The sequence below is a fragment of the Desulfosporosinus sp. BICA1-9 genome (assembly GCF_000802135.1).
Genome location: NZ_JUEE01000018.1, coordinates 1 through 49058, shown reverse-complemented (window position 1 = coordinate 49058; position 49058 = coordinate 1). Strand labels below are relative to the sequence as shown.

Sequence of the window (49058 nt, the reverse complement as noted above, 5' to 3'; positions counted from 1 at the left end):
ACCTTTCAAACAGAATGAATCAGAGCATCCACTTAAGAAGAATGTCAAACAACCTTGCATTTGAAACGGGTAACACTAGAATAGTGACCCAACCAGCTAAACATCGAATCATTCTTGTGGAGTGACACGCTATTTTACGGATAAGCCTCAAAAAGAGGGATCCAGGAGGAACGCACATCTATCTCTCTGCCAAAAGTGATTATAGCACGATATTTACTGATTGAGGTCCAACGTGTCAACTAATTCATCTGAACAATAAGGAGTAAGTTATCAAGGAACGTTCGGGTTGGTTTTGAACCATCGACCCTATATCTATCTTACAAAGGAGGACATAATTTATGGAAGAGGAAATTCGCTCTACTCTCAATGACAATAACAATCCCTCCACTAACACTGACGGTGACAAAGTGGAAGTTGAACTAATGTCCACTACACCTCAACCTATCATCCACCATCAACCCAAGAGCAAGGTCATTGCCTACGCTAGCCTCTGTTTAATTAGCGCAGTTATCGGTGGTCTTACTACAGTTGCCACGCTCCCCTATGTTTATCCAACTAGCTCATCCTCCTCAAGTCCAACAACTACTTCCTTATTTACACAAGTTGCCAATTTAACTGCCAATGAAAGCATTTTCCCTGTAGCGCAAATCGCTAAGAATGTGGGTCCAGCCGTAGTGGGTGTTTCAAATTTCCAAGCTAGTCGAGGTTTTTCAGGAAGCTCTGGTCTCCAAGAAGCTGGCAGCGGGTCTGGGTTTATCATTGATGCTGAAAAAGGCTATATTGCAACGAATCATCACGTAATCGAAGGCGCAGAAAAACTTACCGTCAGTTTGAGTGATGGACGCAATCTTGATGCGAAAGTAATTGGCACCGATCCACGCACAGATCTTGCGGTATTACAGATTTCGGATACCACAAACCTTACAGAAGTTAAGCTCGGAGATTCTTCAAACATCGAAGTTGGTGAATCCGTGGTTGCTATTGGAAATCCTGGTGGAGATGAATTTGCTCGATCTGTAACCACAGGGGTCATCTCTGCCACTAATCGCAACCTAAAGCTCCAAGGAGTTGCCAGTTACAATCTAATTCAAACGGACGCAGCCATAAATCCCGGAAATAGTGGCGGCCCGCTTGTAAATTATCTAGGACAGGTTATTGGCATTAACACCGTAAAATACGCGCAAACAGGCTTTGAAGGAATGGGTTTTGCTATTCCGATTACTGATGCCTTGCCTACACTACAACAGTTGATCACTTCAGGTGTGGCCAAGCATCCGGCCCTTTTAGTGAGCACTGACGATCAATATAACGCTTACGCTAAGAGTAACAATAAACCCCAAGGTGCCTACATTTCAGGGGTGACACAGAACGGTCCAGCTGCTAATGCCGGAATCATGCAGGGCGATGTCATCACCAAAATTAACGATGGTCAAGTACAAAATTCTTCAGACCTTATTCGTGAGCTCTATAAAAATAAGATTGGAGACAAAGTAACCATAACCTATATTCGGGATGGACAAACGAAGCAAGTGGAGGCAACGCTAGGAGAAATAACCTCAACATGATCGAATCATGATAATCGACGTTCAACATTAGTTAGGACGAATTCACTATAAAATTCGGCCTAACTTATGTTTTTCTCTACATCAATATTACTGAGCTTTTCCTTTAAATGATGGCTGATCTCAACTAGATAAAAAACCAGATCTTCAGCCGCAACCGGTCTGGCTAATAAATATCCTTGCACTTCTGAGCACCCTTGACAACGGAGAAAATCTAACTGGGCTTCAGTTTCTACCCCTTCAGCAATAACTCGAAGACCCAAATTATGAGCGAGTTGAATAATGGTCGTCACGATCTCATTCCCGCTCTCTCTTTCGTCAGACCGATCGGTGAGCGCACTCACAAACGAGCGATCGATTTTCAAAGTGTCTAGGGAAAACTGACTCAAATAGCTAAGTGAAGAAAATCCTTTGCCAAAATCATCCACTGAGAGATGGATTCCCATCCCTTTCAGTTCTTTAAGCATGGTCAAAGTGAAGGACGAGTTTTCCATACTGATACTCTCCGTGATTTCCAGCTCAAGCCACTGAGGATCTAGCCCAGTTTCCGTTAGAATTTGGGCAATTTGACTGACCAGATTCGCTTGCCGAAACTGACGCGCGGATAAGTTGACAGCGATACGTACGGGAGGATAACCTTTATCCTGCCAAAGTTTGTTCTGAAGACAAGCACTGCGCAAGACCCACTCCCCAAGCGGCAAAATAAGCCCGCTTTCTTCAGCAATTGAAATGAATTCTCTCGGGAGAAGAAAACCCCTCTCCGGATGTTGCCAGCGCACTAAGGCTTCCATTCCACACATCTGACCGTCACTGATTCGATACTGTGGCTGGTAGTAGAGCAGAAATTCATCACAGGCCAAAGCACGGCGCATATCATTTTGTAAACCCAGACGCTCGGAAAGGGCCTGATTGAAAGCGAGGGTATAAAATTGATAGCGGTTGCGTCCCTCCTCTTTGGCTTGGTACATGGCAGTATCAGCATGTTTGATCAACGTTTCGATATCCTCTCCGTCTGTAGGAAAGAGGACAATGCCTAAACTCGCCGTGATATAGATCTCCTGTTTATGTAGATAAAAAGGTATTGTAAAGACATTCACGAGCTTTTGAGCCACCTGTGCTACTTGGTCTTCCGAACGCATTTCGGGCAGCAAAATTAGGAATTCATCTCCCCCCTGTCGAGAAACGGTATCCCCTTCCCGCAAACAGGAACTGAGTCGTTCTCCGGCAGCTTGCAAAAGCTGATCTCCTATAGTATGTCCGAGGGTATCATTAATGAGTTTAAACCGATCCAGATCGAGAAAAAGCAACGCAACGTGAGTCTGATGACGATGCGCTTGGGCAATAGCTTGTTGAGCACGATCCTTAAATAATATTCGATTCGGCAGGCCTGTCAATGCATCATGATGGGCTTGGTGGGAAAGTTGATTCAGAAGGGCGCGCTTGTCGCTGACATCGTGAAAAACGAGCACCGCACCGATCACCTCTCCTATCCTGTCACAGATCGGTGCCGCTGAATCCTCAATGGAAATAGTCTTTCCATCACGATTGGTCAGAACCGTGTGATTAGCCAGCGTTACAATACGCTTTTCTCGAAGGCATTGAGTGACAGGGTTAACGACCGCCTGACCCGTATTTTCATTGACAATATTAAAGACACTCAAAAGCGGCAGACCCTCTGCGTGCCTGTTCGACCAACCAGTCAACCTTTCGGCAACAGGATTAAGATAAGTGATATTTGCTTGTACATCGGTCGTAATCACCGCATCCCCGATGGAAGCTAGTGTGACCTGAGCACGCTCTTTTTCCAACCACAGAGTTTCTTCGTCTTGTTTTCGTCTCGTCACATCTTCGTAAATCGTAACCACTTCACGGGTGGATAGCTTATAGATAAAGCCTTCCCGCCAACCACTGACGTAGGCGTTTTGGTAGTATGTAGCCGGGAAATAAGCAGCTTTTCCCGTTTTGAAGACTTGCAGGAAAACCTTTATGATTCCTAACGATTCATCGTTGGAAAAGAATTGATCGAGAGGTTGCCCTAACACTTGACTACGTGGTAGCTTTTCAATCTGTTCTGCAGCCCTATTAAAGGCCTTACAGCGAAAGACTTTTTCGTCTTCCGAAAATTGAAAGACAGCGACCGCATTACTCATGTTTTCAAACATCTCCTCATAGCGTTCTTCGCTATCCCGTAACGCTTTGTGAGTCGCAAATTGTTTGGTTACATCCTGAATAATTGCAATAAAATGAGTGATCTCTACCCCGTTTGCTTGAACAGGTGTGAGCGTCATTTTTTCTCGGTAAAGAGAGCCCTTCGCGTGGCGGTTGATCATTTCACCTCGCCATGTTTTACCAGCAAGAATCGCATCCCACATTTTTTTATAAAAGGAGCTATCCTGATAGCCGGATTGCAGAAAATGTAAGTTTTGACCGCGAACCTCTTCAAATGCATAACCCGTAAGCTGGGCGAAAGCAGGATTAGCCCAGAGGAGCTTACCGGTTCGATCCGCGAGAACGATAGCATCGGCGGCGGCTGAAAGGGCTGTACCTTGAATTTGGAGCTGACTTCGGTCTTCATGAGCTAAAAAGGCCATGGTGATCTGTTCTGCCAAGGATTGCAGACGTTCAATGCGCACTGAATTGAAATAATCCGGCAGATGAGTGTACAAGCCGATTGCTCCTAAGCATTGTCCATGCGCCCACAGAGGAAAAGTGGCTATGGACTGTAGTTTTAATGCTTCAAAAATACCCCACCAAGGTTTAAACTGAGGGTTATCGATCAGGTTCTGCACTTGTGGTTTTCCACTGCGGATAGCCTCACCCACTGCACCCAGTCCCTCAGGGCTGTCGTCCCAACGTATATTGAGGGTTCTCATATACTCGTCTCTTACACCAGTTTGAGCCACAATAGCAACAGAACCTTCCGGCATTTTCAAGCCCACTGCTGCAACAGGGTAACCAACAGAGTGAACTAATTCATCACAGAGAAATTGGAAGATAACGTTCAAAGGTTGTTCCGCGAGAATGCGCTTTGTGATACCGTAGAGAATGCCTTCATGTAATTCACTGTATTTTCGCATACTGATGTCACTTAAGGTCGTAACCACCCAGCTCGGTTCACCTTGAGCATTGCGCAGAAGAACACTGTTGAGATGTAACCATCGCTGTTCAGGGGCGAAACGTTTTAATGTATGTGTTATCTCTTCGCTATCTTGAGTTGTAGCCAACACGTTTGAGGCATGAGCTTTCCAGCTAAAAGGTTCTCCCTGATCATCCATCCAAAGAATTTCTTTAGTGAAAAAACCGCTTTGCTTCATGTCTGTCAAAGAAGCGCCGAGCAGAGTACAGGCTGCAGAGTTGGCATTATAAAGCTGACCGGAGGTGTGTTGTAGAATCACTCCCTCGGCTACACTTTCATAAAGACGTTGATAAAATTCTTCTTTACGTTTAATAGCGTCGAGTTGCTGATCTTGCTTTTTTGCCGATCTGATCATTTCCTGATTTTTAGCTTCAAGAGCTTGCCAGGTTAGGCCTAAGAAATAGTAAAAGAAGATCGTCGTAAATAAGACCCAGAACCAGCCTTTTAAAGCTGAAAGGAGTAATAGCAATTCATGATCCGAAAACAAATAATGGATCACCGATTCTGAAAACAAAAGCCATAATCCGCTTAATAAAACATAAAGCAAGCATATTTTCCCCAGAGAGATAGACTTGTCTGAGTTTGGCATGGATTGGCTCCTTTCACAGGATGTCACTGAGGCCCTTTGGCCTATGTCCTAATATTCGGCAAAATCTAAAATATCCCTCCCATTCCATGAAATATTCTAATATGCATAAAACCCCAAGCCTTACTAAAAATAACCCGATAGATTGATTTGCGTGATCAATCTACGGGTTATTTTGTGTATTTCTTCCGATGACCATTTCGGACTAAAACAACCTAAGCTGATGATTGCAATAGCCTTTCTTGTATCCCTTAATAATTCTGGTCCTTCTTTATAACCTTATTAAGAACCTATCAACTAGATCCTGAGCGATTTGTTGCGATTGCTCGTTGTAGTGATTCGAAAACGGATCACTAAATCCGTGTTTTCCATTTAACACGTGTACATCAACAAACTTCTTTTGTCCAAGGGCACTTGTCAATTCCGAAACATTAAATGATTTTTCTTCTTTAGCGAAGATTAATAATACCGGGCAATTGGGAGTTATGTTCTTATAATCCCTTATCCTAGAACCATAGTAGCAAATTACTCCATCAATCGAATTTTCAAGGTCACTACAAATCCATGCTGAGGTTGCTCCTACGCTAAACCCTAGTAGAAATACATATTTATAGTCTAATCTAGCTTTCAACAGTATTGTTTTAACTTCATCCACTATTGAATAAAAACCAATATGTTCAATGAAGTACTGATAAGCTTCTCCTTCTCTACTATAATCGAAATAATCGCCCGACTTCACAAAATTTGGACATAAAACATTGTATCCAGCCGCTGAATATTGTTCGCAAATCAATTTGACATGTGGGTTAATCCCATAAATCTCGTGTAAAACGATTATTACAGATTCTTCGCTACTAACAATATTTATCATTTGATTCCCCAACTTTAATCATATTTGTATGTATCTTTTCTTAAATAAATTTTACACCGTTTAATGCCATGTGGATACAGTCGAAAGAATAACAATTTTATAATACAAATTGAAAGTGACGTGTCCCCTTAATTATAGTATCCTTAACATAAGAACGGAGACCACTTGTGCTGACCACCAAAACTCAAAAGGAATGTGATGTTGATGTCATCTACGCTGGAACAATTTCCGTTGTTTCATGGTCTTTCACCGGATCTTCTAACTCAGTGGGAGAGGTACTTTAGAGAGCGAAGCTTTACTAAGCGTCAAATCCTTGAGTTTCCATCTGACTGCTCGGAACCAATCTACTTTATCCGGACGGGCCGGGTTAAAATTTCGTACTTGTCAGAAGATGGTAAGGAATTTACGGTCGCCTGCCTATCCCCTGGAGAAGTCTATAGTGTTCACTCTTTAGCCTTTGCCACAGCGCTAGAAAATTCAGTCGTTTATTATCTTGGGATGGACAATTTTCGACCGATGCTCGGGGAATGTCCAGAACTCAGTTTACGCTTAATCCGTTTGTTGGGAAACATCTTAAAAGAGACCAATGATGTCATCCTTGACTTGGCTTTTCGGGAAGTCTCTGTGCGCTTAGCTCATGTTATCCTGCGTGAAGGACGACCTAAAGCCAACCAAGGATCCGATTTACCATATTTTCTGGACTTTACCCACGAACAATTTGCTGCTTTAAGCGGGACAACTCGTCAAACAGTCAATGAGATTCTTAAACGCTGGGAACGACAAGGAATTGTGGTCGTGAAACGGGGTAAGCTTTCTGTGTTAAATTGGGAGATGCTTATCGACAAACTATGATTTGAGAAAACTATATAATCTTTTTTGCGCGGTATAACACCGCGCTTTTTTATCCATTTTTCAAGAATCCCACTTATAAGTGGGTAGATATCCTACGGGCTACAATGTTCTTTGGGGTTAGCGCTTCGGCATTAGTCATCCATCGCCGCAAAGTCTTCCTTGCGCGATCAGCGGCTACGGCGAAATTCTACCATAAATTTTAATATTTCTTATGCAATGTCGGCAAGCCGATTGAAGAAAAGAGAATATTCCGATAAGTTATGGATAAGTAAAGTCCAGAAGTTTAAGGAGGGATAAAGTTGAGACAGATTCTTGCCAGAAGCGAACATTGCCTAGGCTGTAAGAGCTGTGAACTGGCTTGTGCAGTTGCCCACTCGACCAGTAAGAGCTTGTTCGAGGCAATCGAAGAACTCAAGCCGCCACAGAAACGAATCTTTGTTGAGTCCAACGGGAAGCTCAATTTCCCATTACAATGTCGGCAATGTTTAGACGCTCCTTGTGTTCATGCCTGTATGAGTGGGGCTATGCAGTTTGATTTGAAGACCGGATTGATTCAAGTCGATGAACAAAAATGCGTCGGGTGCATGATGTGCGTTATGGTCTGCCCGTTTGGGGTTATTGCTGAAATTTCTGCGACCCATAGAGTCACCAAGTGTGACCGTTGCCAGGACTTAGATTATGATCCGGCCTGTGTGGCAGCCTGTCCGACAAAGGCTTTGGAATTTGTTGAGGTTCAAGAGTTTGCCCGCAGTGGACGGCAAACTTTCTTAGACCAAATGAAGGGAGTCAACTAAAATGAAATCTCAAAAATCAATTGATCCTGCCGTGTTAGAATTGTTACCTAAAGCGGCCTTAGACGGTGTAGAAACGGTTTGGGATCGCTATGAAGCACAACAACCTCAATGTGGTTTTGGCAGCTTGGGAATCTGTTGCCGACATTGTATTCAGGGACCCTGTCGGATTGATCCCTTTGGCAACGGGCCGAAAGCTGGGATTTGTGGAGCAAGTGCAGATGTCATCGTTACTAGAAATTTACTCAGGCAAGTGGCTGCCGGTGCAGCAGCCCATGTAGACCATGCCTACGAGGCTGTTGAAGCTTTAGAGTTGGCGGCTAAAGGTGAAATTAATTATGACATCGCAGACGAAAAGAAATTGCAACAGGTAGCCAGGGGATTAGGTTTGGAGATCTCCGGCAAAAGCAAAGCGGAGCTCGCCATCGAGGTTGTCGAAGTTGCTTATGCCGATCTAGCTAACCATAGTAAGAAGCCGGTACAATGGTTGATGGCTAACGCGCCTAAAGAGAGAATTGCGGTTTGGGGGAGCCTTGGAATTCTTCCTCGAAATCCTGATCGAGAAATCCGCGAAGCAATGCATCAGACCACGATGGGTATGGATGCTGACCCAGTGAATCTAATCTTATCGACCGCTAAACAAGGGCTGGTTGATGGCTATTCCGGCCTAAAACTGGCAACGGACATGCAAGATATTCTTTTTGGTACACCTACCCCGGTAGTGACGGAGGCTAATTTGGGGGTTCTCCAGGAAGATTCTGTTAATCTAATCGTACATGGTCATGTTCCCTTACTATCTGAAAAAATCGTCTATTGGGCAGGCAAACTCCAAGCTGAAGCACGCCTAGCAGGAGCTAAGGGAATTTTAGTCTCTGGAATCTGTTGTACAGGTAATGAGGTCTTAATGCGCAAAGGGATCCCGCTGGTTACTAACTTCTTAGCTCAAGAACTGGCCATTGTCACCGGAGCGGTTGATGCTATGGTCGTCGACGTACAATGTATTATGCCTTCCTTAGCTCAAGTGGCTGCTTGTTATCATACGGAGATTATCACGACAATGCCGATCGTCAAAATTCCAGGAGCAATCCACGTGCCATTTACCTTAGAAAACGCGGATGAAGCGGCTCAGGAAATTGTACGAAAGTCGATCGCCGCTTATGGGCGGAGAGACAGCAAGAAGATCAAAATCCCCAATTATAAGCGTAAGATAATGGCTGGGTTTAGTGTGGAAGCCATCATCGGAGCACTTTCAACAGTGGACCCTGTCCAACCCCTGAAGCCTCTTATTGATAATATTATCAATGGTAATATCTTAGGGGTAGTGGCAACCGTGGGCTGCAACAATGTCAAAGTGACTCAAGACCTCATTCATGTGGAATTAGTGAAAGAACTCCTTAAAAATAACGTGTTGGTGGTCGCGACAGGATGTTCCGCTCATGCGTTAGCTAAGGCTGGTCTGATGAATTCAGAAGGAACCGAGACTTATGCCGGAGAAAGTTTGAAAGCAGTTTTGACCGCGATTGGTCAGGCTGCAGGTCTTGCGGCCCCGCTTCCCCCAGTCCTGCATATGGGCAGCTGTGTCGATAATTCAAGGATTGGTGATTTGGTCACAGCTATCTCAAGCTATTTGAATGTGGATTCGGCATTATTGCCCGTGGCGGCGAGTGCTCCAGAACTTCAGCATGAAAAAGCCTTGAGTATCGGAACTTGGGCAGTGACCATGGGGCTCACCACTCACCTTGGCGTTGTTCCGCCCGTGCTAGGGAGTAAAGCGGTGACTGAATTGCTTACAGTTGGACTGAGTGATGTGATCGGGGGGAAATTCTATGTTGAAACAGATCCCCAGCAAGCTGCTCTTGGACTTCTTGAGGATATCCGAGCGAAACGGAAAAAGCTCGGACTTTCTAATTAAGGGAAGGAAGAAATTATGAGCTATATCGTAATTGGCAATAGCGCTGCAGGGCTGTTTGCGGTTGAAGAAATCCGGAGGCACGACACCCTGTCAGAAATCATCGTCCTCACGGCAGAACAAGAACAGAGTTACTCTCGTTGTCTAACCACTTATTTCTTAGCAGGAGATATTCCGGCTTCCCGCCTTTACTTACGTGAAGAAGGTTTTGCAGAACGACTAAAACTTAAGGTAATTTATGGGGTCGAGGTTAACTGGATCGATCCGGTACGCCGACTTGTTCGAAGTACCGATGGGCAGGAATGGGGGTACAGCAAGCTTTTACTCGCGATGGGCGCTTCAGCTAATAAACTCTTGATCAAGGGGGGAAACCTTCCAGAGGTTTTTACTCTACGCACCATGAAGGATGCATTAGACATTAATCAGGTCTTGGAGCGAGGAGCACAAAAGGCAGTCGTCATCGGAGGAGGTTTGGTCAGTCTGAAGAGCGCTTATGCCTTGAAAAAACGTGGGCTTCAGGTTACCGTTTTGGTCTCTTCAGGTCAGATTCTCTCCCAAATGCTTGATGAAAAAGCAGCCAGCATAATTCAAGGGCACTTAGCAGCTAATGGACTGAGATTTCTTTTACAGACGGAGGCTGAGGCAATCACAGGAGAAGAGCAGCTTCAGGGTGTGTTGATAGCGCCCCATACAGAACTCGTCGCTGATTTAGTCATCGTGGGCAAAGGAGTACGTCCAAATTTAGGGGAATTAAGAACTATTGGCTTTAATATTGGAATGGGTCTTCAGGTAGATTCTTCTTTAGCAACGAATCTTCCCAATATTTACGCGGCAGGAGATATTGCTGAGACCTGGGACCTTGTTCGCCAGAAGTTCACCGTAAATGCCACTTGGCCAAATGCTACAGCCCAAGGCAGAATTGCTGGAGCAAATATGTGCGGTGGACAAGAAATTTATCCGGGATCTCTTGGCTTAAACTCTGTGGACTTTTTTGGTCTCTCTGCCATGTCTGCAGGAATCACGAAACTCCCAGAGAAAAAGGGTCAAGGGGATTGGGACCAGGAAAAAAGCCTAAAAATGGTCGGAGATATGCCCATCTATCGTAATCTACTTTGGCAGGGGGACATTCTAAAGGGCTTTGTACTTGTTGGGGATACGTCTCAATGCGGTGTATTGACCTCCTTGGTTAAAACAGGTCGACCCCTGACCCAAGCCCAAAAGAATTTGACTATGGGAAAAAGAGGGACCCTGGCGGTAGGAATGATGAACTGATAATGAATATCACCTACCTCATCCCATCCCACGAAATAACCCCAATTTACGCAGAAACAAGGCTGGACGTATTAATGATTAATGCTTCCAGCCTTAGTCTTTATTTTATAGTGTCATAGTACGCCTATTCTATCAAGAAAGATGGTCGTTAGAATCTCTACTACTGAGAATTTTATTACATTCATGAATTGTAGAATACCATCCGCAACATGATCGATGGATGGTTCATCTGGGAGTACCTTGCGCTCCTTTTCTAATCTTTAAAAAAGTAGTAGAATATCCATGTATTACTCCACTGCGGGAACGCCTGAATTTGAAATTCTTTAAATTGTTAAAAACTTATTATGGAGGATAGCTGCATGCCAGAAATAATTGGAGACAAGAAACTATTGAGAGTTCGTAACCGCCGTGTTCACATGGCCAATGAAAGGACATTTCTTGCATGGATAAGAACCAGCATTGGAATCATGGCATTCGGTTTTGTTGTTGAGAGATTCACGTTATTCATAAAACAAATGTCTTACATTATGGGAAAATCAGCTATTGAACTTGCATTACCTCCCTCTCATGGATATACGTCCATCGTTGGAATTTATCTTGTGGGCCTCGGTGCCTTAATGAGCGTTCTGGCATTTATCAGGTATAAGAAGGTTGAGAGACAAATATATGCGGATACCTATCAACCAGCTTCGATACTTAACATCCTACTCACCATATCAGTCCTTGCAGTCGGAATCTTCCTTCTAATTTATTTAATTCAAAGTATATAAAGTAAATGATAAACAATATTCAATACTTCACTGCGTGCCTCTACCAATCAAAGATCAGGGATTTCTTGCAGTACGCGCAACAAGTGCGATGAGATTAAATAGAGAAAAGGATAATGCAACTTGCCCGCTCTTTACAGAGTTCAGCCTCACAGAGTATGCAAGGGTATCGACAAGATGGATAATAGACGTAAGAATAATCAATTCAAACAACGTTTTTTCCACTGACCCACCATCCTTTCTAAAAGACGATTCCAACTATCATCACGATCTTCTGAGGTAAGCCATCTACTGGACCTTAGTACTGCCTCTGATTGGTACATTTTCATCGAAAATCCAACTGCGACTCCCTTGGAACAAGCGGTGACGGAACTATATGCTAATCCGACCTATAGTCAAGCAGAAGCAGATCATGCGTTTCAACTTCAAACCATTTTAGACAAAATATCCGGAGTTGGCCGATGCACTGGCTTAATCCAAAATCCACCTTTGAATTTTTGGTTGTACCATTCATATAAACTAAGGTTGCATCGGGTAAAAAAGGTGATGGTGTTTTAGGATCATTGCTTGCCAAGGCAAGTATTCGCACGGTTTTACTCACGACCCACCTTAATTGTAATACATGCATAACTATATTCTATTCTACAATTCCTTCCAAATTTCCTTTAAAGCTTCTTCCATTAAGAGAAAACCTCGAAATTGCCTAATGCAACACTCGAGGTTTTTCCGCTTCTTAAGATCATTCACTTCCGAAATAAGTCATCAAAATTAGATTCAGGAACCTGAATGGGAATCTCAAATTGATTCCCGTATTCATCTTGATAAATAATTATTGTCAATTTCTGTTCGCTTTGGTCAACCTTCATAGGAGGACCACTGGCTTTAAAGATACCAGGTTCATTAGTCCTACCATCTTTTTTGACCATCAGTTGTAAGCTACGTAGATTTTGAATATACCAACTGTTAAAAGAAAAAGAAGGGTACTCTCGGATGTCGTAAAGTTTACCACTACTCCAACTACTCATCTATGCGTTAATAGTTCATTATTTCGCTTCTTTTTCCAGTAAAGACCAGAATTCAGCCGCTTCCTCGTCCTTCATTTTATAGGTATGTTCCCCATCAACCGGAAAAACGCCCTCACGAGTTTCTCTAACATATTCTGTGAAAGCACTAACTAATACTTCTCCTACATTGGCATATTTCTTCACGAACTTCGGAGTGAAATTATCGTATAATCCCACCATATCAGCATAAATAAGCAATTGCCCATGGGTGTATGGACCAGCACCAATACCAAGCACCGGGAAATCAGCTCTTTCAGTGATGGCCTTACCGACTGCAGACGGTACGCCTTCCACTAAAATACTGAAAGCTCCAGCCTCTTCGACCCGTTTGGCCTGTTCAACCAAACTTAAAGCTGCCGCGGCACTCCGGCCCTGAGCTTTATATCCTCCAATCTGACCCATAAACTGTGGGGTCAAACCGATATGACCCATCACTAAAATACCCGCCTCGTTAATGGCCTTAATCCTGCTCGCAATCATCGGACCGGCACCTTCTAATTTTATGGCATCAACAAGGCTCTCTTTAATAAACCTCCCGGCGTTGGCAACGGCTAGTTCATCCGATACTTGGTAAGACATGTAAGGCATGTCACCGACAATGAACGTATTGGGGGCGCCACGACGAACAGCCGAACAATGGCGAATCATATCATCCATGGTTACCGGAAATGTGGTATCATAGCCTAAGCTTACCATGCCTAAGGAATCGCCAACTAAGATCATGTCGACACCGGCTTTTTCCTCCATTTTGGCTGTCAAATAGTCATAAGCCGTAAGATAGACTATCTTTTCTTCCGTTTCGACCATGTTGTTGAAATCATTGATTGTTTTCTTACCCACACTTAACACCTCTTTCTTATTATTCCTAATACAAACGCTTTAGATCTTCGTCATTCATGGCAAATCCATGTTCAGGAGCCGGATAGCTTCCTTCATCAATATCCTTGCACCAAGTGTCAAAAACCTTCACAATGTCATTCCCCATTTGGGCATATTGAATCACGAATTTTGGTACAAACTTATCAAAAATCCCTAATAAATCGTAAGCATTTAAGTTGAAACCAGTTGTAAAAGGACCTGCCCCAACCGATATCGTTGGTATCGTAAGCTTCTGGTCGATTAATTGAGCTAAAGCTGTGGGTATACATTCCAACACCATGGCAAAGGCGCCCGCTTCTTGCACGGCCAAGGCATCTTGCAACAACTTTTCTGCAGAATCCGCGTTCTTCCCCTGCACCTTAAATCCGCCTAGCATGGCCGCTGTTTGAGGAGTCAGCCCGATGTGGCCCATGACCGGAATGCCAGCGTCAACCACTGCACTCATCGTCTCGGCAATTTTGACACCGCCTTCCATCTTCACACAGTCGGCCCCTGCTTTGAGCAGAGTGCCAGCATTTCTAATGGCCTCGTCGCGGTTCACTTGGTAGGAGAGAAACGGCATGTCTCCGACCACAAAAGTACTAGGTGCTCCCTTTCGGACAATCTTCACATGGTAGAGAACGTCCTCAAGGTTAACAGGTACGGTGCTGTCATGGCCTTGAATTACCATCCCTAAAGAATCGCCCACTAAAATCAGTTCCGCAGATGAACGATCAACCATGGAAGCCATAGGGAAATCATAGACGGTAATCATTTTAAACTTTTGTCCTGAAGCCTTCATCCCTTTTAAGTCTGGAATCGTGATTTTGTTTTTTACCATGATCAACCCTCCTCGTTATATATTAGAATTCGATTATCAGTCTCATAAGCCTTTGGATTATTTGTTTAACTTGTTAAATTTCTTGTCCTTGGTAATCCTAGTTCAATTAATCCATAAATACCGCACCTGACATTGCTGAACTAACTTGTTTCGAATATCTGTGCAAATAGGTACCTTTTTTGACGTCAGTTCTTTCCGGCTTAACCCAAGCAGCACGCCTTTCAGACAACTCTTCGTCACTCACCTGCAAGTGTAATTTACCAGCCGGAATATCGATCTCTATGATGTCTCCTTCCCGAACTAAAGCAAGCGACCCTCCTTCTGCAGCCTCTGGAGAGATGTGACCAATGGCCGCTCCGGCTGTTGCACCAGAAAACCTGCCATCAGTAATCAAAGCTACCTCTTTACTCAAGCCCATACCGACAATGGCTGCCGTAGGTGTCAGCATTTCCCGCATACCCGGCCCGCCTTTCGGTCCTTCGTACCTTACCACTACAACATCGCCTGCATTTATCTTCCCGCCGTAAATCGCTTCGACCGCTGGTTCCTCTTGATCGAACACTCTGGCAGGTCCCTGATGCCTTAACATCTCCGGAGCTACTGCAGCACTCTTACAGACTGAACCATCCAGAGCCAGGTTACCGTATAGTAATTGAATTCCGCCTTTTTGGGCATAGGGATTATCCATGGGACGGATAACTTCTGAATTTACAACGTTTGCCCCGGCCACGTTTTCTTTTAAGGTTGCGCCTGTGACTGTTAAAACCTCTGTTGCAAGCAATCCATGCTCAGCCAGTTGGTTCATCAGTGCAGTTATCCCTCCAGCCCGGTGAACGTCAACCGGATAGTGCCCACCTGAGGCAGGTTTCATTTTGACAAGATGGGGCATCTTTTGGGCCAGCTCTGTGAAACAATTTACGTCAAATTCTAGGCCGGCTTCTTTAGCTAAGGCCGTTATATGGAGTACTGTGTTCGTGGAGCCACCAATAGCCAGATCAACCACTATGGCATTTTCAATTGCTTTTTTGGTGATTATTTGGGACGGAACTATACCCTTTTGATAAAGTTCCATAATTTTAATCCCCGTGCGTTTCGCCAAGGTCAATCGAGCTCCCGATGCTGCTGGCGTTGTGCTACCGGGCAAAGCCATTCCCAATGCCTCTGTCAAAAAATTCATGGAATTAGCTGTTCCTAACAGGTTACACGCTCCACAACCTGGTAGAGCGACCTGTTCACGTCTCGCTAATTCCTCCATGTCAATCAATCCTCTAGCCACATCCCCCTGAGCAGCCATTAAATCGGTATAGCCAATTTCCGCGCCATTAAGGTAACCCGTCGCCATTGGCCCACCACTAATCATGATGGCCGGAACATCTAGCCTGACCGCAGCCATAAGTAGGCCTGGCGTTATTTTGTCGCAGTTCGTGATTAAGACCATAGCATCATATTGGTGTCCATTCATCATACATTCTACGGAATCCGCAATCACTTCCCGACTGGCTAGAGGGTAATGCATGCCATAATTCCCTTGGGCTATCCCGTCACAGAGTGCGATCGTGGGAAACTCAATGGGTGTACCTCCAGCAGCAATGACTCCTTCACGTACTGCTTTCGCTATAGAGTCCAGGTGAACGTGGCCTGGCATGGTATCATTTTGCGTATTAACTATGGCAATTATCGGCTTGTCTAAGTCCTCTGGCAACAATCCCATGGAATAGTACAGGGCCCGATGGGTTGCCCTTGCAAGGCCCTTTGTCGTCGTGTGACTTCTCACTTTCTATCACTCTTTTCCTAATTCAACTATAATATTGCGATTTTTCTTATTGTAATTAATTCGCGATCGACAAACTATTGCCTACTGACTTTCTTGTCTTAAGGTTTTGAATTTTTGCTTAACAAAAGGACCGAGAAAGCGCCTCGGTCCTTTTATCCAATCGTTCCACTCCCCACTTCTACAAGTGGGAGTGGAACCCAGTACTACGAGTTCACTCCTTCCGATCTGTCAAGGAAATTACTTGTTGTGGCGACACATCAAAATGTTTCTTATACACAGTACTAAAGTAGCTCGGATCATAATAACCCACTTGTTTTGCGACCTGGGCTACAGACAATTTACCAGTTACCAGCAGATTCTGGGCGTGTTCCAGACGAATCCTCGTCACGAAAAATGCAAAGCCCTCTCCAATATGCTTTTTAAACAACCGACTAAAGTAACTTGGGCTAAGAAAGAGCTTTCCAGCCATCTGTTCGAGAGTAATGTTATCATGATAATTTTGACGAATATAGGATGCCGCCCAGTGTATTGATTGTTCTGTCAGAGTTTCATTAGGTAAACAAAACCAGCGATTTAAGACTTCAATTAATGCAAACAGACTGTTTTCTAATTCATCATAACAACTAATAGTACTTGAACTTTCCAGGTATTGTTGAGCAATTATACTGGCTTCATTTCCAGGTGCTTGTTCCGTGAGCTCGAACAACAAAGCATTGACAATTTGATTGGCAACAGTCATGATTTGCTCCGGCGGAATAAAACGATTGTGCAAATCTCTAAGCGCACCTTGAATAGTATCCCGGGCCTTGTCTACCTTCCTTTCCAACAAACAGTTAAATACAGTCTTTTGGATAACTGGAACATTGGGCAAACAATCCTGTATTGAACCCAACTGAGCCAATAAAAAAATTCCCGGTTTATGCCAAAACAAAGCTGTCCTACGTAGTTTGTCAGCAATGTTAAAGGCGCTAGGGATAGATCCTTGATCATTAAGGAGAGCAAATCCAGCGTACACCTGGATTTCAAATGAACGTTCCCATGATTCTATTATTTTGTTCAAAGCTTGTTGTTTTTTATTACCCCACGTCTTAAGTAATACTACAATGTCACCAGAAGGGAGAATTTCGCACAGATTGAAATCAATATCCTTCCCAATATTCTTAACCAATGTCTCCCGCAACCCATTACCTGTAAAAATCTTTCCGTTTTGGTTACAAACAGTGACAACCAGAACTCCAGCGGCTTTAATTTCCCCTAGCCCCAAAACGTTTTTCATCGAGATCATAGCATTGTTATTTGATTTACCACCTGTAACAAGCGCATACATCAACTGTCGTTTTAAGAGTGGTCTTGCTGTCTCAACTTTCTGCTTCATTTTGTTAATCTCACGATTGGCAAGCCTTCGTCTAAGCACCTCAGCAATTCCTTTTTTCAAGACATCTACCAGTTGTTCCGGCCTAATAGGTTTAAGTAGATAATCGTCAACATCAACCTTCACTGCTTGCCTTGCATACTCGAAGGACTCGTAGGCCGTTAAGAGATAGATTTTTGTTAAAGGATACTCCCTTTTGATGATCCTGGCGGCGGTAAGTCCATCCATCATCGGCATATTGATATCCATAATCACAAAATCCGCGTCGTGCTTTCTAACAAGTTCTATGCCCTCTTCCCCGGTTTCTCCTTCCCCACAAATATAGAAGGGCAGTTTAAACGTGTTTACAACATAACGGACAAATTTTATTTCCGTTAGCTCGTCGTCAACAATTACCAGTTTATACATACTATCCCCCCGGATCTTTGCCATAAATAATCCTCTATACGCTGACAGGTACCCTAATTATAACCTTAGTTCCTCGTTCCGCTAGGCGCTCAATCGTCAATGAAATTTGTTCTCCATAAAAATGCTTTAAACGCATATATATGTTTTTCAGGCCAATACTTTTCATATTATTAGAATTAAAGCCTGTCTTGTTAAGGTTTTCAACTTGTGCTATTACTTCTTGTGGTACACCGCTTCCGTTGTCTTCCACCATGAAAACAGCGGTTTCTCCTTCCATATATCCTTTAATATACAAATTCCCCGCCCGTCGCATGTCCGAAAAACCGTGGAGAATTGAGTTTTCCACCAGAACCATTAATGTCATAAACGGTATTTTGACCTGGCTTACCTGATTATTCACGTCTATATGGGCTTCAAATTTATGGGGAAACCGAGTCTTTTGGATAAACATATAGTCCTTAACGTAATCCAGTTCTTCTTTCACGGTAATTAAGGAATCACTCTTACCTAAACTACAACGCAGGAGATTTGATAACGCATACGTCAGGGAAGATACAGTTGTTGATCCCTCCATTTCTGCCATCTGGGCGATCGTATTTAAAGTGTTAAACAAAAAATGGGGATTGACCTGAGATTCTAAAAATTTTAGGCGAACTTCTTTCAGAGAGCTTTCCAACTCTGCTTGCTTTTGTTTTTCCAATGATAGTTTTAGGCGATAAGAGGTCATCTGTTTTTCCCGGGCAGAGAAAATTATTAGTTGCACGAGAGAAGTAGTTACCAGCAAAATAGTTTCCGCTGCGGAAACTAAATGGTTACGAGTTAATACTCCCAGTTTCAAATAAGCCTTTTGCGCTACCGGAACATATTCCACCGGAAAATATTGATTGACTAAATCGACAGTTTGTGTTGTTTGAACTGCCAGTAACTCGTAACCACATCCTAGGTAACCTAACAATCTTCTGTTGATAATGATAGGCGACAGAAATGAAGTTAACCCATACCTGCAGTTGTAAACTTTTAGCTCATTCCCAACGAATTTTACTCCTGCGTTCGAGCATATCGCACAATCCCCCGCTTGTAAGATATAACATAGCCGACAGAATTCCGGAAGATTTTTCGGCTCAGTAAGTTTATCACCATGAACACTAATCAAAGTGACTGCTAAACCAACGCTCTGGGAAAATTTGTCTGCAATTGGCTCGAGTTTAATCATCTCTATAAGTTCATCCAGCTCCACATCGTCGATCGGAGATAACTCCCCCAAGGCTGTCGGCATTACTGGCGTTACAATGCTTATAAACATAGCGGGTCGATCGGAAATGTTCAGAATTCTGTGCTGCCCGCCACTACGAATGTATCCTGCTTGTCCTTTTTGCACAATGATCTCACGGTCATCACACCAATGGATTAGTTCGCCTTCAATACCAATTATTATTTCCTCGTAACCGGGATGAGGGTGTATTTTTTGCTCCTGAAAAGGGTATACCTTCACAACGGACAAGCTGCTTTGCGCTTTGCGGTTAGTTGGAGCCAACTCGAGCCAATAGAACTCACCCCAAGGAAGAAACTGTTCATTAATAATTTTCAAGTTAAATACTCTTTCAATTTCTTCTCGCATAGCATTACTCAAAACACTCACCCCCCTAAATTCGATGTTAGATGTTCGATTGTTCACTCTTTCCTTTCCTTATTGACCGCTAGATCTATGGCAAGATTCAAGGCGGCTTCCATACTTGCCGCTGAGGCAATCCCTTTACCTGCAATCTCAAAAGCTGTACCATGATCGACAGATGTCCTAATAATTGGCAGCCCAATACTAGTGTTAATACCTTCGTCAAATCCAATGACCTTTACAGGGATGTGACCCTGATCATGGTACATTACAATCATCACCTGATATTCACCTTTTTTTGCTCGAACAAAGAGACTGTCGGGAGGAACAGGACCCATTACTTTCATCCCTTTAGCTAACGACTCCTCTATGGCAGGAATAATCTGTTCGATTTCTTCTGTGCCAAAAGCCCCACCTTCTCCACTATGAGGGTTTAGCCCGGCCACTGCGATCAATGGATTAGAAATACTATAGGTCTTCACGACCTCGTTTGCTAAGTCAATTACTTTCTTAATCCTACTCTTGGTAGCCTTATCACATGCTTGTCTTAAAGAGCAATGAGTACTTACATGAATAACATACAAGTCATTCACTGCCAGCATCATGGCATAATCACTCGTATTCGTCTTTTCGGCAAAAATCTCCGTATGACCCGAGTACTGATTGTACCCCGCCAAATGAATTGCTTCCTTATTGAGTGGGCCTGTCACGATAGCCGCTATTTTCTGCGCCTGTGCGAGTTCTATAGCTTTAAAAACATAGGCTACGGCAGATTTTCCAGCTACAGCACTGACCTGGCCATAGGTAACATCGCTGATGCCAGGAATATCAGACTCTAGGACATCTATTACACCGTACTTAAATTTTGCTTCTGACAGATCCTCAATTGCTCGTACTTTGAGTGGTTGTTCCACAAACTTGAGACTTTGCTGGAGTCGCTCCTTATCTCCTAGAACCACCGGAGCAGCTCTGTGATAGTACTTCTCGTTACTTAAGGCCTTAACTACTATTTCAGCGCCTATTCCCGCTGGGTCACCCATAGTTATTCCGATAATTGGTTTTGTGTTCATTGCTTTTACCCTCTTTCAACCACTTGAAAAAAGCAAACTTTTAGTCTTAAATTTCGATAACATGACAGTAAACGCCTTTAAATATTTTGTTCACCACAACCAGTTTCTTGTCTAATTTTAAACTTTTATAAAGACTAATTACTATCTTTTTTCCAGATTGTTCTTTCCCAGATACTCCAGTACTTTTTCATAGGCATCATAAGAACCTAAACTGCCGGATTTGGTTACTGCATACATACCATCACATTTGTCGCCTATTAGGCGTCCAAAAGGTATTCCGGGAACAATTTCATCTTCCAGCTTTATACCTTTGCAGCCAAGTTTTTTACACACGAAAGACGCCGTATCCCCTCCAGATAGCATAAGCGCTCCAACCAATGAGCTGTCTACGATTTCACTAGTTATTTGTCCAAGCGCTTGAAGAATTAGATTCTTTTCTTTCTTATTTGCTAATTCAAGGGAGTCAGGTAAACTTTCTGCCTTGGATAAAGTATTTAATACTATCGCCGTATGATTCCCTGAAGTTAAACTAGACTTTGCCAAAGTCACAACTCTTTCTATCTCGTACATACTTTCCGAGGAAACTAATTTAGGGACATCAGCCGTAATTATCTCAACTTGTTGTTTTTCTTCGAGCCAAGCAATCTGCATAGCAGTAACAGGGCTATAGCTTCCAATAATCATTAATAGCCTTTCCGAAGGAGTTTCAAGTATGTTCTTCTTATTTCTCAAGCCGGAGGATACAAGTAATGACTCAGCCAACCCTCCTGAACCGGCAATGACCATTTGGGGTAAAAATTCTTTGAAAGTATCTGAAGTCACGGCTAAATCTTCCTGACAAACTGCATCAGCAATGACTATGGTTTCTTCTCGGGTATCAATTACGTCGACAAAGAATTTTCTTACATGTTCTACACCATTACGGATTTCTTCCAGTGTTAATAATTTAACCTTACACTTTGCTTGCTCCCGAACAAGCTGCATAATATTAAGGCCTTTATCGAACTTCTGTTTTAATGGACCCTCATTGACAAACAGGAAACCACCAGCCACCCTCCTGCTGTTGGCTGGAAACGCCGGAGTGATAACACCAACCGATACTTTTTGCACCCTCATAAGAGACAGTAACTCTAGTCCGGGATATCCTCTCATGGTAGAGTCAATTTTTTTAAATATAAATGGAAAACCCATATTTAATAATAGTTTGGCAGCATTTTGAACTTTCCGGTAAGCTTCGGTGTTGCTTGAATTTCTTGTTTCTGTATTCATAACAATAACTTCAACATTTTTAAATAATTCTAATTCTGCTTTATCAAAATTTAAAATCGTTACTGTGGAAATCCCATGTTTGGCAAATTGAATACCAGTATCATTAGCGCCTGTAAAATCATCAGCAAGTATTCCAATCAAGCTCAAAATACCCCCTCTGCTTCTGTTATTAGTCCCCTACAACCACAATATCATGAGAACTACTTTTCACAAGTGACTTTTTAGGATCAGTCTCTATGCTTGATAATTGCGCCTTTGTCTGCACTTTCCACTAAACGTGAATAAAGGTTTAAATAGCCGCTCGTAATCTTTTTGGCGGGCTTAGTCCAACGATTCAAGCGTATTTGAATCTCTTCATCACTGACCATTAGGTCCAGCCGTCGACCGGGAATATCAACTTCGATAAGGTCACCCTCATTAACGATGGCTAATGGTCCCCCAGCTGCAGCTTCCGGTGATACATGACCAACCAGACCCCCACGGTTTGAACCAGAGAAGCGCCCATCTGTGACAAGCATCACACTTTCTCCCAGTCCCAGTCCTTCCAGCACTTTAAGTGGCTTATACATTTCCGGCATGCCGGGCCCGCCTTGAGGACCTTCATAGCGGATAACAATACAATCACCATGGCTAATTTTTCCGGTTGAAATAGCGGTAATAGCATCGTCCTCACCATCAAAAACCCTAGCTGGACCGCTAAAATTCCACATTTTCGGCAGAATAGCAGCGGGTTTACAAACGGCACTATCGGGAGATAGGTTACCTCGTAATATGGCTAGTCCCCCGGTCAGACTAAAAGGCTCTTCTAGAGAACGAATAACTGTGGTATTTTTACTCTTTGAGCCTTCAACATTTTCTCTGATTGTATGCCCTGTTACAGATAGTTCATCAGAATAGAGTAATGGCATGAGCGCATTGTAGACTGCTGCTACTCCACCCGCTTTGTGAAAATCTACGACGTTAGGAGCCGCAGCAGGGTTCATTTTAGCAATGTGAGGAGTCGTATTACTCAGCTCTTCAAAGATATTTAAGTTTAATTCGACTTCTGCCTCATAGGCAATAGCCGGTAAATGTAAGGTAGCATTTGTCGATCCCCCGATCGCCATGTTAAGCCGAATCGCGTTTTCTAGGGATTTTCGGGTAATGATTTTACGTGCAGTTAGCCCTTGTTGAACAAGTTTTACAATTTGCAGACCACTTTCCTTAGCCACTTGTAATCGTTTGTGATCGACCGCTGGAATCATAGCACTTCCCGGAAGGCTCATTCCTAAACCCTCAGCTAGAATACACATTGTATTGGCAGTACCTAAAAAGGAACAACTCCCGCAGCCTGGACAGGCTTCGTTTTCAAGCTCTATAACCTGATCTAAAGTGATCGTCCCTGCTGTATATAGGCCCAAGGCCTCGCTGACAGTCGCCGCATCCGAGGCTTTTCCACTAAATTCAATACCGCCTTCCATTGGACCTGCATTAACCAAAATGGCTGGAATATCTAATCGAGCGGCAGCCATCAGCATCCCTGGTACCGTTTTATCACAGGATCCGAGGAGAACTATCCCATCGAGCTGATGAGCTTGAACCATCAGTTCAATATCGTTGGCAATAGCATCCCTGGTCGGTAGAATATATCGCATCCCAATATGACCCTGTGCGATTCCGTCACAGGCCCCAATGACGCCAAATTGTACCGGAGTTCCTCCTGCTTCCCGAATACCTTCCCTCACGAAGTTTGCGATGTCATTCAAAGGGTAATGTCCGGGTACCACTGTACTGTGGGCATTCACCACGGCAATCATAGGTTTGTCTAAGTCTTGATCTGTATAACCCATAGACTTATATAAGGCCCTTTGAAAAGAGAAGTCAGGTCTAGTTAAAATACGTTCACTGCGTCTTGGCATTTTCTCATTCCCTTCCGATTTCCTTCTAGATAAGGATTATTTTTCTGATCTTAGTGGAAAGAAGTTTGAGGATGATGGAACTCATATTATGAAGTTCCTGGCGCAATATGGATAAAGTTTATGTCAAGGTTCCCTTCTTGGTCGAAAGCTAGCTCTTGTAAGGGGGTCAAAACTTCTATGCCGGGCTGAGTACTAAGCATAGGTAGCAAGCTTTCACTCACTGCTATTTTTGAAATCTCTAAGGTATTAGGAATGTACATCATTCGAGCGCTCCGCGGATTTTCTTGCCATAGGCAGCGTTGGGCTGCAGCAATGCTTGCCTGGTCGTTTGGAAACGCCATCGGTATTTTGCCTCGATCGATAAATGAACTCGTAACCACGTTTTCTCTCATGACTGGATAATCGATCCCGTGCATTACCCTTTCCGTGGTGAAATCAGCCAAGCCGATTCCTAAGGCATTTCCATGGGCTGCCTCACTTAAGCGTAAAGCAACGATATATTGAATCTTAGGGTTAGAAAACTCGGGTTCCCCATAGATTTTGACTCTTCCAATAATATTAGTATCCATACCCGTCCCGCTAAAGTTTTTCCCTATTTCCCCAACGATCAGGAGATCGAGTTCATTGACTGGAAGTTTAGGCAACATTTGATGCGCTATCCGCAAGAGTTCAGGTTCCCTGACAGCAAAATCTACTGGAAGAACAGCCTCAATATGTGCCGTTTCGTCATAACCATTTTCCAAGAGCGCAAGTCCACAGAGTATGGGCGCTTTGTTTAGGGTAACTTGAGCTACTTGAGGCACCAATTCACGAAGACCACGAATCCCGTAAGTATGAATGGCTAAAGCCTGTTTGTGCTTACCTAGGCCGATAGCGATCATTTTATGTAATCCGCTCTCGATGGGTCCCCGAAAATCAGTATGGGGCTTAACCCGCCCTACCACAATAATCCCATCTGCTTTAGCTGCATGGACATCTAAAAATACGGGTAGTCCACCAGAAGTACTCCCGATCTCTACCACATCCATAGTAGCAAGAATGGGAGCATCCATGGATTCTTCTGTGATGCCCAGCCCCCTTAAGAATTCAACTTGGCCCTCTGCAGTAGCCCCTCCATGGCTCCCCATCGCAGGAATAACAAAGGGCTCTGCACCACAAGCCTTTATTTCATCTACAACGGTTCGCAAAATGAGAGGGATCTTGTATATCCCTCGGCTACCTGCAGTTATGGCTATTCTCATCCCCGATTGAACTTTATCATTAAGCTGGATTCTGGCAAATTCCTTACGGATCTCTTCCGGAATGTTCTGGACGGTTTGATTAGGCAGTTGTTGCTTAATAATAGCAAAACGTGGAAGCACTGAATTCCCTCCCCCCGAAAAATGTTTTACATTTCTATTTAAGGGCACCTAATACCCGGGGTAGCCAAAGAGAAATCTGAGGAATGTAAGTGATGATAAAGATATCGGCAATAAGGACAAGGAGATAAGGGAACAGATAACGTGTCAGATCTTCAATGGATGTCTTGGCAATGTTACAAGTCACAAAGAGATTAATTCCTAAGGGCGGAGTAACCATTCCGACAGCCAGGTTGACAATAATAATCATCCCGAAGTGAATGGGATCAATTCCTAACTGTAGTGCAACCGGCAAAAGAAGGGGGGTCAAAATAATAATTGAAGCGGATGTCTCGAACATAGTTCCTATAAGGAGAAGGAGGATATTGACATGGAAAAGGAACAACAAAGGATTGCCTCCAGAGGCGGACATAAATACCTCGGCAATCTTAATCGGTATTTGCTCACGGGTCATGATCCAGCCGAAAGTAGACGCATTCGCGATGATGATCATGATGGTAGAGGTAGTCAGCGTGGACTCAAGAAAAATCTTTTTTAAATCAGTGATTTTGATTTCACGGTAAATAAACAGACCGACAAATCCTCCATAAAAGACAGCCACAACGGCAGCTTCTGTCGGGGTAAAGATCCCACCATAAATTCCACCAAGAATAATAACGGGCATTAAAAGTGCTAGTAAAGCTTCTTTAAAAGAGGCACCTATTTCTTTAATACTCGACTTTTCTGTTCCTACAAACCCTTTTTTCTTAGCAATTACGTATGCTGTAAGCATCAAGCTTCCAGCAATCAGAATACCCGGAATGAATCCTGCAAGAAATATAGTCCCTATGGACTGACTTGCCATAACTCCGTATAAGACCATAGGAATACTTGGAGGAATGATAACGCCTAACTCCCCCGAGGCTGCAACCGTCGCTGCGGCAAAGTTAAGTTCATATTTCCGTTGAACCATAGCAGGAATAAGAAGAGTCCCGATGGCAGCTGCCGTAGCAGCACTAGAACCTGAGATAGCCGCGAAAAACATACAGGTAGCTACCGTTACGATCGCTAGCCCTCCTGTCACGCGACCCATAATAGAGGAAACAAAATCAATGAGACGCCTTGAAATCCCTCCATCTCCCATGAGATTTCCCGCTAGGACAAAAAAAGGAATAGCCATTAAGGGAAATGAGTCGACAGAGGCAAACATCCGTTGGGGAATGATCATCAGGGGAACGTTTCCTTGAATCAACATGGCCAACGTCGAAGATGCCCCTAACGCAAAAGCAATCGGGAGATTGACTAAGAATAATACGCCTAAGCCAACCAAAAGAATAGTACCCATTATTCAACCCCTCCCCATCGTTCTATTGCCACGGCTATAGTATTAAGGATCATCAGACCCATTCCAACTGGAATACCCACGTACGCCCAGGACATAGGAATAAGCATCGCTGCAGAAACTTGGGTTTTGGCAATCATCGTCATTTTAATGCTATAAAATAGCACGACAGCAAGGAAAAGAATTTGAAACAAAGTTACCAATTCTAGGGTAATGCGAGTCGCGAGTTTGGGAAGCGCCTTGACAAGTACTTCCATCCCTATAAGTGCTTTGTAGCGTATGCCAAGGGAGGCACCGAGAAAGGTGGTCCAAACCATAAGATATCTGGCAAGCTCTTCCGACCAAGGGAGGGCTGCAGCAAACACGTATCGGAATATGACTTGCATAAAAATCACCACAGACATAACTCCCAACATAAGCACAACGATCCATATCACTAAGCGATTTATTTGATCAATCCCTTTGACAATTGTATTCATTTCACACCTCTTTTTATGAGAGATAAAGAGCGGCTGTGTCACCGCTCTCTATCGACTCTTGTCATAAATAATTACTTGGTATTGATAATTTTAGCGATCAAATCTTTTCCGAACTCATCCTCGAATTGTTTATATACAGGCTCGGTGGCTTTCTGAAACAGGGATTTATCCACTTCTGTGACGATCATCCCTTTTGCTTTTAATTGAACGAGTTGCTCGTCTGTTTGCTTTTTGATCAATCCTCGCTCATATTCCCGACCTTCTATAGCGGCCTTTTTAAAGATTTCCTTTTGTTCAGCAGTTAGTTTGTCCCAGGTCATTTTACTGATCATTATAGGTGCTGGAGAATAGACATGCCCTGTCATCGAAAGATACTTTTGAACTTCTTCCATGTGATTGGTATAAATAACTGGAATGGGGTTTTCTTGTCCATCGATAGTACCATTTTGTAAAGCGGTAAATACTTCTGAAAATGCCATTGGAGTGGGGTCAACTCCTAGTACTTTGAAGGCAGCCATGTGAACTTTGTTTTCCATGGTGCGGAGTTTCAAGCCTTTAAGATCTGCAGGAACTTTAATTTCCCGCTTGTCATTTGTCACGTTACGGAACCCGTTCTCCCAGAAAGCTAAACCGACAATTCCTTTTGCCTCTAACTGTTTCAAAAGATCTGCTCCTATAGGCCCGTCAAGAACTGAATAGGCATGGGCATTGTCTCTGAAAAGGAAAGGCAAGTCTACAACGTTCATCTGAGGTACAAATCCGCCGATGGGACCTGTGGAAGAAACAACAATATCCACACTCCCGATCTGCATACCTTCAACTAATTCTCGTTCTGCCCCTAGAGCATTATTTGGGAAGATTTGAATTTCAATGGCTCCATTGGTCTCTTTCTCTACCGTCTCCTTAAACTTTTTAAGACCTAAGTTATATGGGTGGTTATCTGGGGTAGAATCTCCCGCCTTCAGCACTAATTTTGTTGGTGGTGTACTTGCCTTGTCAGCTGAGGTACTGGAGCTTGTCGGAGTAGAACTTCCACATCCTGTGACTGTTACGGCTAATAGCAAACCCGCAACTACTAGGGCCGTTAATTTGGGTTTCAGGTTTCTCAAATTTTTCCTCTCCTTTTAATTAATGTATTTGCCTAACTGAAGATATTCCTCAGAAAAAGCCATGAAAGAGACCTACGGTTTACAAGATTATAGAATATTGCAAAAATTAAGCCTGCTTCTAGGTCGCATAATGATTTGTTTATCCATCGTGACATTTGCTGATAAACTAAGTCGTACTAACGATGGTACGCATTCTAGGTAGTGTGTTTGCTGCTTGGGGCATGATTGTATAGACCGGTTTATCTGTTCCGCACTTCTGGCGAGCGATTTCGAGGGCTTCTTCGATAGTTGTCGCTGGGATCATATTTGCTTTTAGCACTAATTCAGCATTCTCTGGTCGTGTTACCATTACGAAGGTAGCAGTATCCCCGCACTCCACTTCACGCCAAGCTACCCAACCTGGAATCGTAAAGTTAGCTCGGAGAGCTTTTTCCATGTCTAGCATGGTCGCATACTGAAACCATTGGGTAAACTCAAGGGGTTCGTAAATATCTGGGCATTCACTGAGCAGGATGACAACCCCGCCCTTTTTCACGGCATAGATTGCGTTATCCATGGTTTTCCCGGTCTGATATAAATTAATATCTTTAGGGTATCCTCCAGCCGATGCAATCACAATATCCGCTAAGGAATCGATGTCTACACCATAGATAGTGTCAACGAGTTTTGTACCCTCCATCCAAGCGGAAATCCAGTTCCCTGTAAAAATACCTGCAAAATCCCCTTCGGGGGTAGGGACCATATTGATGATAAAGTCAGGTTGAACAAAACCCGCGATCTCCATCATATCTTCATGAACTTCATTCCCTCGAGTTTTTCCAGATATGGAATTGGGATTAGAGCCTGAGCCTAGTTCCGAGCCCAGCGCCCATAAATGATTCTGCTGGATGGTCTTAATGGAACAAAAGCCCGGCATAACGCTTTTGCGTCCCCCGCCATACCCAACCATGTAATGATAAACGATACCGCCAGTCATAATTAGACGGTCTGCTTCTGCTACTAGTTTATTGATGGAAACTTCGGTTCCCCGACTGGTTTTACCAAAATAAATCATATCCTCAAGTTTGTGTGCATCATGATTCACTATTTTAACGCGCTGGAACACCTCTTCCCCACAAAGGGCCTTAAATTCCTCCTCTGTGTTCGGGCGATGTCCCCCTACGACGACGATAATAGTAATGTCTTGATCCGGAACTCCCGCCTCATTAAGAGTGTTTAGAATGTGCGGCATAATCATTGGCATCTTCTGCCACAAACGCGTAATATCGCTGACCGTAATCACGACTTTTTCTCCCGGTTTTACCATTTCTCGTAAAGGTGGAGAATCAATGGGATGGTCCATAGCTTGTATTAGTGTAGCAGTAACATCTGTTATGGCTGGATAGTCTCTACCCAGAATTTCCAATAACAATTGGTCAGTAGGAATCGTAAAATTGATTTCATTCTGACCGTACTTAAGGCTAAAGGGGTGTTGTTGCACGTAAAGTCACCTCATATCATGATGTTAAAGTTTACTTTTTATTGCTTCGAGGATATCCGAATCCATGCCATAGCAATGTTCAGGTGCCGGAAAGGTTCGCTGGGTAACATCTGTAATATAGTTCTGTAAGCCATCACTAATGACCTGGTTCAAATTAGCATATTGTTTAACGAATTTCGCCACATGCCCACCGAAAAATCCAAGAGCATCGTGAACCACTAGTACCTGTCCATCCGTATAGACCCCAGCTCCGATACCAATGATGGGGATCTTCGCCCGCTCGGTAATGATCTTACCGATCTCTGGCGGTATGGCTTCTAACAAGATCGCAAAGCATCCCGCTTCCTCCAGAGTTTTCGCATCAGAAATCAGTTTTAATGCCCCTTCGACATCTCTTCCTTGAGCCTTAAACCCGCCTAGTGCAGACACTGACTGAGGGGTTAACCCGATGTGCCCCATGATTGGAATTCCCGCACGAGCTAGAGATCGAATTGGGGCAACCATTTCTGCCCCACCTTCGAGCTTAACCGCGTCTACTCCGCTCTCTTTCATTAGTCTACCGGCATTAATCAGAGCGTTTTCAGCCGATACCTGGTAGGACATAAAAGGCATATCTCCAATTACAAAACTATGCGGGGCACCTCGTTTCACTGCTCCTGAATGGGCGAGTATCTGGTCCATTGTTACAGGGACTGTCCCTTTGTATCCGTAGACCGTCATTCCAAGTGAATCTCCGCAGAGAATAATGTCGATTCCTAAGTTGTCTTCGATCACAGCCATTGGATAATCGTAGGCAGTCAACATTGTGATCGGTTCACCTTTTGCCTTCTTCTCTTTCAGATACGGGATCGTAACAACTTTACGCTTTGTTGGGTCATCTTCTCCGTATGCCATATGATTCTCCTCCCTGAATTTTAAATATTTCCAAAATTGTTTTATATAGGAAAAAACTTCTTGTCAACTCTCTTATCCTATAATTCAACATCGACATTTTATTGCCTACTGACTTTTTTGTCTTAATGTTTTGAATTCTTGCTTAACAAAAACAAATTAGAAAACTCTACTTATCCTCTTCGGGGAAGAGGTTGCACTTTGGATAGTTAAGGGGCAACCGTAACGGTTGCCCCTTGAGCATAATACGCCTTGCATTTGGGATTAATATTAATATATGATTTAAGAGTTAACTAGACTTAAATATCGGAGGTTGAACATGAGTAGATGGAATGTTTATGTAACTAATGAAATTCCTAAACCAGCTCTTGACATGCTGGCAGAGTATTGCGACATGGAAGTTAATCGTACAGGCCAAGTTCTTACAAAACCGCAATTATTGGAAAAGGTTAAGGGCAGGGATGCTGTGTTGAGCTTGCTTACTGATCCAATCGATGCTGAAGTAATGGATGCTGCTAAAGGAGCTAAAATCTTTGCTAACTATGCTGTCGGCTACAACAACATAGATATCCCCTCCGCAACAGAACGAGGTATTATGGTTTCTAACACTCCCGGTGTACTTACGGATACTACGGCTGAAATGGCCTGGGCTTTATTATTTTCTGTAGCACGGAGAGTGGTAGAATCGGATAAGTACACAAGACTGGGAAAATATAAAGGTTGGGGTCCGATGCTCTTTCTGGGACAGGACGTAATGAATAAAACGGTTGGAGTAATAGGTGCCGGAAGAATAGGCTTGTCGTTTGCTAAGAGGGCAAAGGCCTTCGATATGAAGGTGCTCTACACCGACATAGCAGCTAACCCTCAATTCGAAAAAGAAACCGATGGTCAATTTGTCACTCTTGAAACTCTTCTCAAAGAATCAGATTTTGTTTCAATCCATACTCCACTTCTCCCAGAAACGTTCCATTTGATGAGTGAACAAGAGTTTAAGCTTATGAAAAAAACAGCGATTTTAATTAATACTTCCCGCGGGCCCGTAGTGGATGAATCAGCACTGGTGAAGGCTTTACAATCAGGGGAAATCTGGGGAGCAGGTCTTGATGTCTACGAATTCGAACCTGAATTTTCAGAAGGGCTAATGGAACTTGACAATGCCATCATTTGTCCTCACATTGCCAGCGCTACAATTGATACCCGCACCAAAATGGGCACAATCGCTGTGTCCAATATTTTAGCAGCCATGAGGGGAGAACTTCCCCCGAATTGTCTAAACCCCGAAGTGTACAAATAGAAATCAACTTAAAATTCACAAAGGAAGTGCGTTTTTAATGAAAAAGGTATTTGCGGATAGAATGTCCTTGCTCGGTACAGAAACTGCTTTTGAGGTTTTGGCAAAGGCTAAAAAGCTGGAAGCTCAGGGGAAAGATATTGTCCATCTAGAAATTGGTGAACCAGACTTTGACACTCCTAAGAATATTATTGATGCTGCTTGCCTAGCCCTAACCAGCGGATATACCCACTATACTCCCGCTCCCGGTATTCCAGAAGTCAGGGAAACGATCGCTGGATACATTCGCTCCCATAAAAATGTCGATGCTTCTGCTGAGGATGTGGTTATCGTCCCCGGCGGAAAGCCTATCATGTTTTTCTCCATCATGGCAACAGTAAATCCAGGTGATGAAGTAATTTATCCGAATCCCGGTTTTCCCATTTATGAATCCGTTATTCACTTTGTTGGCGGAAAACCTGTCCCGATCCCTTTACGTGAAGAAAACCAGTTTCGATTAGACGTTAATGAACTTGCCCAGTTGATTACACCTAAAACCAAAATGCTGATTATTAATTCTCCGGGAAATCCTACTGGGGGCGTACTCACCAGTGACGACATCAGAGCAATCGCAGACTTGGTACGAGGAAAAGAAATACTCGTGCTTTCCGATGAAATATACGATCGGATCGTCTATAGCAACACCTCCCTCCTTTCCATTGCCTCGTTACCCGGCATGAAAGATTGGACCATTATCTTAGACGGGTTCTCGAAAACTTATGCCATGACGGGTTGGCGGTTGGGTTACGGGGTTATGCACCCGGAAATAGCTGCTCGAATTGCTCAACTGATGGTTAATTCTAATTCCTGTACCTCTGCATTTACACAAATGGCTGGTAAGGAAGCACTAACGGGGCCACAAAGCGAAGTCGAGAATATGGTGGCTGAGTTTAAGAAACGCCGCGACATTATGGTAAATGGCTTAAACTCTATTCCTGGAGTGAGTTGCCTATTGCCAGAGGGATCATTTTACGTCTTCCCCAATCTAAAATCGTTTGGCAAAGACACTAAAATAATAGCTGATTACCTCTTGAATGATGCAGGAGTCGCTTGTTTAGGGGGTACTGCCTTTGGCTCTTACGGTGAAGGATACCTGCGTTTCTCCTATGCAAATTCGATAGCGAATATCCAAAAAGCTTTAGAGCGGATAGAAACGGCATTAGGTAAAATGAAATAACAATAAACAAGGCTGGATGCATTCTAATTGCATCCAGCCTTATTTATCCACAGATCCGGTCATTCAGCTCTTGCATTAATATACTAAACTCAATGCAGGAGAGCGAGAATCTTATCCTTGTTAAAACCAACTATAGTTTCATCCCCCACCACGAAAGTGGGCACACTATTAATGTTTCTGCGTTGTAATTCCAATAAAGCGTGCTCATCAGTACTTATATTTTTCTCTTCAAAAGGAATATTGTTTTGCGAAAGAAACTTCTTCGCCGCTGTACAATATGGTCAGCTATTATTGGTAAACATAGTTACATTTTTCATTGTGCAGATTCCTCCTGTTACTTCATTACTGTAGTTAGTATTGCAGTAATTTAAGTTTTCATTCCTATAACATCCCTTGAAATTACTAACAGCCATTTTTTAAAGTCAACAATAACTGTTACTATGTTCCAAATACTAGTGTTTTAATACACCATAAATTAGTATTGTCTGTTCTACATACACCTGTTATAATTCGAACATATTCTTTTATACGTGAAGCCGTATCCTCGGCTGGTACGATTTGTTAAGAATTAAGCAAAGAATTAATTAAAATTTGAAAGGAAGTATGGTAGGATGGAGAGAAACGATCGATAGATCGGGAACGGTGAAGAGAATAAGAAGATCTCTATTTACGTTTAAACAAACTAAAGATTTAGGGGGAAATAGTATGGTTAGGATGGCAGGTAAGAGGAAATCACAAAATTTAATTCGATTAGGGTCCACGCTCCTGATTACAGCCTTATTGGCTTCAGGGTGTGCAAGCAGCGCAACTCCCAAGACAGAGCAAAAACCAATTAAAGTTGGAATTGTAGATACGTATACTGGCGGTGCAGCTGTGTATGCCAAAGACTCTTTAGATGGCTTCAAACTGGCAGTCAAAGAGTTTGCGGATAAAGGTGGTCCGAAAATCGAATTTGTCACTCGTGACGACGAATTTAAACCGGACAAATCAACGAGCTGGGCTAAAGAACTCGTAATGCGTGAACAAGTCGATTTTCTGGCAGGAACAACGAATAGTGCAGGTTCTTTAGCTGTTTCGCAATATGCTAAAGAAAGTAAAGTACCTTTCATCGTCTGGGGCGGAATGAGTGACAGAATCACTGGAGAAGCAGGTCATCGCTATGTATTTAGCACATTGCCAAATACTGCGATTATCGGTAAAGCAGGTGCTGTCCAACTCTCCAAGACCCCCTACAAAAAAATCTGGTTAGCTGGCAGTGATTATGAATATGGTCATTCAGTGATTAATAACCTCTGGTCTAACCTGACAACCATTAAACCTGACGTTAAGAAAATGGAAGAATCCTGGTGGCGTGTAGGGGAAACGGATTTCACTCCTTACATCAACGCTATTCGCAGTGCTAAACCCGATGTTCTAGTGGTTGGTACCGGGGGAGCAGACATGGTTGCCTTCATGAAAGCAGTTAAAGCAACCGGGTTAATTCAAGAAATTCCAGTTTGGGCACACACCAGTTACGACCCCGCTACCCTAAGACCACTGGGAGATCAAGCTCCCGAGGGTGTCATGGGTACTAATCCTTATCTGCATAATTATCCTGACACACCTGAAAACAAGGCCTTTGTAGAAGCCTTTAAGAAGGAATATAATCGTGAACCCGCAGCCTTTGCCTTGTATGGTTATATGGGAGGTAAATTCCTCGGCCAAGCGATTGAAAAGGCAGGAAGTACCGACAAGGAAAAGATTATTGACGCTCTGGAAGGATTAACCATCGACACTCCAGTCGGCAAGGCCACCCTCCGTAAAGAAGATCATCAGGTCGCAATTCCCATGTCCTATGGTGTCGTTGCCAAAGTCAATGGTACCTTTACGGGTAAAGATCTTCACACTCTGAGTCCTGAAGAAATTATGCCTTCGATTGACGCAATCCTCAAGGCTAGATCAAAATAGTATCCGATAATGTCAAGAAATTGGAAAAAGATAAAAGGGCGGTGCTGTATGGTGCCGCCCTTTACGCTACTAGTCAGAAAGTATAAACTAAAGTTTATATACTTTCTGGAAGCATAAGTGCAACTAAGGCGACCGCCTGCGCCTGGAAGGCTTGGCGCTAGTCAAGTTTTCTTTAAATCATGATGACGGGGGAGATTACCCATGGATTTTGCCACACTCGCTAGCCAGTTTTTTATTGGTCTGAGCAGGGGGATGATTTTCTTTATTGTCTCTGCAGGGCTCACTCTCATCTTTGGAGTGTTAAGAATTACGAATTTTGCGCACGGTGCACTTTATATGGTAGGCGCCTTTATTGCTTACTCAGTTTCAACCGTTTTTGGGCAAGGTCCTTATGGTTTTTGGTTAGCCCTGTTGGTTGCTCCTCTCGCAGTGATGCTCATCAGTCTGGTAATTGAGCGAGGGCTGCTTCGATTTATCTATAACCGAGATCATTTAATTCAGATGCTCTTGACCTATTCCCTAGTGCTGATTGCTGGAGATCTTGTCAAGATAATTTGGGGAACAGAATATAAATCGATGGATATCCCTGGAGTTTTGAGGGGGTCCTTCAATCTATGGGGGGCATCCCTTCCCTGGTATAATGCTTTCCTTCTGGTTATGGGACCGATTGTTGCCCTTGGGTTATGGTTGTTCTTATCAAAAACTCAGCTTGGCAAAATCTGCCGTGCAACGGCTACCGACCGTGAAATGGTCGATGTTTTAGGGATTAACAGCACCCGTGTGTTTGCGATGGTTTTTGCCTTGGGTGGCTGGCTCGCCGGGTTGGGAGGGGCTTTGATTGCGCCAACGACCACCATTTCAATGGGTATGGATGCTAGCATTATCATTTATGCTTTCTTGATCGTGGTAATAGGTGGCCTAGGAAACATCTGGGGTGCACTGATTAGTTCTATTATTATGGGGGTTGGGGAGGCCTTTGGAATTTTGTTTATTCCAGGCATTGCCATTATTATCCCCTATATTATAGCGGGTGTTCTCCTGATCGTACGACCCTCTGGTTTACTAAAATCTGCCTGGTAGAGAAAGGAACGTCAGATATGTCCACGAATAACTTGAAATCAATTGAGAATCCGAAAGGAAAATTGAGCACTTATCTAGGCCTAGGTTTGTCAGTATCCGGAATTTTGATACTTCTGATGATCCCTAGGATGCTCACTCAATATTATGTCTACTTGTTGGCGACTGTTTTTACAACCGCTTTACTAGCCTCCAGTTTGAACCTGGTTCTCGGTTACGGAGGACTTCTACATTTACACCATGGCGTATTTTTCGGGGTTGGTGCCTATACTGTAGCGATCGTGATGACCAAAACGTCTTGGCCATTTGCTGTCGCAGTCTTGCTCGCCCCCCTGATTGCTGCACTCATAGCTTTAGTGATCGGCTGGTTTTGCGTACGTTTAAGGGGCCTCTATTTCGGTATGCTTACTCTAGCTTTAGGCCAGTTGGTCTGGGCAATTGTTTACCGCTGGAATGCACTGACTGAGGGAGACAACGGCATCCATGCCATACCCGTTCCGGAATTCTTGTCCTCCATAAATTCAGTCTATTATACGACTCTTGCGGTTCTAGTCATCACTCTCGCAATTCTCTATCTGATCACCAAGTCGCCATTTGGTCTCATATTACTTGCTACTCGTGACAACCCCGTGCGTTCTGAAAGTGTCGGAATCAATGTCAAACGGCACCGTCTGACAGCCTTTGTGATTGCTGGATTCTTCGCTGGCATTGCGGGTGTTCTATTTGTCTTAGTGGAACGCTCTGTAGCCCCCTCCCTGTTATTTTGGAACAAATCGGCTGAAATCCTGATCATGTGCTTAATGGGAGGCCTTACTGTTTTTATGGGCCCAACGTTAGGGGCTGGGATTTTAGTCCTTTTGTCGATGGTCGTTGGTCTGTACACAGAATATTGGCTGCTTGTCCTTGGTCTGCTGCTGCTGATCCTTGTACTCTTCTTGCCTCAAGGTATTCTTGGTTATTTAATGGAGAGTTATGGCAAAAACCGGAGTAAGAGAGGAGAGAATTAGCATGCTTCAGGTTGAACAGCTTAGGAAAGCCTTCGATGGATTTCAAGCCATCTCGGATGCTCACCTCTCGGTTCCGAAGGGAGAAGTGGTGGCAGTCATTGGTCCCAATGGCGCAGGGAAATCCACCTTATTCAACTTAATAACCGGACACCTGCAGGCCGATTCCGGCCATATCAAATTCCAGGGTCAAGATATTACAAACTCAGCACCCTATACGATTTGCCATAAAGGTATGGCCAGATCCTTTCAGTTAATCAATATTTTCCAAAGTCTTACGGTTTTTGAAAACGTGCAAACCTCTGTCATCGCTAAACATCGCTTGGATCGCAAATTTTTCAGACCCTCCAAAAAACTCCTTATTGAAGAGTCATTAGAGGTTTTAGAAAGTTTCGGACTGTTTGAATTTAAAGATCGTTCGTGCAGTTCTCTCTCTTATGGGGATCAAAAAGTCCTAGAAATTGCGATTGCACTGGGTAGCAAACCCGAACTCTTACTCTTAGATGAACCAACTGCTGGGATGTCGTCAGAAGAAACCCGCAAAATAGTCAATCTAATTAAGCGGTTATCCCAGGAAAAAGGCCTTACCATTCTGCTCACTGAGCACGATATGGAATTAGTTTTTGATGTTGCCCAAAAAATAATGGTTCTTCATCAGGGTAAAACCATTGCTCAGGGTCTGCCGGAAGATATCAGAAACGATAAATCTGTGCAAAATGCCTATTTGGGGGAAGCGGAATGATGTTAGACGTTAGAGACATTCACACCTATTACGGGTTAAGTCATATCTTATTCGGTTTATCCTTACAGGTAAGTAAAGGAGAAGTAGTCTGCCTGCTTGGTCGTAACGGGGTAGGCAAGACAACGACACTTAAGAGCATTATTGGACTTACCCCGCCGAAAACCGGACAAATCTTTTTTAAAGGCCAGGAAATTACCAAGGTTGCTACCAACCGCATGGTTAAATTAGGAATTAGCTTTGTCCCTGATAACCGCCGGATCTTCGCAGACTTGTCTGTACGTGAAAATCTCGAGATCGCAGCAGGAATTAAACCGGGTGCTTGGGATTTGGCTAAAGTTCATGGCTTATTCCCCGTTCTGAAAAGAGTAGAGAATCGTAGAGGTGGGAACTTAAGCGGAGGAGAACAGCAAATGTTAAGTATTGCTAGGGCTCTGCTTGGAAACCCGGAGCTTCTGATTTTGGATGAGCCGACCGAGGGGCTAGCACCTTTGATCGTTCGAGAATTGGAAGAGCAAATTCTCCAGCTTTGTTCAACTGGAATATCAATTCTCTTAGCAGAACAAAATCTCAAATCTGCCTTAAAATTGGCCGATCGGTGTTATGTCCTAGAACGGGGACAAGTACGTTTTGAAGGGACCGTCGAGGAGTTAGCTGAAAATGAAGACGTGCGCTCGAAATATTTATTGGTTTAACTCATAAATACTACCTTAAAATCTTGTACTTGTCTATTATTAAAGATCGGTCTCATTAGAAGCACTATATAAAGAAAAGTTGCCTAAAATATTCATATTAAGTCAAATATTTTAATACCCCAACTAAATTTATATCCAAATTAATTTACTTTAAATTTGATTCAACATATAGGTAGTAACCTTTTGGCTTAATACTTTTAGATAAGCCTACAATATAAGGTGTATTTTTATAAGTAAATTTAAGTATTATTTTTTCATTGTTCAAATTGGGATTCTCACTAATAAAACTATCTTTGCTGGCAAGATTTTTAAAGAATTTTATTATATCTTCCTCTGATAATGTAGTATAATATGCAGCCGCATTTTCAGAGTAACGATATGTAAATGCTGTATGTTCAGGTAAAGGCAATACTAGAGTCTCATTCTCAAAAGAATCCTTATGCTCAACTACCGGATTAAATATTATGTCAAAAGGTAATCTGAGTTGCTGACTACTTATATATTTAAAAACTGAAGTCCCTAAACCCCCCCATAGTAAACTTAGGGCAATTATTGAATATATAAGAAAATTCTTTTTTTTATTAAAAAAAATGCGAGTAGGTAACTTAAAGTAATAATTACAATTATTACAGTGACATTGAATATTAATTGTCTCATTATATCTCTCTCCCTACTTGGCTACAAAACAACTCAGATATTAAAAACGTTAGGAGTTCTTTTTTTATAATATGGGAAGAAGTGAGTGGATATAACATTAATGTATCATGCATTCCACTCACTTTTCACTAATTCAATATACTGTACTAATATTTATTATCACGATGGAAATATCTTGGTAAAACTTCCGAATGAAACAGCTTCCCAATCTATAAACCTACTCGAGGTTGTCCAGTTATCATTAACTTTGAAAAATTCTTTAGTACTATTATATATGATATACCCCGTAACACATACAGAGTGATTTGCGTAATAACCATTTGGCAAATTAAAGACAAAAGGCCTATCTTGGTCGATTTCTGCCTCTGCCGTGCTCCAACTCAATACATAATCGTTATTCCCTCTCCCTGTTGAATGCCCATATTGATGCCACAAATCAGTAACAATATCATCTGCGTATGTCGGATTTGTTCCGCCACTGAATGTATATCCATATCCTACAGCAATACTTCTAACATTGCTGTAAAGAGTACTAATGCTTGAAGGTATTCCAGATTCCCCGACTTCTATGATAATCAAATACCATAGTAATTGAAGAAAGTGTACAGTTATTTGCACCTGATTCAAGGTCATTTTGTAAACGAGGTGTAACATTTAAATATCTTTGCCAATTTGCTGTCCATCCTGAACCATACCTATCGTTGACATATGAATAGGTATCGTATATTCCACCATATCCGCTTTCTCCGCTTATTTGCCCATTATAGCCACACATCCACTCCTTAATCTTGAAATGATCTTCTTTTTTTACTCTTTTAATAATATCTTTATTTTCTTCTAACTTTTTCTGATCATGTTTGAATTTGCTTTTTATATTTTCTCGTTTAATTACTTGCTTATCCTTTGTATACAATATATTGTCTTTCTCTACAGCATACTCTAACGGTGCAGTATAATATACTATGTCGTTTCTATCCCCCTTTCATTTACTTACAAAAAGCAACCTTTTTAATAAATTATCCCTTATTACCTCCTATATTTCATTTCTTGACTATTATATTTTGTAGTTAAATGGAAAACAATGGTTTCGGCAGTATCATCCATATTTATTAAGTATTTCCTATTCTTGCAAAGTTTATATTTTCAAAGTTCTTTTATTACCGTCGTAAGGTAAATAGTGCCTTATCCCGATTTCAGGATAAGGCACTATTTACCACTTACAATTACAACTAACTCACGATCGGAAAGGTGCTTCCGCCGTGAGGCATTATATAGACAGATTCAGGTTGATGTCCAAGTATTTGACTTGCTAACTGCAAAGCTCCTGCAGGGCTATTAGACGGAATCATCTTCACGCCTTTAACAAGATCCTCCGATAAGGAACTGATCAAAATGACGGGTGACTTTTGGCAGATGCTCGCTGTTTTCAAGCTTATATAGCCTGGCATGGTAAAGTCAGCATGAAGTCTGGCATTCATCCCCTCCACCTCGTCATCCTTAAAAAATTCCTGAAAAGGTTGAGAACCTACTCCCTCAGAGCATTCACTAACCAGGATAATAACTCCACCTTCTTTTACCGCATAACTAGCATTATCCAGGGCCTTGATTGATTGGTAAAGCTGAGTATCTTTGGGATACCCACCGCTCGATACGATGACTAGCTCCGCCTTTTCTTCGATTTCAATTCCGAAGATTTCTTCGGTAACCCGACAGCCCGCTAAATGTGCCTCATACAACTCACCGGCTGCAAGATAGACAAATTCTTTCTTCTCGTTAACAACGACGTTTAGTATGAAGTCTACGCCCACTAGACGCGCAATTTCTAACATATCCTCAGCAACCGGATTGCCCTCCATTTTTCCAGTCTCTATGTTTGGATTAATTCCAGAGGTCCCTCCTCCTTGAAGTGCTAAAGCATGGTTTTGCTGAATCATCTCGTAGCTACAAACTCCAGGCGCAATAGACTTACGGCCACCACCAAATCCTGCCAGCAAATGATACGCAATTCCACCGGTCAGAATCACCTTGTCCGCTTCCCACACTCGACGGTTTACACTAAAGGGTGTTCCCCGTGAGGATTTGCCCAAATCCACTAAATCCTGGGCATGACACTCGTGATCAAAGATCGGAACCCTCGCCAAAACTTTTGCCCCACAAATTGCCGTGTGTTCTTCTAAGGTCAGCAAACGGTGGTCCCCGGTTGCCGTTACAAGAGAAATGTCCTTATCCGGTACTCCGGCTCCATTTAAAACATCCAGCAATACCGGCAAAAGGACATCTGTCCGTACCCATAGTCGTGTAAGGTCACTAACTATAATTACTACTTTATCCCCTGGTTTTACCACCTCGATCAGTGGAGCCGTGCCAAGAGGATGAGCCAAAGCCTGGAGAATTGCCTGTTCGATTTCTAAAATCGGCTGACTGGCTTTTGCTTTAATTTCCTTAACCTTCACGGAAGATGAAAGACTAAAAGACAACGCCTCTTTACCATAGGCAAGGTTAAAACTATTCATCCTTTACTCTCCCTTTCAATATTGATGGCGTTTTTCAAAAGATGTTCCCTGTTTCTCTATTCCTCTATTCTATTCTCTTTCTTCCTAGCTTCCCTTATTTTGCTTAGCATCATAAGCCATTTCCAAAAGTTGTGCAGTATGCATCACCTGTACAGAAACTCCTTGGCGATTCAGCCCGTCCGCGATGTGCATTCGACAAGCGGAACACCCTGTCACCAACACTTCTGCGTCCGTCTGTTTAATAGACTCAACTTTATGGTCATTGATTTTTGTGGATAGTTCGTAGTGGTATAAGCTGAAGGAACCTGCACTACCACAGCAGGTATCCGGTTTACTCATTTCTTCAAACGTCAACCCCGGGATACTTCTGATGATCTGTCTGGGTTGTTCTTTTACCTTTAATCCTCTAACCAGGTGACAAGGATCATGATAGGTAACCTTGATTGGCAAACAACCCATTTTATCCTCGAACCCCGCTAAGGAAACCACCAGTTCTGTGAAATCCTTGATCATGGCCCCAAGCTTCTTCGCCTTTTCGGCATAGATCGGATCATCCTCAAGTAACTCAGCATACTCTTCCTTCAGACTTAAACCGCACGTGCCACAGGCCACGACTACGACATCGACCTCTTCTTTCAGTAAGACATCGATATTTGCTCTCGCCATCTCTTTAGCCGTTTGATAGTCCCCATTAATCCTGACTGGGGTACCACAACAGTTTTGGAGAGCAGGAATGACAACCTCCACTCCATTTTGTTTTAGGACGTTGATCACCGCCCGACCGGTATCCGTATAAATATAGTTGATCATACACCCCGTGAAAAAAGCTACCCTCATAGTTGCTTCTGGAACTTTGACTACTTCCGGGTACAGCATTTTCAATGGTTTTGGGGCGAGGGGTGAAAGAAGTCTTCTCTTATCTATCCCTAGGGACATTCTCGGTAACATTCCTTGGCCATTAGGTCCTTTACGGAAGATTAGGCCTTGGAAAATTCGTCCTGTCCTCATACCCGTGTTAAACACCCAACGATTCTTTAAAACCAACCGAAAAATCAAGTTCTTAAGAGGTGAGAGTCCTTTCTTGGCGGTGATTTCCTTGCGGGCTGCTTCCACCAGCTTGTCGACTTTCACACCACTCGGACAGTTTACAACGCAAGCCTTACACATCAAACACAAGGACATCTTGTCAATTAAACCTGCAGTGAAATTCAAATCTTTGCTAATAACTCCGCGAATCAGCTTCACTCGTCCTCTGGCAACCGTGGATTCTGCTTGTAATTCTTTAAAGACTGGACAGACATTTTGGCAGGCACCACACCGAATACAGCGGATGACTTCTTTCTCCCATGACTCAAATGAACGTTCCATCCCATCACACTCCAAACATTACGCCAGGGTTTAATATGTTGTTAGGATCAAGTGCTTGTTTAATCCGGTGTTGTACTTCCAGTCCAACTTCCCCAGTCTGTCGAGTAATATACTTGGATTTTGCTCGTCCGATACCATGCTCACCACTTAAGGATCCGCCCAATTCCACCGTCGCTATAAAGATCTCATCGATGGCTTTTTCTACCCGCGCTGCCTCCTCCAGATTCGTTTCATCGGTCAGGATTGTGGCATGCAAATTGCCATCTCCGGCATGTCCGAGTATCGCAATAATGATGTTATACTTAGCTGCAATTTCCTGAATCCGCCTCACAGCTATCGGAATGCTGCTCCGTGGAACGGTCGCATCCTCACCGATAATGGTCGGTTTTACCCTCGACACAGCGGCAAAGGCTGAGCGGCGAGCACGCCATAATTCTTCTGCTTCTTCTTTCGTCTTGGCAATCCGGATCTGGACAGCCCCTAGTCGTTGGCAGACTTGTTCTATCTTCGCAATCTGCTTAGCTAAGATTTCCGAATCCCCATCAACTTCGATTAAGAGCACAGCACCTGCCTCCGTGGGTAATCCCACCTTGGCATATTCCTCAATATTTCTAATATAAATATTGTCTAATAATTCGAGTGAGCAAGGAACCAGCCCGACAGCGATGATTTCAGAGACTGTCTCACACGCTTGTTCGATCTCAGAGAAAACTGCCATCATGGTGCTCTTGGCTTCCGGTAAAGGGATAAGTTTAACAATAATTTTGGTTATAACACACAACGTTCCTTCTGACCCAGTGAATAGCTTCGTCATATCGTACCCAGTTACATTCTTGATCGTTCTTCCACCGGTATTCATAACCTCTCCGCTCGGAAGCACTACCTCGAGCCCAATAACATAGTCTCGAGTCACTCCGTATTTCACGCCACGCGGTCCTCCTGCACATTCCGCCACATTACCGCCCATCGTTGAAAAAGCCTGACTGGCAGGGTCCGGAGGATAAAACAGACCTACTCGCTCAACTTCGCTCTGTAATTGGCCAGTAATTACGCCAGGTTCCACCACTGCAATCAAATTTTTACGATCAACCTCAAGTATTTTGTTCATTCTCTTGAGCACCAGGACGATACAATCCCCTACAGAAATAGATCCTCCGCTGACATTTGACCCTGCTCCCCGTGGAACGACTGGAATCATCTCTTGATTAGCCAGTTTAAGAATCTGTGCTACTTCTTCTGTGTTACCTGGGTACACAGCAACTCCCGCTAAATCCTTCTTCACATCTGCCTTAACAAAAGAGGCGTCATAGGTATAACAATATAGATCCTCCAAGGTTGTATATAAGTTGTCTTTGCCGACAATTTCACTAAGCTTCTGAATGATCTCTGGCTTCAAAACTCGTTGCCTCCTTAAGTGGGATCCCTTTGTTTAAAAGAGATTTTCGTTGAACTATATAACAAGATATTATTTCGCTGTCTGTTCTAAATATCCTTTAAAATCGACAAAGAGGCCCGCAAAGGCCTTTTCGGATCTCTTGCATTGCTGTTCGAAGAGATTCATAATATCTAAATAAGAAGATGTTTACTTGTCCTTTACTAATAACAACAAAGGATTCAAAGGAGGCAAAATTGGTGACCACTCTAAAGATAGCATTATGTCAGCTGCATGTTGCGGCTGATAAGCAAGCAAATCTCAACAATGCCGCAGCTTCGCTCCAGGCGGCAGCTGCTGGAGGGGCAAATCTGGCAGTCTTGCCGGAAATGTTCAATTGCCCGTACGATATCCATTGCTTTCGGGACTACGCTGAGGAAATCCCCTCAGGAGAAACGACGAACCACCTCGTCAGCCTTGCACGCACCCATGGTCTTTTTCTTGTCGGCGGCTCAATTCCGGAACTGTCGGGTGAACTGATTTATAATACAAGTGTCGTATTTAACTCCCAAGGAGAGATTATTGCCCTGCACCGCAAAGCCCACCTGTTTGATGTGCGTGTCAAAAATGGTATTGAGTTCACAGAATCACAGGTACTGTCCCCAGGAAATGCTACTACACTGTTTGAAACTCCGTGGGGTAAATTCGGTGTGGAAATATGCTATGATATTCGCTTTCCAGAATTAACTCGAAAAATGGCTATGGACGGAGCCCGCCTTGTCATTGTCCCCGCGGCATTTAATATGACCACTGGTCCAGCTCACTGGGAATTGTTGTTCCGCAGCCGTGCCCTAGACAACCAAATTTTCATGCTGGGCACTTCTCCTGCCCGTAATCCCCATGCTTCCTATGTGGCCTATGGTCATTCCTTAGCCGTCAATCCGTGGGGCCAAGTGCTTGCACAGTTGGACGAAAAGCCAGGAATTCTGATGATCGATCTTGATTTGACCCAAATTGAAGAGGTTAGAGAGGCTCTGCCGGTCTGGAAACAACGTCGGGAAGATCTTTACTGAAATGGCTCTCAACTATAGACTGTCTTCACCGCAGACTCGATGTTCAGCCTTAGCTGAGCGTATCACTTAAGCTCGTAAAGAAGCACCCCATCCTTATTTATCCGCTCCACAAGTCCGATATGGACTAAATGTTCTAAATGAGATAATGCTTCACCTGAAGCAAACCACTTTTGAGAAGATGGAAAGTCAGCCCATCTTTTATGACTTATATCCCAGTGCATTGAGGCAGCCATTTCAATTGGGGTCTTTCTCCCCTCTTTTAAAATACCCAAAATCTCTTGGAGACGTTCTTTATGATGACTCAGAAGCTCAGTAATTCTTTTTCTGTGATCCCTGATGATCTTCCTATGAGCCGTAAATAAGTAATCAATTTCATACTCATATACCTTGTTTAAGCTCTTGAAATAGGTTGCTAAAATATCCTGTTCAAATCCCCAAAATGTAATATTCGGGGTTATTTCATCGAGGATGTGATCTCCACAAAAAAACAGCTGATGGGTTTTCTCATACAAGCCAATCTGCCCGGGCGTATGCCCCGGAATATCCACGACTTCGAAACTATAATCCCCTATTACTATTTTATTCCCTTCACATAATGGGCTAAATTCAAGAGACTCGGTCTGTCTCGCCCCAAATTCTTTGCCAAAGTTTATAGAAGTACCGTTTTCAAAGCCTAATAGTTGGTTTAAGGATTCGAAAAACAGATCCCTCTCAGTCGTTTGATTTAAAATTTCTCCATCAATCTGACTAAAATATATGCCATGTACTCCTTGTTTTTTAAGAGCAGGAGCTAGACCTGCGTGATCACTATGCATATGGGTAATCAGCAGATCAGTCTTGCTTATGTCAATGTTTAACTCTTCTAGACCCTTCATTAACTCGGTCAGGCACTCCGCGGTGTTAAATCCAGTATCGATGATCAAATTTCTACGTTCAGATAGGATGATATAACTATTGATAGCTTTTAAGGGATTCTTAGGGAGAGGTATCTCGTTCTTGAAAATATTGGGGTAAACTTCAGTAATCATCTAATGCCTCCAAATTAATCAACTTCTCAGTCAGCAAAACCACTTGCTCTGAGAAATAAAAATGCCGCAGAATTCAATTATCTTGTCTATTATAACTTGTTTACTATCGGTGTAACCGTTTGTTTTATCGGTAATAGGGGCAACAAGAACAATAGCCCAATGATGTACAGGAGTCCCGCTGTTTCATACATAGCAAGCAAAGAAAACATTTTCTTAAGCAGCCCCGCCATACTCATGGTCACCACCATCGCTCCAGTATAGAGCGGCATGAGAATTCCATTCACTCGACCGATAAACTGACTATCAGTATTCTGTAAAATCATCATGTTTATGCCAATCATAATGCAAGGAAGAACTAATCCCATTAATAAATGCACTAGATAGGTTAACCAGGGGGTCGTCGAAAATCCACATACTGCAATACCGATTGCCGAGATGAACATCCCTAGGGCTAAAAGTTTTTGTGGCGCAATAGCTTTAGCGAAAACCATGACGACGATCCCGCCTACAAGCATCCCTATTCCGTTAAAGGTCATGAGCCATTGCAAATTCTCTTTCGGCAAACCAAGCTGTTCTGTGACCAGAAAGATTCCTAAGGGCTGAATAAGGCCCCCTCCTAAGCCAGCAGCCAAAAAGCATAAGCCTAAGAGTGTCAAAACCTTCTTGGCGAGTACATAACGAATACCAGCTATCATTTCCTGGCGAAGGGTTGTTTTCACCTTTTCTACCACGTTGACGCGGTCCGGAGGCAGGAACGTTAAGGCACCCGCCGAGAATAAAAACGCTAAGCCCATCACTGTAATTGAGGTCATAATCCCAAACTTCTGATAGACAAACGTGCCAAGGATTGGTCCAAGAATCATAAAAATGGTAAAGATCGTCTGATAAATCGACATTACTGGTTGCATTTGTTCTGCAGGCAGTTGTTCCTTAATCAGCTTCATCCCTGATGGCATTGAGAACTGAGATAAAATAGCAGAAATAATGGTCGTAAAAAAGACGGCTTTCCAAGTGCCTAATACCAAGGTGAGCAAGACAGCAAACACGGACACCGCACTAAGGACATCACACCAGATCATGGTTCGTTTTGGACGCCAACGGTCCGCAAAGGTTCCACCGATAAACGAGAAAATAAACATTGGCCCATATTCTGCCACGAAAATCATTGAGACAGCAAACGCATCCCCATTTGTTTGTTCCATGACAAAGAGTAACACGGCAAAATTACGCACCCAGATTCCAATTTGTAAAAATAAGGCTGATCCTAAGATCGCTTGCACAAATCGATTACGAATTAACTCTAACATAAAACCCCCCTAATCCAGTTTTTTTGGACAGGAGGCAGAACATCTTATAATAGAAACGTGAGTTGCATACCTCCTCAACAAGACACGAAAAGGCATAAAAATCTAGTACTATGCAACCCAGTCGTATATTAAAAATGCTCATACTAATCCTATCCGAAAAATTGCTCGTTCATATTAACAAGAATTTTTGAAAGAAACAAGAATTAGTAGCGCATTATCTTTATCTTCACCCTTTCATAAGCCATTCTTAGTAATGCTAAACTATTTGACAAACTAAGTCAATATCATAGTAAGAAAAGAAATGTAATCACCAAACTGAATTTCATGACAAACTGATTTATTTTGGGTAGTAATCAGCCCTTTAACTTAGCTTTTTACAACCCTTTTCTTAGGAAATTTGGTTGGTATACCCCGTTATTCCCACCATATCTGGCCGAAAAGACCGAAAAGCGGATTCAAAATCTGGTTCTAGCCGAGCATCTAAGAGCAAAACCTCATGACCGTCTTCTTTAAAACCAGACCCAAGGTACTCAAGTCCAAGGGGTTCATACATATACACTTTGTCCATAAAGGAAGTACTGCTGGGAGGTTGAATCAACATTACTTTCATGGTTTATTCCTCACTCTCTTCTATCTTCGACACCGTGCATAAACAAGTCGACCATCGCTCCAAGATTCTTCTCGGCATCCCAAACTTCAGGTTCCAATAACCAAACTAAGAATTCCATGATGTACATCATTTCTAGATGTTTTGCGAGATACTCAGTCGGCATATCCTTTCGGACTTCGCCATTTTCTTGTCCGTAACGAATGATTTGTGACAAAACAATATCCAACCCACTTCCTTGGTAAGTCCCTTTCTTTAACATGGATTGAAACTGAAGTTACCTGCCTTCTGGGAGTAAACTCGTTCAACTAAAGTTGAACATCGAGTCTTCGGTGGGGGAGTCTCACGAGCGGATCAATATTTGAACCCCCCCTTGATCCAGAGGCCGATGGATTCGGCATGGTTGTATATAATATGGATTTGCTTGTACTATGGTTACTGTAGGGAAGCATCTTTGTCCAAACCGCATTTTTTTATTGGCGCTATAGCCCTCACGCTTGTCTGGGGCTCGGCATATCCTATAGCGGTATCTGAAAAGACATTCCGCAAAAGGATGGGCAGCCGGTATGAGGATGGAAATTTCCAACAGGACGCCTGAGCAAATCGCGTCCGAG

General features: G+C 43.1%; 41 protein-coding genes and 1 pseudogene. 14 read left to right on the top strand and 28 right to left on the bottom strand.

The features are described 5' to 3' along the window. Positions 1 to 338: 338 nt before the first annotated feature. Entirely contained in the window at positions 339 to 1565 is a 1227-nt protein-coding gene (locus tag JL57_RS02285) for a S1C family serine protease (RefSeq protein WP_291299602.1), read from the top strand. Positions 1566 to 1624: 59 nt separating this feature from the next. On the opposite strand, the gene JL57_RS02280 is transcribed toward JL57_RS02285, so the two are convergent. Together JL57_RS02280 and JL57_RS02275 are read right to left on the bottom strand one after the other, a co-directional pair. After that, complete coding sequence (locus JL57_RS02280) at positions 1625 to 5287, bottom strand: EAL domain-containing protein (RefSeq protein ID WP_291299601.1); 3663 nt, start codon at positions 5285 to 5287, stop codon at positions 1625 to 1627. Positions 5288 to 5555: 268 nt separating this feature from the next. Next, entirely contained in the window at positions 5556 to 6155 is a 600-nt protein-coding gene (locus tag JL57_RS02275) for a dienelactone hydrolase family protein (RefSeq protein WP_034140436.1), read from the bottom strand. 204 nt (positions 6156 to 6359) lie between these two features. On the opposite strand from JL57_RS02275, the gene JL57_RS02270 reads away from it, so the two are divergent. The 5 genes from JL57_RS02270 (at position 6360) to JL57_RS02250 (ending at position 11749) form a co-directional block, all read left to right on the top strand. After that, positions 6360 to 7007, top strand: a complete 648-nt coding sequence (locus JL57_RS02270; RefSeq protein WP_034140435.1) for a Crp/Fnr family transcriptional regulator — start codon at positions 6360 to 6362, stop codon at positions 7005 to 7007. A 299-nt stretch (positions 7008 to 7306) separates the two neighbouring features. Further along, positions 7307 to 7801, top strand: a complete 495-nt coding sequence (locus JL57_RS02265) for a 4Fe-4S dicluster domain-containing protein (RefSeq protein ID WP_034140434.1) — start codon at positions 7307 to 7309, stop codon at positions 7799 to 7801. Between the two features lies 1 nt (position 7802). Next, positions 7803 to 9710, top strand: a complete 1908-nt coding sequence (gene cooS, locus JL57_RS02260) for an anaerobic carbon-monoxide dehydrogenase catalytic subunit (protein ID WP_034140433.1) — start codon at positions 7803 to 7805, stop codon at positions 9708 to 9710. A gap of 15 nt (positions 9711 to 9725) precedes the next feature. Beyond that, positions 9726 to 10979: an NAD(P)/FAD-dependent oxidoreductase gene (locus tag JL57_RS02255; protein ID WP_034140432.1), complete on the top strand. Its 1254-nt coding sequence runs from the start codon at positions 9726 to 9728 to the stop codon at positions 10977 to 10979. Between the two features lie 359 nt (positions 10980 to 11338). Then, a complete protein-coding gene (locus JL57_RS02250; protein WP_034140431.1) occupies positions 11339 to 11749 on the top strand; it encodes a YidH family protein in 411 nt (136 codons plus the stop codon). Between the two features lie 66 nt (positions 11750 to 11815). On the opposite strand, the pseudogene JL57_RS33300 reads toward JL57_RS02250, so the two are convergent. The 16 genes and pseudogenes from JL57_RS33300 to panB (JL57_RS02170) all read right to left on the bottom strand — a co-directional run. After that, positions 11816 to 11971: pseudogene (locus JL57_RS33300) on the bottom strand (DUF2837 family protein); the annotation flags it as partial. Between the two features lie 154 nt (positions 11972 to 12125). Next, entirely contained in the window at positions 12126 to 12347 is a 222-nt protein-coding gene (locus tag JL57_RS02245; protein ID WP_034140430.1) for a hypothetical protein, read from the bottom strand. 442 nt (positions 12348 to 12789) lie between these two features. Next, the gene (panB, locus tag JL57_RS02235) at positions 12790 to 13650 is read right to left on the bottom strand and encodes a 3-methyl-2-oxobutanoate hydroxymethyltransferase (protein WP_034140428.1); all 861 of its coding nucleotides are present in this window, start codon (positions 13648 to 13650) and stop codon (positions 12790 to 12792) included. A gap of 25 nt (positions 13651 to 13675) precedes the next feature. Further along, positions 13676 to 14509, bottom strand: coding sequence for a 3-methyl-2-oxobutanoate hydroxymethyltransferase (gene panB / locus JL57_RS02230; protein WP_034140427.1), 834 nt, complete (start codon positions 14507 to 14509; stop codon positions 13676 to 13678). A 106-nt stretch (positions 14510 to 14615) separates the two neighbouring features. Continuing rightward, positions 14616 to 16283 (bottom strand): dihydroxy-acid dehydratase, encoded by a 1668-nt coding sequence (gene ilvD / locus JL57_RS02225; protein WP_034140426.1) that lies wholly within the window; start codon positions 16281 to 16283, stop codon positions 14616 to 14618. 211 nt (positions 16284 to 16494) lie between these two features. Then, positions 16495 to 18087, bottom strand: a complete 1593-nt coding sequence (locus JL57_RS02220) for a response regulator (RefSeq protein ID WP_034140425.1) — start codon at positions 18085 to 18087, stop codon at positions 16495 to 16497. Between the two features lie 10 nt (positions 18088 to 18097). Further along, positions 18098 to 19693 (bottom strand): histidine kinase, encoded by a 1596-nt coding sequence (locus tag JL57_RS02215; RefSeq protein ID WP_034140424.1) that lies wholly within the window; start codon positions 19691 to 19693, stop codon positions 18098 to 18100. Positions 19694 to 19734: 41 nt separating this feature from the next. Further along, positions 19735 to 20745, bottom strand: a complete 1011-nt coding sequence (gene pdxA, locus JL57_RS02210; protein WP_034140423.1) for a 4-hydroxythreonine-4-phosphate dehydrogenase PdxA — start codon at positions 20743 to 20745, stop codon at positions 19735 to 19737. A gap of 141 nt (positions 20746 to 20886) precedes the next feature. After that, positions 20887 to 22155: a four-carbon acid sugar kinase family protein gene (locus JL57_RS02205; RefSeq protein ID WP_034140422.1), complete on the bottom strand. Its 1269-nt coding sequence runs from the start codon at positions 22153 to 22155 to the stop codon at positions 20887 to 20889. Between the two features lie 86 nt (positions 22156 to 22241). Further along, positions 22242 to 23912, bottom strand: coding sequence for a dihydroxy-acid dehydratase (gene ilvD, locus JL57_RS02200; RefSeq protein WP_034140421.1), 1671 nt, complete (start codon positions 23910 to 23912; stop codon positions 22242 to 22244). Positions 23913 to 23998: 86 nt separating this feature from the next. Beyond that, on the bottom strand, positions 23999 to 25273 hold the full coding sequence (locus JL57_RS02195) for a lactate racemase domain-containing protein (RefSeq protein ID WP_034140420.1): 1275 nt from the start codon (positions 25271 to 25273) through the stop codon (positions 23999 to 24001). A gap of 34 nt (positions 25274 to 25307) precedes the next feature. Continuing rightward, positions 25308 to 26594, bottom strand: coding sequence for a TRAP transporter large permease (locus JL57_RS02190; protein WP_034140419.1), 1287 nt, complete (start codon positions 26592 to 26594; stop codon positions 25308 to 25310). Continuing rightward, on the bottom strand, positions 26594 to 27070 hold the full coding sequence (locus tag JL57_RS02185) for a TRAP transporter small permease (protein ID WP_034140418.1): 477 nt from the start codon (positions 27068 to 27070) through the stop codon (positions 26594 to 26596). Before JL57_RS02185 ends, JL57_RS02190 begins: the two co-directional genes overlap by 1 nt. 71 nt (positions 27071 to 27141) lie before the next feature. After that, positions 27142 to 28179, bottom strand: coding sequence for a TRAP transporter substrate-binding protein (locus JL57_RS02180; RefSeq protein WP_291299600.1), 1038 nt, complete (start codon positions 28177 to 28179; stop codon positions 27142 to 27144). 166 nt (positions 28180 to 28345) lie between these two features. Beyond that, positions 28346 to 29659, bottom strand: a complete 1314-nt coding sequence (gene larA, locus JL57_RS02175) for a nickel-dependent lactate racemase (protein WP_034140417.1) — start codon at positions 29657 to 29659, stop codon at positions 28346 to 28348. A gap of 24 nt (positions 29660 to 29683) precedes the next feature. Further along, a complete protein-coding gene (gene panB, locus JL57_RS02170; RefSeq protein WP_291299599.1) occupies positions 29684 to 30553 on the bottom strand; it encodes a 3-methyl-2-oxobutanoate hydroxymethyltransferase in 870 nt (289 codons plus the stop codon). A gap of 316 nt (positions 30554 to 30869) precedes the next feature. On the opposite strand from panB (JL57_RS02170), the gene JL57_RS02165 reads away from it, so the two are divergent. Both JL57_RS02165 and JL57_RS02160 read left to right on the top strand, forming a co-directional pair. Next, positions 30870 to 31844 carry a D-glycerate dehydrogenase gene (locus tag JL57_RS02165; RefSeq protein WP_034140416.1) on the top strand — a complete coding sequence of 325 codons (975 nt, stop codon included), beginning with the start codon at positions 30870 to 30872 and terminating at the stop codon, positions 31842 to 31844. A 37-nt stretch (positions 31845 to 31881) separates the two neighbouring features. Further along, positions 31882 to 33057: a pyridoxal phosphate-dependent aminotransferase gene (locus JL57_RS02160; protein WP_034140415.1), complete on the top strand. Its 1176-nt coding sequence runs from the start codon at positions 31882 to 31884 to the stop codon at positions 33055 to 33057. 89 nt (positions 33058 to 33146) lie between these two features. Here JL57_RS02160 and JL57_RS33295 read toward each other — a convergent pair whose 3' ends face one another. After that, complete coding sequence (locus tag JL57_RS33295; protein WP_291299598.1) at positions 33147 to 33374, bottom strand: glutaredoxin family protein; 228 nt, start codon at positions 33372 to 33374, stop codon at positions 33147 to 33149. A gap of 388 nt (positions 33375 to 33762) precedes the next feature. Here JL57_RS33295 and JL57_RS02155 point away from each other — a divergent pair, with 388 nt between their 5' ends. The 5 genes from JL57_RS02155 (at position 33763) to JL57_RS02135 (ending at position 38519) form a co-directional block, all read left to right on the top strand. Beyond that, positions 33763 to 35004 carry an ABC transporter substrate-binding protein gene (locus JL57_RS02155; protein WP_034140414.1) on the top strand — a complete coding sequence of 414 codons (1242 nt, stop codon included), beginning with the start codon at positions 33763 to 33765 and terminating at the stop codon, positions 35002 to 35004. A gap of 201 nt (positions 35005 to 35205) precedes the next feature. Beyond that, a complete protein-coding gene (locus tag JL57_RS02150) occupies positions 35206 to 36084 on the top strand; it encodes a branched-chain amino acid ABC transporter permease (protein WP_034140413.1) in 879 nt (292 codons plus the stop codon). Between the two features lie 17 nt (positions 36085 to 36101). Further along, on the top strand, positions 36102 to 37088 hold the full coding sequence (locus tag JL57_RS02145) for a branched-chain amino acid ABC transporter permease (protein WP_034140412.1): 987 nt from the start codon (positions 36102 to 36104) through the stop codon (positions 37086 to 37088). A 1-nt stretch (position 37089) separates the two neighbouring features. Next, entirely contained in the window at positions 37090 to 37827 is a 738-nt protein-coding gene (locus JL57_RS02140; protein WP_291299597.1) for an ABC transporter ATP-binding protein, read from the top strand. Continuing rightward, complete coding sequence (locus tag JL57_RS02135) at positions 37824 to 38519, top strand: ABC transporter ATP-binding protein (RefSeq protein WP_291299596.1); 696 nt, start codon at positions 37824 to 37826, stop codon at positions 38517 to 38519. The genes JL57_RS02140 and JL57_RS02135 overlap by 4 nt, the downstream gene beginning before the upstream one ends. A gap of 145 nt (positions 38520 to 38664) precedes the next feature. Here JL57_RS02135 and JL57_RS02130 read toward each other — a convergent pair whose 3' ends face one another. From JL57_RS02130 to JL57_RS02110, 5 genes are all read right to left on the bottom strand, one after another. After that, the gene (locus JL57_RS02130; RefSeq protein ID WP_034140411.1) at positions 38665 to 38928 is read right to left on the bottom strand and encodes a hypothetical protein; all 264 of its coding nucleotides are present in this window, start codon (positions 38926 to 38928) and stop codon (positions 38665 to 38667) included. A 780-nt stretch (positions 38929 to 39708) separates the two neighbouring features. Beyond that, positions 39709 to 40089, bottom strand: a complete 381-nt coding sequence (locus JL57_RS02125; protein WP_034140410.1) for a hypothetical protein — start codon at positions 40087 to 40089, stop codon at positions 39709 to 39711. Positions 40090 to 40405: 316 nt separating this feature from the next. Next, the gene (gene larA, locus JL57_RS02120; RefSeq protein WP_034140409.1) at positions 40406 to 41689 is read right to left on the bottom strand and encodes a nickel-dependent lactate racemase; all 1284 of its coding nucleotides are present in this window, start codon (positions 41687 to 41689) and stop codon (positions 40406 to 40408) included. 84 nt (positions 41690 to 41773) lie between these two features. After that, positions 41774 to 43057, bottom strand: a complete 1284-nt coding sequence (locus JL57_RS02115) for a (Fe-S)-binding protein (protein ID WP_034140408.1) — start codon at positions 43055 to 43057, stop codon at positions 41774 to 41776. 4 nt (positions 43058 to 43061) lie between these two features. Continuing rightward, on the bottom strand, positions 43062 to 44453 hold the full coding sequence (locus tag JL57_RS02110) for an FAD-binding oxidoreductase (protein WP_034140407.1): 1392 nt from the start codon (positions 44451 to 44453) through the stop codon (positions 43062 to 43064). A gap of 236 nt (positions 44454 to 44689) precedes the next feature. Between JL57_RS02110 and JL57_RS02105 the strand changes: the two genes are divergently transcribed. Continuing rightward, on the top strand, positions 44690 to 45502 hold the full coding sequence (locus JL57_RS02105; RefSeq protein ID WP_034140406.1) for a carbon-nitrogen hydrolase family protein: 813 nt from the start codon (positions 44690 to 44692) through the stop codon (positions 45500 to 45502). A 62-nt stretch (positions 45503 to 45564) separates the two neighbouring features. Here the strand turns inward: JL57_RS02105 and JL57_RS02100 are convergent, their stop codons facing one another. The 4 genes from JL57_RS02100 to JL57_RS02085 form a co-directional block, all read right to left on the bottom strand. After that, the gene (locus tag JL57_RS02100; protein WP_034140405.1) at positions 45565 to 46530 is read right to left on the bottom strand and encodes an MBL fold metallo-hydrolase; all 966 of its coding nucleotides are present in this window, start codon (positions 46528 to 46530) and stop codon (positions 45565 to 45567) included. 89 nt (positions 46531 to 46619) lie between these two features. Then, entirely contained in the window at positions 46620 to 47837 is a 1218-nt protein-coding gene (locus JL57_RS02095; protein WP_034140404.1) for an MFS transporter, read from the bottom strand. A gap of 388 nt (positions 47838 to 48225) precedes the next feature. Continuing rightward, the gene (locus JL57_RS02090) at positions 48226 to 48447 is read right to left on the bottom strand and encodes a cobalamin-dependent protein (RefSeq protein ID WP_034140403.1); all 222 of its coding nucleotides are present in this window, start codon (positions 48445 to 48447) and stop codon (positions 48226 to 48228) included. Positions 48448 to 48457: 10 nt separating this feature from the next. Beyond that, positions 48458 to 48661 (bottom strand): hypothetical protein, encoded by a 204-nt coding sequence (locus JL57_RS02085; RefSeq protein ID WP_291299595.1) that lies wholly within the window; start codon positions 48659 to 48661, stop codon positions 48458 to 48460. Between the last annotated feature and the right edge of the window lie 397 nt (positions 48662 to 49058).

Coding starts and splice junctions, on each gene's coding strand:
- JL57_RS02150 (WP_034140413.1), top strand. CDS start 35,206: ATGGATTTTGCCACACTCGCTAGCCAGTTTTTTATTGGTCTGAGCAGG.
- JL57_RS02185 (WP_034140418.1), bottom strand. CDS start 27,070: ATGAATACAATTGTCAAAGGGATTGATCAAATAAATCGCTTAGTGATA.
- JL57_RS02090 (WP_034140403.1), bottom strand. CDS start 48,447: ATGAAAGTAATGTTGATTCAACCTCCCAGCAGTACTTCCTTTATGGAC.
- JL57_RS02100 (WP_034140405.1), bottom strand. CDS start 46,530: ATGATTACTGAAGTTTACCCCAATATTTTCAAGAACGAGATACCTCTC.
- panB (WP_034140427.1), bottom strand. CDS start 14,509: ATGGTAAAAAACAAAATCACGATTCCAGACTTAAAAGGGATGAAGGCT.
- JL57_RS02285 (WP_291299602.1), top strand. CDS start 339: ATGGAAGAGGAAATTCGCTCTACTCTCAATGACAATAACAATCCCTCC.
- JL57_RS02135 (WP_291299596.1), top strand. CDS start 37,824: ATGATGTTAGACGTTAGAGACATTCACACCTATTACGGGTTAAGTCAT.
- larA (WP_034140409.1), bottom strand. CDS start 41,689: ATGAATAGTTTTAACCTTGCCTATGGTAAAGAGGCGTTGTCTTTTAGT.
- JL57_RS02270 (WP_034140435.1), top strand. CDS start 6,360: ATGTCATCTACGCTGGAACAATTTCCGTTGTTTCATGGTCTTTCACCG.
- pdxA (WP_034140423.1), bottom strand. CDS start 20,745: ATGAACACAAAACCAATTATCGGAATAACTATGGGTGACCCAGCGGGA.
- JL57_RS02140 (WP_291299597.1), top strand. CDS start 37,090: ATGCTTCAGGTTGAACAGCTTAGGAAAGCCTTCGATGGATTTCAAGCC.
- JL57_RS02165 (WP_034140416.1), top strand. CDS start 30,870: ATGAGTAGATGGAATGTTTATGTAACTAATGAAATTCCTAAACCAGCT.
- JL57_RS02220 (WP_034140425.1), bottom strand. CDS start 18,087: ATGGCAAAGATCCGGGGGGATAGTATGTATAAACTGGTAATTGTTGAC.
- JL57_RS02275 (WP_034140436.1), bottom strand. CDS start 6,155: ATGATAAATATTGTTAGTAGCGAAGAATCTGTAATAATCGTTTTACAC.
- JL57_RS02255 (WP_034140432.1), top strand. CDS start 9,726: ATGAGCTATATCGTAATTGGCAATAGCGCTGCAGGGCTGTTTGCGGTT.
- JL57_RS02280 (WP_291299601.1), bottom strand. CDS start 5,287: ATGCCAAACTCAGACAAGTCTATCTCTCTGGGGAAAATATGCTTGCTT.
- cooS (WP_034140433.1), top strand. CDS start 7,803: ATGAAATCTCAAAAATCAATTGATCCTGCCGTGTTAGAATTGTTACCT.
- ilvD (WP_034140421.1), bottom strand. CDS start 23,912: ATGCCAAGACGCAGTGAACGTATTTTAACTAGACCTGACTTCTCTTTT.
- JL57_RS02155 (WP_034140414.1), top strand. CDS start 33,763: ATGGTTAGGATGGCAGGTAAGAGGAAATCACAAAATTTAATTCGATTA.
- JL57_RS02250 (WP_034140431.1), top strand. CDS start 11,339: ATGCCAGAAATAATTGGAGACAAGAAACTATTGAGAGTTCGTAACCGC.
- JL57_RS02115 (WP_034140408.1), bottom strand. CDS start 43,057: ATGGAACGTTCATTTGAGTCATGGGAGAAAGAAGTCATCCGCTGTATT.
- JL57_RS02190 (WP_034140419.1), bottom strand. CDS start 26,594: ATGGGTACTATTCTTTTGGTTGGCTTAGGCGTATTATTCTTAGTCAAT.
- panB (WP_291299599.1), bottom strand. CDS start 30,553: ATGGCATACGGAGAAGATGACCCAACAAAGCGTAAAGTTGTTACGATC.
- JL57_RS02160 (WP_034140415.1), top strand. CDS start 31,882: ATGAAAAAGGTATTTGCGGATAGAATGTCCTTGCTCGGTACAGAAACT.
- JL57_RS02095 (WP_034140404.1), bottom strand. CDS start 47,837: ATGTTAGAGTTAATTCGTAATCGATTTGTGCAAGCGATCTTAGGATCA.
- JL57_RS02145 (WP_034140412.1), top strand. CDS start 36,102: ATGTCCACGAATAACTTGAAATCAATTGAGAATCCGAAAGGAAAATTG.